The organism is Desulfamplus magnetovallimortis, from assembly GCF_900170035.1.
Lineage (GTDB): Bacteria > Desulfobacterota > Desulfobacteria > Desulfobacterales > Desulfobacteraceae > Desulfamplus > Desulfamplus magnetovallimortis.
In genome coordinates this window covers 5557-50918 of sequence record NZ_LT828546.1, presented here as the reverse complement: position 1 = coordinate 50918, position 45362 = coordinate 5557, and the positions used below count along the sequence as shown (strand labels likewise).

General features: G+C 41.8%; 52 protein-coding genes, 5 tRNA genes and 1 pseudogene. 47 read left to right on the top strand and 11 right to left on the bottom strand.

The window, feature by feature from the left end:
• Positions 1-496: 496 nt before the first annotated feature.
• The 46 genes and pseudogenes from MTBBW1_RS13205 to rplQ all read left to right on the top strand — a co-directional run bounded on the left by MTBBW1_RS13205 (position 497) and on the right by rplQ (position 32106).
• Positions 497-572 (top strand) — tRNA-Thr (locus MTBBW1_RS13205).
• A 12-nt stretch (positions 573-584) separates the two neighbouring features.
• Positions 585-669 (top strand) — tRNA-Tyr (locus MTBBW1_RS13200).
• Positions 670-789: 120 nt separating this feature from the next.
• Positions 790-865, top strand: a tRNA-Gly gene (locus MTBBW1_RS13195).
• 173 nt (positions 866-1038) lie between these two features.
• Positions 1039-1115 (top strand) — tRNA-Thr (locus MTBBW1_RS13190).
• A 282-nt stretch (positions 1116-1397) separates the two neighbouring features.
• Positions 1398-1550: a 50S ribosomal protein L33 gene (gene rpmG / locus MTBBW1_RS13185; RefSeq protein WP_080804248.1), complete on the top strand. Its 153-nt coding sequence runs from the start codon at positions 1398-1400 to the stop codon at positions 1548-1550.
• A 44-nt stretch (positions 1551-1594) separates the two neighbouring features.
• Positions 1595-1671 (top strand) — tRNA-Trp (locus MTBBW1_RS13180).
• Between the two features lie 316 nt (positions 1672-1987).
• Positions 1988-2299, top strand: a complete 312-nt coding sequence (gene secE, locus MTBBW1_RS13175) for a preprotein translocase subunit SecE (protein WP_245809374.1) — start codon at positions 1988-1990, stop codon at positions 2297-2299.
• Positions 2300-2316: 17 nt separating this feature from the next.
• Entirely contained in the window at positions 2317-2850 is a 534-nt protein-coding gene (gene nusG, locus MTBBW1_RS13170) for a transcription termination/antitermination protein NusG (RefSeq protein ID WP_080804247.1), read from the top strand.
• A 277-nt stretch (positions 2851-3127) separates the two neighbouring features.
• A complete protein-coding gene (gene rplK / locus MTBBW1_RS13165) occupies positions 3128-3550 on the top strand; it encodes a 50S ribosomal protein L11 (RefSeq protein WP_080804246.1) in 423 nt (140 codons plus the stop codon).
• Between the two features lie 23 nt (positions 3551-3573).
• Positions 3574-4266 carry a 50S ribosomal protein L1 gene (gene rplA, locus MTBBW1_RS13160; RefSeq protein WP_080804245.1) on the top strand — a complete coding sequence of 231 codons (693 nt, stop codon included), beginning with the start codon at positions 3574-3576 and terminating at the stop codon, positions 4264-4266.
• Between the two features lie 544 nt (positions 4267-4810).
• Positions 4811-5332, top strand: a complete 522-nt coding sequence (rplJ, locus tag MTBBW1_RS13155; RefSeq protein WP_080804244.1) for a 50S ribosomal protein L10 — start codon at positions 4811-4813, stop codon at positions 5330-5332.
• A 67-nt stretch (positions 5333-5399) separates the two neighbouring features.
• Complete coding sequence (gene rplL / locus MTBBW1_RS13150) at positions 5400-5789, top strand: 50S ribosomal protein L7/L12 (RefSeq protein ID WP_080804243.1); 390 nt, start codon at positions 5400-5402, stop codon at positions 5787-5789.
• Positions 5790-5909: 120 nt separating this feature from the next.
• Entirely contained in the window at positions 5910-10121 is a 4212-nt protein-coding gene (gene rpoB, locus MTBBW1_RS13145) for a DNA-directed RNA polymerase subunit beta (RefSeq protein WP_080804242.1), read from the top strand.
• A gap of 10 nt (positions 10122-10131) precedes the next feature.
• On the top strand, positions 10132-14544 hold the full coding sequence (gene rpoC, locus MTBBW1_RS13140; protein WP_080804406.1) for a DNA-directed RNA polymerase subunit beta': 4413 nt from the start codon (positions 10132-10134) through the stop codon (positions 14542-14544).
• 281 nt (positions 14545-14825) lie between these two features.
• Positions 14826-15197: a 30S ribosomal protein S12 gene (gene rpsL, locus MTBBW1_RS13135; protein ID WP_080804241.1), complete on the top strand. Its 372-nt coding sequence runs from the start codon at positions 14826-14828 to the stop codon at positions 15195-15197.
• Positions 15198-15280: 83 nt separating this feature from the next.
• The gene (gene rpsG, locus MTBBW1_RS13130; protein WP_080804240.1) at positions 15281-15748 is read left to right on the top strand and encodes a 30S ribosomal protein S7; all 468 of its coding nucleotides are present in this window, start codon (positions 15281-15283) and stop codon (positions 15746-15748) included.
• A gap of 55 nt (positions 15749-15803) precedes the next feature.
• On the top strand, positions 15804-16997 hold the full coding sequence (gene tuf / locus MTBBW1_RS13125) for an elongation factor Tu (protein ID WP_080804239.1): 1194 nt from the start codon (positions 15804-15806) through the stop codon (positions 16995-16997).
• A 20-nt stretch (positions 16998-17017) separates the two neighbouring features.
• Positions 17018-17326 (top strand): 30S ribosomal protein S10, encoded by a 309-nt coding sequence (gene rpsJ / locus MTBBW1_RS13120; protein WP_080804238.1) that lies wholly within the window; start codon positions 17018-17020, stop codon positions 17324-17326.
• A gap of 219 nt (positions 17327-17545) precedes the next feature.
• Positions 17546-18175: a 50S ribosomal protein L3 gene (gene rplC, locus MTBBW1_RS13115; protein WP_080804405.1), complete on the top strand. Its 630-nt coding sequence runs from the start codon at positions 17546-17548 to the stop codon at positions 18173-18175.
• Between the two features lie 195 nt (positions 18176-18370).
• Positions 18371-18991: a 50S ribosomal protein L4 gene (gene rplD, locus MTBBW1_RS13110; RefSeq protein ID WP_080804404.1), complete on the top strand. Its 621-nt coding sequence runs from the start codon at positions 18371-18373 to the stop codon at positions 18989-18991.
• Between the two features lie 3 nt (positions 18992-18994).
• Positions 18995-19282: a 50S ribosomal protein L23 gene (gene rplW / locus MTBBW1_RS13105; RefSeq protein ID WP_080804237.1), complete on the top strand. Its 288-nt coding sequence runs from the start codon at positions 18995-18997 to the stop codon at positions 19280-19282.
• Positions 19283-19294: 12 nt separating this feature from the next.
• Positions 19295-20125, top strand: a complete 831-nt coding sequence (rplB, locus tag MTBBW1_RS13100) for a 50S ribosomal protein L2 (protein WP_080804236.1) — start codon at positions 19295-19297, stop codon at positions 20123-20125.
• A gap of 14 nt (positions 20126-20139) precedes the next feature.
• Positions 20140-20421 (top strand): 30S ribosomal protein S19, encoded by a 282-nt coding sequence (gene rpsS / locus MTBBW1_RS13095; protein WP_080804235.1) that lies wholly within the window; start codon positions 20140-20142, stop codon positions 20419-20421.
• 207 nt (positions 20422-20628) lie between these two features.
• Positions 20629-20967, top strand: coding sequence for a 50S ribosomal protein L22 (gene rplV, locus MTBBW1_RS13090; protein WP_080804234.1), 339 nt, complete (start codon positions 20629-20631; stop codon positions 20965-20967).
• A 16-nt stretch (positions 20968-20983) separates the two neighbouring features.
• Positions 20984-21631 carry a 30S ribosomal protein S3 gene (rpsC, locus tag MTBBW1_RS13085; protein WP_080804233.1) on the top strand — a complete coding sequence of 216 codons (648 nt, stop codon included), beginning with the start codon at positions 20984-20986 and terminating at the stop codon, positions 21629-21631.
• Positions 21632-21657: 26 nt separating this feature from the next.
• The gene (gene rplP / locus MTBBW1_RS13080; protein WP_080804232.1) at positions 21658-22065 is read left to right on the top strand and encodes a 50S ribosomal protein L16; all 408 of its coding nucleotides are present in this window, start codon (positions 21658-21660) and stop codon (positions 22063-22065) included.
• 5 nt (positions 22066-22070) lie between these two features.
• The gene (gene rpmC / locus MTBBW1_RS13075; protein WP_080804231.1) at positions 22071-22268 is read left to right on the top strand and encodes a 50S ribosomal protein L29; all 198 of its coding nucleotides are present in this window, start codon (positions 22071-22073) and stop codon (positions 22266-22268) included.
• 20 nt (positions 22269-22288) lie between these two features.
• Positions 22289-22546 carry a 30S ribosomal protein S17 gene (gene rpsQ, locus MTBBW1_RS13070; protein ID WP_080804230.1) on the top strand — a complete coding sequence of 86 codons (258 nt, stop codon included), beginning with the start codon at positions 22289-22291 and terminating at the stop codon, positions 22544-22546.
• 18 nt (positions 22547-22564) lie between these two features.
• On the top strand, positions 22565-22933 hold the full coding sequence (gene rplN / locus MTBBW1_RS13065; protein ID WP_080804229.1) for a 50S ribosomal protein L14: 369 nt from the start codon (positions 22565-22567) through the stop codon (positions 22931-22933).
• 180 nt (positions 22934-23113) lie between these two features.
• Positions 23114-23452, top strand: a complete 339-nt coding sequence (rplX, locus tag MTBBW1_RS13060) for a 50S ribosomal protein L24 (protein ID WP_080804228.1) — start codon at positions 23114-23116, stop codon at positions 23450-23452.
• Positions 23453-23475: 23 nt separating this feature from the next.
• Positions 23476-24012, top strand: coding sequence for a 50S ribosomal protein L5 (gene rplE, locus MTBBW1_RS13055; protein WP_080804227.1), 537 nt, complete (start codon positions 23476-23478; stop codon positions 24010-24012).
• Positions 24013-24116: 104 nt separating this feature from the next.
• Positions 24117-24302 carry a type Z 30S ribosomal protein S14 gene (locus MTBBW1_RS13050; protein WP_080804226.1) on the top strand — a complete coding sequence of 62 codons (186 nt, stop codon included), beginning with the start codon at positions 24117-24119 and terminating at the stop codon, positions 24300-24302.
• Positions 24303-24562: 260 nt separating this feature from the next.
• On the top strand, positions 24563-24961 hold the full coding sequence (gene rpsH / locus MTBBW1_RS13045) for a 30S ribosomal protein S8 (RefSeq protein ID WP_080804225.1): 399 nt from the start codon (positions 24563-24565) through the stop codon (positions 24959-24961).
• A gap of 10 nt (positions 24962-24971) precedes the next feature.
• A complete protein-coding gene (gene rplF, locus MTBBW1_RS13040) occupies positions 24972-25514 on the top strand; it encodes a 50S ribosomal protein L6 (RefSeq protein ID WP_080804224.1) in 543 nt (180 codons plus the stop codon).
• 22 nt (positions 25515-25536) lie between these two features.
• Positions 25537-25905, top strand: a complete 369-nt coding sequence (gene rplR / locus MTBBW1_RS13035; protein ID WP_080804223.1) for a 50S ribosomal protein L18 — start codon at positions 25537-25539, stop codon at positions 25903-25905.
• A 20-nt stretch (positions 25906-25925) separates the two neighbouring features.
• Positions 25926-26417, top strand: coding sequence for a 30S ribosomal protein S5 (gene rpsE / locus MTBBW1_RS13030; RefSeq protein WP_425430011.1), 492 nt, complete (start codon positions 25926-25928; stop codon positions 26415-26417).
• Positions 26418-26431: 14 nt separating this feature from the next.
• Complete coding sequence (gene rpmD / locus MTBBW1_RS13025; protein WP_080804221.1) at positions 26432-26614, top strand: 50S ribosomal protein L30; 183 nt, start codon at positions 26432-26434, stop codon at positions 26612-26614.
• Position 26615: 1 nt separating this feature from the next.
• Positions 26616-27053, top strand: coding sequence for a 50S ribosomal protein L15 (gene rplO / locus MTBBW1_RS13020; protein ID WP_080804220.1), 438 nt, complete (start codon positions 26616-26618; stop codon positions 27051-27053).
• Between the two features lie 153 nt (positions 27054-27206).
• Positions 27207-28519: pseudogene (gene secY, locus MTBBW1_RS13015) on the top strand (preprotein translocase subunit SecY).
• A 22-nt stretch (positions 28520-28541) separates the two neighbouring features.
• Positions 28542-28760: a translation initiation factor IF-1 gene (gene infA, locus MTBBW1_RS13010; protein WP_080804219.1), complete on the top strand. Its 219-nt coding sequence runs from the start codon at positions 28542-28544 to the stop codon at positions 28758-28760.
• A 202-nt stretch (positions 28761-28962) separates the two neighbouring features.
• Positions 28963-29076 carry a 50S ribosomal protein L36 gene (gene rpmJ / locus MTBBW1_RS13005; RefSeq protein ID WP_080804403.1) on the top strand — a complete coding sequence of 38 codons (114 nt, stop codon included), beginning with the start codon at positions 28963-28965 and terminating at the stop codon, positions 29074-29076.
• A gap of 12 nt (positions 29077-29088) precedes the next feature.
• On the top strand, positions 29089-29457 hold the full coding sequence (gene rpsM / locus MTBBW1_RS13000; RefSeq protein ID WP_080804218.1) for a 30S ribosomal protein S13: 369 nt from the start codon (positions 29089-29091) through the stop codon (positions 29455-29457).
• Positions 29458-29520: 63 nt separating this feature from the next.
• Positions 29521-29916, top strand: a complete 396-nt coding sequence (rpsK, locus tag MTBBW1_RS12995; protein ID WP_080804217.1) for a 30S ribosomal protein S11 — start codon at positions 29521-29523, stop codon at positions 29914-29916.
• A gap of 55 nt (positions 29917-29971) precedes the next feature.
• The gene (gene rpsD / locus MTBBW1_RS12990; protein WP_080804216.1) at positions 29972-30598 is read left to right on the top strand and encodes a 30S ribosomal protein S4; all 627 of its coding nucleotides are present in this window, start codon (positions 29972-29974) and stop codon (positions 30596-30598) included.
• A 48-nt stretch (positions 30599-30646) separates the two neighbouring features.
• Positions 30647-31714 (top strand): DNA-directed RNA polymerase subunit alpha, encoded by a 1068-nt coding sequence (locus tag MTBBW1_RS12985; RefSeq protein ID WP_080804215.1) that lies wholly within the window; start codon positions 30647-30649, stop codon positions 31712-31714.
• A 29-nt stretch (positions 31715-31743) separates the two neighbouring features.
• The gene (rplQ, locus tag MTBBW1_RS12980) at positions 31744-32106 is read left to right on the top strand and encodes a 50S ribosomal protein L17 (RefSeq protein ID WP_080804214.1); all 363 of its coding nucleotides are present in this window, start codon (positions 31744-31746) and stop codon (positions 32104-32106) included.
• 314 nt (positions 32107-32420) lie between these two features.
• On the opposite strand, the gene moaA is transcribed toward rplQ, so the two are convergent.
• The 9 genes from moaA to MTBBW1_RS12940 all read right to left on the bottom strand — a co-directional run bounded on the left by moaA (position 32421) and on the right by MTBBW1_RS12940 (position 42020).
• Positions 32421-33599 (bottom strand): GTP 3',8-cyclase MoaA, encoded by a 1179-nt coding sequence (gene moaA, locus MTBBW1_RS12975; RefSeq protein WP_080804213.1) that lies wholly within the window; start codon positions 33597-33599, stop codon positions 32421-32423.
• Positions 33599-34969, bottom strand: coding sequence for a uroporphyrinogen-III C-methyltransferase (gene cobA / locus MTBBW1_RS12970; protein WP_342743901.1), 1371 nt, complete (start codon positions 34967-34969; stop codon positions 33599-33601). Before cobA ends, moaA begins: the two co-directional genes overlap by 1 nt.
• Positions 34947-35138: an SAM-dependent methyltransferase gene (locus MTBBW1_RS30195; RefSeq protein WP_342743900.1), complete on the bottom strand. Its 192-nt coding sequence runs from the start codon at positions 35136-35138 to the stop codon at positions 34947-34949. Before MTBBW1_RS30195 ends, cobA begins: the two co-directional genes overlap by 23 nt.
• On the bottom strand, positions 35135-36091 hold the full coding sequence (hemC, locus tag MTBBW1_RS12965) for a hydroxymethylbilane synthase (RefSeq protein WP_080804212.1): 957 nt from the start codon (positions 36089-36091) through the stop codon (positions 35135-35137). The genes MTBBW1_RS30195 and hemC overlap by 4 nt, the downstream gene beginning before the upstream one ends.
• A gap of 15 nt (positions 36092-36106) precedes the next feature.
• Positions 36107-36346 (bottom strand): FmdB family zinc ribbon protein, encoded by a 240-nt coding sequence (locus MTBBW1_RS12960; RefSeq protein ID WP_080804211.1) that lies wholly within the window; start codon positions 36344-36346, stop codon positions 36107-36109.
• Between the two features lie 111 nt (positions 36347-36457).
• Entirely contained in the window at positions 36458-37105 is a 648-nt protein-coding gene (locus tag MTBBW1_RS12955) for a D-sedoheptulose-7-phosphate isomerase (RefSeq protein WP_342743899.1), read from the bottom strand.
• A gap of 18 nt (positions 37106-37123) precedes the next feature.
• Entirely contained in the window at positions 37124-38938 is a 1815-nt protein-coding gene (locus MTBBW1_RS12950) for a tetratricopeptide repeat protein (protein ID WP_139786764.1), read from the bottom strand.
• A gap of 162 nt (positions 38939-39100) precedes the next feature.
• Positions 39101-40549, bottom strand: coding sequence for an L-seryl-tRNA(Sec) selenium transferase (gene selA / locus MTBBW1_RS12945; protein ID WP_080804209.1), 1449 nt, complete (start codon positions 40547-40549; stop codon positions 39101-39103).
• A gap of 133 nt (positions 40550-40682) precedes the next feature.
• Positions 40683-42020, bottom strand: a complete 1338-nt coding sequence (locus MTBBW1_RS12940) for an HDOD domain-containing protein (protein ID WP_245809373.1) — start codon at positions 42018-42020, stop codon at positions 40683-40685.
• Between the two features lie 313 nt (positions 42021-42333).
• Between MTBBW1_RS12940 and pyrF the strand changes: the two genes are divergently transcribed.
• Positions 42334-43053 (top strand): orotidine-5'-phosphate decarboxylase, encoded by a 720-nt coding sequence (gene pyrF / locus MTBBW1_RS12935; protein WP_080804207.1) that lies wholly within the window; start codon positions 42334-42336, stop codon positions 43051-43053.
• A 263-nt stretch (positions 43054-43316) separates the two neighbouring features.
• Here pyrF and MTBBW1_RS12930 read toward each other — a convergent pair whose 3' ends face one another.
• Both MTBBW1_RS12930 and tsaE read right to left on the bottom strand, forming a co-directional pair.
• The gene (locus tag MTBBW1_RS12930) at positions 43317-44540 is read right to left on the bottom strand and encodes an aspartate kinase (protein WP_080804206.1); all 1224 of its coding nucleotides are present in this window, start codon (positions 44538-44540) and stop codon (positions 43317-43319) included.
• 325 nt (positions 44541-44865) lie between these two features.
• A complete protein-coding gene (gene tsaE / locus MTBBW1_RS12925; protein ID WP_080804205.1) occupies positions 44866-45330 on the bottom strand; it encodes a tRNA (adenosine(37)-N6)-threonylcarbamoyltransferase complex ATPase subunit type 1 TsaE in 465 nt (154 codons plus the stop codon).
• Positions 45331-45362 lie beyond the last annotated feature (32 nt).

Here is a 45362-nt window from a genome sequence, read left to right as displayed (position 1 = left end):
CTCAAAAAGCAATAAGGTGTCGATTTTGAGTTGTTAAGTCATTCCATACGTTGTAAAAAAGATTTGACTTAAAGTTGTTAGAAATATATTGCTTAAAGTTATTAGAAATATTTGAAATTATGGGTGGTTGTCAAATAAACGCAATAATTATTAAAGTATCACCAGAGTCGTGTCAAGGGAAAATCTTGAAATTTTGCCATATCTTTTGGATATTTTACATCTGCTCAAAAGTAGTTTGCATCTTCCTTGACAGAGTCAAATTGACAAAAAGAGAAAAGAGTCAACTATTTTTTAAGGATGCTCCGATTTTTTATATTGAATTTTTGAGGTTAAAAAATATCAAAAAACGGTGTAAAAACGAGCAATCAGTAGATTATTAGAAAAAATGAGAAATATTCCCTTTTAAACGCTTAAAATTGAATTTGATATTGTAAACCCTCTCTGGTATTTTCTGCGGGTCTTTTGTGAGGGGAGTTTCTCTTCACAAATGGTGAAAGCCGATATAGCTCAGTAGGTAGAGCATCTCACTTGTAATGAGAATGTCCTCCGTTCGATTCGGGGTATCGGCTCCATAAAAAAAATCAGGTGGGGTTCCCGAGTGGTCAAAGGGATCAGACTGTAAATCTGACGGCTCAGCCTTCGGAGGTTCAAATCCTCCCCCCACCACCAAATAATGTTTCGTGTAGGAGACTCTGGAGAGCAGGGTCGTTTACTGCATAGAAAGCACAGCTTCAGATTCTGGGAAAGGTAACCTCGGACAGATGTTTCCATAAACCAGCCATCTTATGAGCGGGAGTAGCTCAGTTGGTAGAGCTTCAGCCTTCCAAGCTGAATGTCGCGAGTTCGAGCCTCGTCTCCCGCTCCACCTTTCTATGTGTAAATCCTTCTAAAATATGATTTTTTGATCTGCTATCAGAAAACTATTAACTTAAGATTCCCTGGTAAAAGATGATCTTTTGCTATTTTGCTAAAGGTCACTATTTTAGATGGGAACTTTAATCTTTTTTAAATCAGATCAATATTCTCTATATTTATTGTGCCCATGTAGCTCAGTAGGTAGAGCGCTTCCTTGGTAAGGAAGAGGTTCACCGGTTCGAATCCGGTCATGGGCTCCACATCTGTTCTGTATGATTCAATCTGGTTTTGGCGGCAGTGGCAGATGGATCTGTCATATCCGTTATGATGGATATATTTAGAAGAGAAGTTATCAGCTACTGGAAGAGAAATTTTCAAATACTGATTTATCAAGAGAGATTATTAGATATTGATTGATCAGAGTTTAGATACTGATTGATCAGAGCTTCATAATGGATTTATGATCAGAATTGTCAGAACGGATCAGAGTAGTCAGAACGGATTTATAAGGCTTCTATAAGGAGTTTCTATAAGGAGTGAGTATGCCCAGAGTAAATATTACCCTTGCCTGTACAGAGTGTAAGAGGAGAAATTATACGACAACAAAAAATAAACGTATAACTCCTGATAAGCTTGAGTTTGAGAAGTATTGCAGGTTTTGCAAAAAGCATGTGACGCACAAGGAAACAAAATAATCAGGTAAAAAAGTCTCTTTGATTTTTTGATAGATATGCAATGCAGGTCAGTAGCTCTAATTGGTAGAGCGCCGGACTCCAAATCCGGATGCTGGGGGTTCGAGTCCCTCCTGACCTGCCATTTTTTTATTTACTGTGAAAGTTGACATCCTTCACGTCTGGCTTTAAATACATGCATTAAGCACCTTCATGAATTAAGTACTTTTAATAGATGAATTAATCAGCTTGATGAATTAAGAAGCTTAAATACATGAATTAAGCAGTTGTATAACCAAACATGGCGGTTTGCCGCCACAATCGAAGTGTTGAAAGTCTTTTTTCAAATAGCCACTTGCGGAGACTTTCATACAAATTAATTTTGGGACTGATATGGCTAAACTGCAAAAAAAAAATCAAGCACCGAGAAGCTGAAGAAAAAAAGTGGTGAATCCTCTGAGGTGGCAGTTGATGGAGATGCTCAGGTATCAAATTCTTCTGTTGCTTCTGCTCAAAGTCTCCCGAAAAGTGTTTTTAAAAATGTAAAAACCATGACTGCTCAAACAGTTGTAGAGGGTGATCTGAACCTTTTTCAAAAAGCTGCGCAGTTTCTAAGAGAGGTGCAGGCAGAGCTCAGAAAAGTGACCTGGCCTAACCGAAAACAGACCGCAGGCTCTACTTTTGTTGTGATTATTATGGTGTTTATTGTTGCGGCATTTCTTGGTCTTGTCGATATCACCCTTTCAAAGCTTGTTCAACTTGTTCTTGCATAAAAAAAAGGGGGTGGAACTTGGGTCGTCGAAGATGGTATGTGGTACACGTCTATTCAGGATATGAACAGAGGGTGAAGCAGGCGCTTGAGGATGGTGTGTCTAAATCCAGATGTGCTGATAAGTTTGGCGAAATCCTTGTACCCACCGAGCATGTTGTTGAACTGGTTAATGGAAAAAAGCGTGAATCTTCAAGGAAGTTCTATCCTGGTTATATTCTTGTAAATATGGAATTGAATGACGAGACATGGCACATTGTCAACTCAACAGCTAAGGTAACAGGCTTTCTTGGTGGAAAAAACAGACCAGCACCAATAAGTGATGCTGAAGCAGCCGCAATAATCGAAAAAATGGAAATGGGTAAGACAAAACCCCAGCCAAAATTTTCATTTGAAGTTGGTGATGATGTCAGGGTTACAGACGGACCTTTTGCAAGTTTTACAGGAACGGTTGAAGAAGTTGTTCCTGAAAAAGGAAAAGTTAAGGTGCTTGTCAGTATTTTTGGGCGGGCAACACCGGTTGAACTTGATTTTGTACAAGTGACGAAAACCTGATTATCCCGTAAAAATCAGACTTCACTCTCTTTCAGATCTTGATAGGTAAACTCTGTTAAGGCTAAAAATAAATACTGAAATCAGGTTTTGATACAGGTTTACCATTTAAAGGTTTTGACTTTTTATAGCATATATGGCGGATATGCCGCCACAATCGAAAAATAGAAGTTTCTCTAAGTATTTTATAGGGTTGTTTCAGAAAAAAAACAGAAAATTTTCTGAAATCATCTTATCTTTTGAGGCTTTTAAATCAAAGCGTGTCAGGAGTAGAAAAAAGATGGCAAAAAAAGTGATGGCGCAGATTAAACTTCAGGTTGCAGCTGGTAAGGCCAACCCGTCTCCGCCCATAGGTCCGGCGTTAGGGCAGCATGGTGTTAATATTATGGACTTCTGTAAAGCGTTCAATGCGAGAACAGCAAATGATGTCGGATCTATTATTCCTGTTGTAATTACTGTTTTTCAGGACAGAACGTTCTCATTCATAACAAAAACCCCGCCTGCTTCAATGCTTCTTCGCAAGGCAGCAAATATTGATAAGGGTTCTGGAGTTCCTAATCGTCAGAAAGTGGGAAAGGTAACACATGCGCAGTTGGTGGATATAGCCAATATCAAGATGGAAGACTTGAATGCTGTTGATATTGATGCTGCTGTCAAAATTATTGAAGGAACTGCCAGAAGTATGGGTATCGAAGTTGTTTAATCCTTAAGGAGTGAGTGTAGAAAATGCCGAAGCATGGTAAAAAATATAAAGAAATAATTCAAAAGATCGACAGGCAGAAACGATATTCATTCACTGAAGCCCTGGAGATCTCACTCTCATCATCCTATGCAAAATTCGATGAAACTGTTGATATTGCTGTAAAACTTGGAGTTGATCCCCGACATGCAGACCAGATGGTTCGTGGAACGGTGGTGCTGCCTAATGGTTTAGGTAAGGATGTGAAGGTACTTGTTTTTGCAAAGGGCGAAAAAGAGAAAGAGGCCCTTGAAGCAGGTGCGGATTTCATAGCAGATGAAGAGACTGTTGAAAAAATCAAAAATGGATGGTTTGGCTTTGATAAAGCTGTTGCTACCCCTGATATGATGGGAACTGTTGGCAAGCTTGGCCGTATTCTCGGCCCAAGGGGGCTTATGCCCAATGCAAAGACCGGAACAGTAACTTTTGAGCTTGACAAAGCTGTGAAGGAGTTAAAAGCAGGTAAAATTGACTTCAGGGTTGAAAAAGCAGGTATTGTTCATGCTCCCCTTGGAAAGGCATCATTTGGTGTTGAGAAGCTGGAGGTCAATGCCAACGCTTTTATTGCAAGAATTCTTGCACTAAAGCCATCAACAAGCAAGGGAACATATGTTAAGTCTATTTCTGTATCCACCACAATGGGGCCTGGTATCAAGGTTGACCCTTCAATATTGAAATAGTCTTTTTGTTTGATTAAACCCTCATGGCCAAATAAGATTTCGGCCACCCCCGATCATGAAAACAGAATGTGTTTTCACGGGAAAGGCATGGTTCATTTCCCAGTTTACACTTTCCGGAGAGAAGATTCTGGGTAGCGGGAATCTCTCACAAAAAAGTGTAAAGTACGTTTGGAATCATATGAAGGATGCCTGATTTAAGATATTGAAACTTTGCTGTCAAAGACAGCAGGTGCACAAAGCGTGTGTAATTGGCGATGCCGGCCTGCCGAGACAGATATTTTGTTTTTTGCTTAGTTTGACCATAATGCTGTTAATTATATTATTCCAGATAAATCAGTTGCTGTAACCATTTGAAAAGCTTTTTGCTTTCATTTTGATTTAATGATACTTTTCTGGGCTTTACAATTACCTTGTATTCAGTCAGGTAATATTTTTAATAAATAAGCAATGGTTATAATTTCAAGTTGAAATCTCAAAATCTTATGTTTTGGCACTGTTGGCACCTCTGAAAATATAAATTTATTAGAAAGGAGGTGTATTTGAATTGAATCTGACGACAAAAAAAGAATTTGTTGAAAAGCTTAATTTAAGGCTCTCTGAGGTTGAAATTGCCTTGATTGTGGATTACAAAGGTCTCAATGTTGAAGAGATGACGCAATTGAGAAATGATCTCAGGAAAGAGGGCGCTCAACTTGAAGTTGTAAAAAATACTCTTTTGTCAATGGCATCTGAGGGTACGTCTGTCTCTGTTATAAAGGAATTTCTCAAGGGACCCAACGCCATTGTAACCTCTACGGAGGATCCTGTTGCGCCGGCAAAGGCTCTGGTAAAATTTGCTGAAGATAACAAAAAGATTGAAATTAAAGCTGGTGCAATGAATGGCAAAGTGCTTGCTGTTGAAGATATTAAAGCGCTTGCGAAAATGCCGCCCAAGGAAGTTCTTCTTGGTCAGTTGCTGTCAACCATGAATGCTGTACCGACATCCATGGTCAGGGTGCTGAGTGGGGTTCCAGGTGCATTCTTGAATGTACTGAATGCGGTCAAGGAACAGAAAGAGGCTGCATAAAAATTCGATATTTTATTATTTTTTTTAAAGGGACACACTCCCTTTATTGTTTTTATAAGGAGAAGAAATGGCTGATATAACAAAGGATGATGTAGTTGAGTTCATTGCTAACATGACAGTTCTGGAATTATCTGAGCTTGTCAAGGAGCTGGAAGAAAAATTTGGTGTTTCTGCTGCTGCACCTGTGGCAATGATGGCAGGTGTACCTGCTGCGGCTGGCGATGCTGCTGCAGCGGCTGAAGAACAGACTGAGTTTGATGTAATTCTTGAAACTGCCGGTGACAAAAAAATCTCAGTAATTAAAGAAGTTAGAGCTATTACCGGTCTTGGCCTTAAAGAGGCAAAAGCACTTGTTGACGAATGCCCCAAGCCAGTTAAAGAGGGTATTGCAAAAGAAGAAGCTGAAAAAATTAAAGAGCAGCTTGAAGGTGCGGGTGCACAGATCACTATTAAATAGTTATCTTCCTTGTAACTATTCATAAAAATTGGTAATTTTCACAAACATGATGCGGAGGCAAAGCCAAAGAGGCTTTGTCTCCGTTTTCACGGTTATAATAAACCAATATTTGGAGATACCATGACCGGGAGCCTCTTGGCACACAAGCGCATTAGAAAAGAGTTTGGAAGTAAAACAAAAGTTGTTGAAATCCCCGATCTTATCGGAATGCAGCGCACTTCCTTCGAACGTTTCCTTCAAAAAGAAGTCCTTCCCGAAGACAGAGAAGAGATAGGTATTCATTCTGTATTCAAATCTGTTTTTCCCATAAAAGATTTTACCGGCACATCCTCTCTTGAATATGTTTCCTATTCATTCGGAGAGATCAAGCACTCAATTGAAGAGTGTATAAGCAGGGGGATGACCTATGAAATTCCTTTAAACATACGAGTACGCCTGGTGGTCTATGAAGTGGATAAGGAGCTTGGGATCACTTCCATCAGGGATATCAAGGAGCAGGAGATTTACTTTGGTACCATTCCCCTTATGACCCGTCGAGGCACTTTTATTATCAACGGTACTGAACGCGCTGTTGTCAGTCAGCTTCACCGATCTTCAGGTGTGTTTTTTGACCATGACAGGGGAAAAAATCACTCCAGCGGAAAAATTATCTATACTGCTCGTATTATACCTGTCAGAGGATCCTGGATTGATATGGAGATCGATCCAAAGGATATCATATATATACGTATTGATCGAAGAAGAAAATTTCCAGTATCCATTCTTTTTAAGGCGTTTGGCTATACAACTGAAGATATTTTAACTCTTTTTTATAAAAAAGATCTTATTGTAAAAAAAGACGGCTCGTATTTTAAAAAATTCAATCCGGACAATCTTAAAAGACAGAGGGCAAGTTTTGATATTATTGACCCGGAAACCGGTGATGTGGCAGTAAAAAAAGGGCGCCTCTTTACAAAGAGGGCATTGAAACAGCTCCAGACTTCAGGTCTTGACTTTATTCCCATCAATAAAGATGAGCTCCATGACAAGGCTGTTGCTGAGTCAATTATTCATCCTCTCACAGAGGAGGTGATTCTGAAGGCAGGAGAGGAGATAACTCCTGAAAGCCTTGTAAGGATTGAAGATGCCGGTTTTGATACATTCAGAATTCTTTATGTTGATTCATACAGCTCTGACTCAATGAGAAAAACCCTTGCAATTGATAAGGTTGCCTCAAGAGTTGATGCCCTTCTTGAAATTTACAGGAGATTAAGGCCAGGAAACCCTGCAACCCCTGAAGTTGCACAGGAGTTTATTGATGGTCTCTTTTTCAAGCCTGCACAGTATGACCTTTCCAATGTCGGACGGCTGAAAATTAACCATCGTCTTGAGATCGATACCGATATTGAGGTTAAGATTCTAAGAAAGGAAGATATACTCTTAACTGCTGAAAAACTTATTCTGTTAAAGGATACCCAGGGCGCTGTTGATGACATAGATCATCTTGGCAACAGACGGGTAAGAGCAGTTGGAGAACTTCTGGAAAATCAGTATCGAATAGGCCTTGTGCGTATGGAAAGGGCTATTAAGGAGCGCATGAGCATGCAGGAAGTGGATGCCATGATGCCCCATGATCTTATTAATCCAAAGCCTGTCTCAGCAGTTGTCCGTGAGTTTTTTGGTACAAGCCAGTTGTCCCAGTTCATGGATCAGACAAACCCTCTTTCTGAAACAACCCATAAAAGACGTTTGAGTGCTCTTGGGCCTGGTGGATTGACAAGGGAGAGGGCAGGTTTTGAGGTAAGAGATGTTCATCCATCCCATTATGGCAGAATTTGCCCCATTGAAACGCCGGAAGGACCAAACATTGGCCTCATTGTATCACTTTGTACCTACGCCAGGGTCAATCGGTATGGATTTGTTGAAACACCGTACAGGGTTGCAAAAGATGGAGTTGTTTCAAAAGAGATCAAGCACCTTTCAGCGTTTGAGGAGAAAAAAGAGCATCCCATTGCCCAGGCCAATGCCCTTCTTGACAAGGATGGAGCTTTTGTCCGTGAAAATGTCTCCTGCCGTGTTGAAGGAGAGTTTGAGCTTGTGCCCAACAAAGAGATTCATTACATGGATGTCTCTCCAAACCAGCTTGTATCTGTTTCAGCATCCCTTATCCCTTTTCTGGAAAACGATGATGCCAACAGGGCATTGATGGGCTCCAACATGCAGCGTCAGGCCGTACCTTTAATTAAAGCCGAGGCTCCACTTGTAGGAACCGGCATAGAGGGTGTTGTTGCAAGGGATTCCGGTGTTGCCATAGTCGCTGACTATGACGGTGAAGTGGTTGATGTTGATGCAAAAAGAATAGTTGTTAAAAATATCACCGACGGAGTCACTGTTCCTGACAGGATTGTATCAATTTATACTGCATCTAAGTTTGTCCGCTCCAATCAGAATACATGTTTTAACCACCGCCCCATTGTACGTAAGGGAGAGATGGTTAAAAAGGGTGAGGTTATTGCTGATGGCCCCTCAACTGAAATGGGAGAACTTGCCCTTGGTAAAAATGTGACAGTTGCCTTTATGCCATGGGGTGGTTACAACTATGAGGATTCAATTCTTGTGAGTGAGCGCCTTGTTCAGGAAGGTGTCTATACTTCGGTTCACATTGAAGAGTTTGAGGTGGTTGCAAGGGATACCAAGCTTGGCAAGGAGGATATCACAAGAGATATCCCCAATGTTGGTGAGGATGCCCTTAAAGATCTTGATGACAGCGGAATTATCCGCCTTGGAGCAGAAGTAAAGCATGGGGATATACTTGTTGGAAAGGTAACCCCTAAAGGAGAGACCCAGCTTTCACCTGAAGAGAAGCTGCTTCGTGCAATTTTTGGTGAAAAAGCAGGAGATGTTAAAGACACTTCTCTGCGTGTTCCCCCCGGAGTTGAGGGGATCGTGATAAGTGCAAAGGTTTTTTCAAGGCGTGGTCTTCCCAAGGATGACAGAACCAGAATGATAGAGGATCTTGAGATAGAGACCCTTGAGAAGAACAGGGATGACGAGATAGCTATTATAACCGAGACCGCAAAAGAGCGTCTTGAAGAGCTTCTCTCAGGCGAGCTAACAGCAACTGTATTGAAAAAAAGCAAAACAGTTTTGCTTCCGGCAGGTACAGTAATCGGGCAAGGGGTGTTGATTCCTTTTTCCCTTTCAGAGTTGACAGGAATTACTGTCAATGATCCGGATAAAACAGATTTTGCCCATGAAATACTTGAAAAAGCTGAGGCTCAGATAAAAATTGCAAGGGATTATTTCAACAACCAGGTGTCCCGTTTTGAAAAAGGCGATGATCTACCTCCAGGTGTTCTGAAGATGATCAAGATCAATGTTGCCATGAAAAGAGTGCTTTCCGTTGGAGATAAGATGGCAGGCCGGCATGGTAATAAAGGTGTTGTTTCAAGAATATTGCCGGTTGAAGATCTTCCCTATTTTGAAGATGGCAGAACAGTTGACATGGTGCTTAACCCATTGGGTGTGCCTTCTCGTATGAATGTGGGACAGATACTTGAAATTCACCTTGGATGCGCAGCAAGGGGGCTTGGTCGTCAGATTGATGATCTTCTGGATGAGATGAAGTATGATGAGCTGCGTGATCGGCTTAAAAGAATTTTTACCACACCGCCGGTTAAACATAGAGATGAGGCCATAGAGGATAAGAAAAATTATGATTTCAAGGCACACTACAGCCTTGAATCACCCATGCCTGATTTGTTGCTTGAGTCCGAAAGGGAGTATGTGGATACTGTTGACAGTATGGATGACAGAAGCCTTGCTCAGTTTGCATCTTACTACAGAAATGGTGTGCATATGGCTACACCTGTTTTTGACGGTGCATCTGAAGAAGAGATCAAGGCATTGATTGAATTTGCAGGTCTTCACTCATCCGGCCAGTCAATTCTTTATGACGGAAGAACAGGCGAACCTTTTGACAAGCCAATAACGGTTGGCATAATGTATATGCTTAAACTTCATCATCTTGTTGATGATAAGCTTCATGCAAGATCCATAGGTCCATATTCACTTGTAACCCAGCAACCATTGGGTGGAAAGGCGCAGTTTGGTGGGCAGAGACTGGGTGAGATGGAGGTCTGGGCAATGGAGGCATATGGAGCTGCCCATGCACTTCAGGAGTTTATCACTGTTAAGTCCGATGATATGACAGGACGTACCAGGATGTATGAGAAGATAGTCAAGGGACAGAATGTCCTTGAGCCTGGAATGCCTGAGTCTTTCAGAGTCCTTACCAAGGAGCTTCAGAGTCTGGGGCTGGATATCAATCTTGTTGAAGAAGAGAAAAAATAAGGAGAAGATATTGGAAACCATATACGATTTCTTTGCCAAGCCAAAAGATCCCAAGATGTATAAAGGTGTCCAGATAGGCCTTGCTTCTTCTGATCAAGTCAGGGAGTGGTCCCATGGAGAAATAAGAAAACCTGAAACCATCAACTACAGAACATTTAAACCCGAGAGGGACGGCCTATTCTGTGCAAAAGTTTTTGGCCCAACCAAGGATTATGAGTGTAACTGTGGTAAGTATAAAAGGATGAAACACCGTGGAGTTATCTGTGAGAAGTGCGGTGTTGAGGTTATCCAATCCAAGGTAAGACGGGAGAGAATGGCACATATTGAGCTATCATGTCCTGTCTCCCACATCTGGTTCCTGAAAAGTCTTCCAAGCAAAATCGGCAATGTGCTGGATTTAACTTTAAAGGCTCTTGAAAAAGTACTCTACTTTGATTCCTATGTGGTAATAGATCCCGGTGAGACAACTTTGACTTCCCTTCAACTTCTTTCTGATGAAGGGTACCATGAGGCCATAGATGAGTTCGGGATTGATGCCTTCGAGGTTGGAATTGGGGCAGAGGCAATACTTAAACTTCTTGAAGATGTGGATCTTCAGGCTGTTTACGACATGTTGAGGGAGGAGATTTCAACCACAAAATCAGTTGCCAAAAGACAGAAGATGTCAAAGCGTCTTAAGGTGGTGGATGCCTTTCTTAATTCTGGATTAAGTCCTACCAATATGATCATGACTGCGATTCCTGTTTTGCCACCGGATTTAAGGCCGCTTGTTCCCCTTGAAGGTGGCAGGTTTGCAACCTCAGATCTTAATGATCTCTACAGAAGGGTAATTAACAGAAATAACAGATTGAAACGTCTTATTGATCTGAATGCTCCTGATATCATTGTAAGAAACGAAAAGAGAATGCTTCAGGAATCTGTGGATGTTCTGTTTGACAATGGCCGTCACGGCAGGGTTGTCACCGGAACAAATAAGCGCCCTCTTAAATCTTTAAGTGATACCCTTAAGGGAAAACAGGGCCGTTTCAGGCAGAACCTTCTTGGAAAACGTGTGGATTACTCGGGTCGTACGGTTATAACGGTGGGGCCTGATCTTCGTCTTCATCAGTGTGGTCTTCCCAAAAAAATGGCGCTGGAGCTTTTTAAGCCATTTATTTACAACTATCTTGAGCAGAAGGGGCTTGTATCCACAGTTAAAAGTGCCAAGAAAATGGTTGAAAGAGAAGAGGTTGAAGTGTGGGACGCCCTTGATCATGTGGTACGTGAGTATCCAATAATGCTCAACCGTGCACCAACCCTACATCGTCTTGGAATTCAGGCTTTTGAGCCGATTCTTATTGAGGGTAAGGCCATTCAGCTTCATCCCCTTGTGTGTCCTGCATTTAATGCTGATTTTGACGGGGACCAGATGGCCGTTCACGTTCCCCTCTCCCTTGAAGCAAGGCTTGAAGCCAGGGTGCTTATGCTTGCAAGCAACAATATTCTATCCCCTGCAAATGGACAGCCGGTGATTGTTCCAACACAGGATATTGTTCTTGGTATTTATTATATGACCCGTGGTGCTGACGGCAAGGCTGGTGAAGGGACTCTTTTTTCCAGTACGGCAGAGGTAAGATCTGCTTTTGATTCAGGAGAGCTGGATCTCCATGCAAAAATTAAGGTGAAAATTGATGGAAAGCTCTATGATACCACTACAGGTCGCATTCTATTGTGGGAAATCATTCCCGGAGATACTCTTCTTTCATTGACACGCCGTGCATTTGCCACAAAAGAAGATGCCCGCAAAGAGTTAGACAGATTGATATCAACAGACAGCGCTGCCGGCAGTGGTTCACAGGGTAAAAAAGAGTCCTCTGGAGATACATCTTCATCTGATTCACAGGCTAAAAAAGCATTTGATAAAAAAGCTGAAAAAGTTGGACTTCTTACCCGCAAGGAGTTCAGTAATCACTTCCAGGTCTCTGAAATCATAGCAAATCAGCTTTTTGAACTCAATGAGTCCCAGTACTCAGAAATAATTGAATCAAATGGTCAGTTTAATATATTCAGGGTGGATACCAGAAAGTCCTTTATTCCTTTCAATCTTGTCAATCGCCTGATGGACAAATCTTCTGTAAGGGGCCTTGTTGATTATGCTTACAGAAATATTGGTCTTAAAGAGACTGTCATTCTGGCAGACAGGCTTAAGGATATAGGATATAAGTATTCAACGCTTGGTGGTCTTTCCATTTGTATTGATGACATGATCATTCCTGAAGGCAAATGGGATATAATAAGGAAGGCTGAAGAGAATGTGCAGGATATTAAACAGCAGTACTCTGAAGGTTTGATAACCCAGGGTGAAAAGTACAACAAGGTTGTTGATATCTGGGCAAAAAGCACTGACGATATTGCAGATGCTATGATGGCTGTCATGAAAAATCCAGGTGGCCCTGATTCAAAGGAAGATATTCTTAACGCTGTTTATATGATGGCGGATTCCGGAGCCAGGGGCAGCAAGGATCAGATGCGTCAGCTTGCCGGTATGCGCGGACTTATGGCAAAGCCGTCAGGCGAGATCATCGAAAACCCCATTACCGCCTGTTTCAGAGAAGGTTTGACAGTTTTGCAGTACTTTATATCAACGCATGGCGCCAGAAAAGGACTTGCTGATACTGCACTTAAAACTGCAAACTCAGGCTATCTTACACGCCGCCTTGCAGATGTTGCCCAGGATTGTGCTGTTGTTGAGGACGACTGCGGCACGCTTATGGGTGTGGATGTGGAATCCCTTCTTGAAGGTGGAGAGGTTATCCAGAGTCTTGGTGAGAGAATTCTTGGCAGGGTTGTACAGGCAGATGTCATTGACCCTTATAAAAATGAGGTGATTGTAAAAAAGGGGGTTGAACTTGATGAGAAGATTGTCGAGAAGATTGAAAGTGCTGGTGTGACAACTGTAAGGATTCGATCTGTTCTGACCTGCAAGTCAATAAATGGTGTCTGTGCTAAATGTTATGGACGGGATCTTGCCCATGGCCAGACAGTTGAAATAGGCCAGGCAATCGGCATTATGGCTGCCCAGTCAATTGGTGAGCCAGGAACCCAGCTTACCATGAGAACCTTCCATATTGGAGGAACTGCCAGCAGAAAGGTTGAGGTCGCTGAAATCAAGGCCAGGGTTGCAGGTATTGCAAAATTTAATGAAAACCTCAATATAGTTATAAGGGCAGATGGCGAACAGATAGTAATGAACCGCAAAGGCGGCGGTTTTACCATTGTTGGCCCTGAAGGGCGTGAGAGGGCAAAAGAGGAAGTAATATATGGTGCAACCCTTCTTGTAAAGGATGGGCAGCATGTGGATGTTGGAGATGTTCTTGCCACATGGGATCCATTTACAACTCCAATTATTACAGAGGTTAGCGGCAGGATCAAATATACAGACATTGAGGTTGGAAGCACTGTTCAGGAGCAGATGGACCCTGTAACCGGAAAATCAAGCCTGACAATTATAGATGCAAAATCTTCTGATATTCGTCCCCAGATTACAATCAAGGATAAAGACGGTAAAGGTGTCAAACTTCCAGGTGCAACTCAGGTTGTGCGATACTTTCTGCCGGTTAACGCCATTTTGATGAAGTCTGAAGAGGAAGATGTCATGGCAGGTGATGTTATTGCCAAGCTTCCGAGGGCCACAACCAAGACAAAAGATATCACAGGTGGTCTTCCAAGGGTTGCCGAGCTTTTTGAGGTTCGTAAACCTAAAGAGCCCACTGTTCTTTCAGAAATTGACGGATATGTAGCTGTTGCCAAGGGCACCAAAGGAAAACAGAAAGTGACAGTTACCCCCACGGATATTGGAGATAAAAAAGAGTATCTGATTCCAAAGGGACGTCACCTGAGCGTTTATGACGGTGACTATGTCAAAGCTGGAGAGCCTCTGATAGGTGGTAGTGCAAATCCCCAGGATATTCTAAATATCAAGGGGGAAGTTGCACTTGCACGTTACCTTGTGGATGAGGTTCAGGAGGTTTACAGGCTTCAGGGTGTAAGAATCAATGACAAGCACATCGAGGTCATCATAAGTCAAATGATGAGGCGTGTAAAAGTTATTGATGTGGGAGATACCAAGTTTATCCCTGATGAGCAGGTGGATCGTGTAAAATTTGCCGAGGAAAACCGCCAGGTTGTCATGAAGGGTGGTGAACCTGCACGTGGAGAGCCGTTGATTCTTGGTATAACCAAGGCATCCCTTGCCACGGACAGCTTTATTTCTGCTGCTTCGTTTCAGGAGACAACCAAGGTTTTGACTGAGGCAAGTATTCAGGGGCGCTATGATGATTTAAGAGGTCTTAAGGAAAATGTTATCATGGGACGCCTTATACCAGCAGGAACAGGTTTCCCTGCATACAAAAATATAAGCATTGACGCTGTAGATGCACGTTAAACAGTTTATCTGCGGACAAATTTGATGCCCCAGTAAAAAGTCAGAGTCTCCAAAATCACTATTAATGATTTCAACATGTTACAGCCTGAAAAATGCTGAAATCGGACTTTTTACGAGTTCATCAAATTTAAATCAGACAAATCTAAATGGCCCCGTGCTTTGCTTTAGAAGGTAGGGTCAGGATAACAAAAGGCTTGACAAAATGGGTGGAACTATATAATACTCCACCATTTTGTCGCATATGAAAAATCGAAACAGGTCGTTAAGGAGTTTTTAAAGGTATGCCTACCATTAATCAATTGGTAAGAAAAGGACGGGTAAAGGTTGAAAAGAAACAGGGAACCCCAGCTTTAAAGGGCGGCCCCCAGAAAAGAGGGGTTTGTACCAGGGTCTATACCTCAACCCCGAAAAAACCTAACTCGGCACTTAGAAAAGTAGCAAGGGTGAGATTGACCACAGGCATGGAAGTGGCTGCCTATATTCCGGGAATGGGACACAACCTTCAGGAGCACTCTGTGGTACTTGTCAGGGGTGGAAGAGTAAAAGACCTTCCCGGTGTGCGATACCATATCGTAAGAGGAACGCTGGATACCTTAGGTGTTGAGGATAGAAAGCAGGGTAGATCAAAGTATGGCGCCAAGCGTCCTAAATAGTAAAATTGTTGACTGAACCCTGCGCAGCATGGACGGTTTTTGTCTTTGAATTGTGTTGAGAGTTTGAAGGATTTGGTGGATATATGGCAAGAAAGAAGATTGTATCAGGGCATCTGCAAAAAAATGCAGGGCAGAATAATCATCTTGTGACGAAATTTGTAAACTGCGTAATGAAAGATGGAAAGAAAAGTGTTGCGCAGAGGGTTTTCAATGATGCGCTGGTGCTGGTTGAAAATAAAATCGGGGAACCACCCATTGACGTGTTTGAAAAGGCAATTCACAATATCAAACCTTCAGTGGAGGTAAAATCGCGTCGTGTAGGTGGATCAACCTATCAGGTTCCCACTGAGATCAAGCCTTCTCGGCAGGCTGCGCTTGCAATTCGCTGGCTGCTTAAGTTCAGCAGGGGACGATCTGAAAAAGGGATGGCCAATAAACTGGCTGCTGAGTTGATGGATGCCTACAATGAGCGTGGCGGAGCTGTCAAGAAAAAGGAAGATACCCATAAGATGGCAGAGGCCAACAAGGCTTTTGCGCACTTCAGGTGGTAAATAAAATATTGTTTTTTTAAGTCCTGTAAACATATTTCAGGGAGGAATTTTTAAAATGGCAAAAGAGAAATTTCAAAGAACCAAACCACATGTTAATATCGGAACTATTGGACATATTGACCATGGAAAAACCACATTGACAGCCGCCATAACCAAACATGCTGCAATGTTGGGTCATGGTACTTATGTCCCCTTTGATGAAATTGACAAGGCTCCTGAAGAGCGCGAACGTGGTATAACCATTGCTACAGCTCATGTTGAATATGAAACTGCCGCACGTCACTATGCCCATGTGGATTGCCCGGGCCATGCTGATTATATCAAGAACATGATTACCGGTGCCGCACAGATGGACGGAGCAATTCTTGTTGTAAGTGCTGATGACGGCCCTATGCCACAGACCCGTGAGCATATTCTGCTTGCCCGTCAGGTTGGCGTTCCTTCAATTGTTGTGTTTTTGAATAAATGCGATATGGTTGATGACGAAGAGCTTATTGAGCTTGTTGAGATGGAGCTGCAAGAGCTGCTTGACAAGTATGAGTTCCCAGGAGAAAGTACACCAATTATCCGCGGTTCTGCTCTTAAAGCTCTTGAGTGTGATGAAGTGGGCGGAGAGGATGCAAAGTGTATTGAAGAGCTTCTGAATGTTCTTGATTCATATGTTGAGGAGCCTCAGAGGGATATGGATAAGGACTTCCTTATGCCTATTGAGGATGTTTTCAGTATCTCAGGACGTGGAACTGTTGTAACTGGCAGAATTGAGCGCGGTATTATTAAGACCGGTGATGAAGTTGAGCTTGTAGGTATCAGAGAGACATCAAAAACAACCTGTACAGGTGTTGAGATGTTCAGAAAGCTTCTTGATGAAGGTCAGGCTGGTGATAATGTTGGTCTTCTTCTCAGAGGAACTAAAAGAGATGCTGTTGAAAGGGGACAGGTTGTTGCAAAACCCGGTAGCATTACACCTCATACTAAGTTCAAAGCTGAAATCTACTGTCTCAGTAAAGAGGAAGGCGGACGTCATACACCTTTCTTCAGTGGATACAGACCTCAGTTTTTCTTCAGAACCACTGATGTTACAGGTATCCTGAGCCTTGCAGAGGGAGTGGAAATGATAATGCCTGGTGATAATGCAAGTATTACAGCAGAGCTTATTGCTCCGATTGCAATGGAAAAAGAGCTTCGTTTTGCAATTAGAGAAGGCGGACGTACCGTTGGTGCTGGTGTTATTGGCGAAATAATAGAATAAGCATTAGATATAAGGCTGTTATGATAAAAACAAAAATCAGGATCAGGCTCAAAGCATATGATCACAAACTTCTTGACCAGTCCTCAATGGATATTGTGGATACTGCAAGGAAGACCGGTGCAAAGGTGGTGGGGCCAATTCCATTGCCCACAAGGATCAATAAATTCTGCGTTCTCAGATCGCCCCATGTGAACAAAAAATCCCGTGAGCAGTTTGAAATCAGAACACATAAACGACTGATGGATATACTTGAGCCAACCCAGCAGACAGTCGATGCTCTTATGAAACTTGATCTATCACCAGGTGTTGATGTTCAGATAAAACTTTAACCCAAATTATGATATGACGCCTTGAGGATATGACTAAATTGTCATATTACAAAGGGATTAATGCTTATACCCTGAAAAAATCCCATATCATTTTCATGATCGGGGTGTGGCCGGAGTACGGCCATTAAATTAAGGTTTAGTAACCATCGGGGGGCTTGATTCTACTGTTAAAAGGATATGATATTTAATCTTCTTTCAGGCAGAGAGCAGGATTTAAACATGTGTAATGGAATTTTAGGGAAAAAAATAGGGATGACCAATGTCTTTTCACCTGACGGGCGTCTGGTTCCGGTAACTGTGGTGCAGGCTGGTCCCTGTTATGTAACCCAGATAAAATCTGAAAAAAATGAGGGCTATAATGCTCTGCAGCTTGGATTTGGCGAAAAACCACTTTCAAAAGTGAACAGACCCTCTGCGGGACATTTTTCAAAGAGCGGCTCAACGGCTTTTACAACTCTCAAGGAGTTTCATGTGGAAAATCTTGAGGGCTATGAGCTTGGTCAGCCTCTCAGGATTGATATGTTCAAAGTTGGGGAAAAAGTCTCTGTATCCGGAATCTCAAAAGGGCGTGGCTTTGCAGGTACTGTAAAAAGGCACGGCTTTTCAAGGGGACCGGAAACCCATGGTTGCCGTAATCACAGAAAGCCTGGTTCCGTAGGTTGCAGTGCCTGGCCTGCAAGGATTGTAAAAGGCAAAAAGATGCCTGGACATATGGGTGTTGACCGTAAAACGGTTAAGAATCTTGAAATCATAGATATCAGGCCGGAGCAGAATCTTTTGTTGATTAAAGGTCCTGTGCCTGGTCCAAAAACCGGAATCCTTGAAATTGTCAGGACAGGCCGGAAGTAAAAAATGATGGCATTGCTTCATGCTGATGTTGGTTTTTTTTAAACAGGTTCTGTTTAGGGCATAAAAAACTTATAACAGAATTTTTAAAACGCATGGAGAATGCCGTATTTTTTTAAATTTTTATGACTACGACTGTGGGTATTGCAAAAGATTTCGCAGTGATGCATGGTCGTTATTTTTTTTGATGAGGAATTTATGGCTGCTGTAGATGTTTTGAACAGGTCAGGTGAAAAAGTTTCAGAAGTGGAACTTCCTGATGAAATATTCAGCATTCCTGTTAAGAAAAGTGTGCTGCATGAGGTTGTTAGGATGCAGCTTGCTTCAAGGCGCTCTGGAACCGCTGTTGTCAGAGGGAGATCAGACGTCGCAGGAAGTACAAGAAAGTTGTACAGACAGAAGGGAACGGGAAATGCGCGTCCCGGTAGTATTAAATCTCCCCTTCGCAGAGGTGGTGGAGTTGTTTTTGGCCCATCCCAGAGATCCTATGCCTTTAAGGTAAACAAGAAGGTCAGAAAACTTGCCATGAAGATGGCATTGAGTTCAAAGCTTTCCAGTAACGAACTTTTTGTTATTGATACGTTTGGGCTAACTCAGATTAAAACACGTGAAGTTGTGAATGTGGTTCAAAATCTGGGTCTTAAAAATGTTCTTGTTGTGACGAGTGAGGATGATGTAAATCTCTTTCTCTCCTCCAGAAATATCTCCGATCTCAAGGTTTTGAAGGTTGATGGGCTTAATGTGTATGATATTTTGAAATATGACAATCTGCTTATTATTGAGTCCTCCATTCCTACAATCAAAGGGAGGCTTGTTTAAAAGATGATTGAATATGATATCATAAGACGGCCTGTGCAAAGCGAAAAGTCTGTTGTGCTGAAGGAAAAATTTAATCAGTTGACATTTGAAGTTGCACCTGATGCTAACCGGGTGGAAATAAAAAATGCAGTAGAAAAAATATTCAATGCCAAGGTCAGGTCAGTTAGAACAGTGCGTGTTAAGGGTAAAGTGAAGCGTCGTGGCCGTATTCTCGGAAAGAGGCGTGACTGGAAGAAGGCAATTGTAAGGTTGATGCCCGGGCAGAGAATTGATTTTTTTGAAGGTGTGTAAGGGGACAGGAAAATGGCAATAAAAAAGACAAAGCCCACATCACCCGGAAGAAGAGCGCAGGAATATTTTACCTTTGATGAAATCACAAAGACAAAGCCTGAAAAGAGCCTTCTGAAAAAAATAAAAAAGACGGGTGGAAGGAATTCGTACGGAAGAGTGACTGCACGCCATAGAGGTGGCGGAGCCAGAAAGCAATATAGAATAATAGATTTCAAGCGGGATAAGGATGGTATTCCGGCAAAGGTTACAGCCATTGAGTATGATCCTAATAGAAGCGCGCGTATAGCATTGCTTGTATATGCTGATGGTGAAAAGAGATATATCCTGGCTCCAAGAGATATTGCAGTTGGGGATACCATTGAGACAGGTCCCCAGTCTGATATTAAGCCTGGTAACTGCCTTCCACTGGAGAATATTCCCCTTGGAACCCGTATTCATAATGTTGAACTCAAACAGAACAAAGGCGGTCAGATTGTCAGAAGTGCAGGAACATTTGCACGTTTGATGGCAAAAGAGGGCACTTATGCTCAGGTACTGTTGCCTTCCGGTGAAGTTCGTATGGTTCATATTAAGTGCAAAGCAACTGTTGGTCGGGTTGGAAATGAAAAACATGGCGACCTGAAGTTAGGTAAAGCAGGCCGTTCCAGATGGCTTGGCAGGCGTCCATCAGTCAGAGGCGTTGCAATGAACCCTGTTGATCATCCCATGGGTGGTGGTGAAGGCAGATCTTCCGGAGGCAGGCAGCCCTGTTCTCCATGGGGTACTCCCTCCAAGGGATACAGAACCCGCAAAAACAAGAGATCTGATCAGTACATCGTAAAAAGAAGAGCTAAGAGAAAATAGATAGGTGATCTGATATGCCGAGGTCGTTAAAAAAGGGCCCATATATAGCCCCTGAACTTTTAAAGAAAGTCATTACAGCCCAGGAGAGTAAAAGTCATCAGGTAATTAAAACCTGGTCCCGCAGATCAACTATTTTTCCGGAAATGGTTGGAATGACTCTTGCTGTACATAATGGAAAAAAATTTATACCTGTCTTTGTTACTGAAAACATGGTGGGTCACAAGTTGGGAGAGTTCTCTCCTACCAGGACTTTTTATGGCCATGCTGGTGACAAAAAATCAAAAATGAAAAGATAGGCTGACAGGTCAAAGAATTCCCCTGCCGCACTGGGGTACAGCTCTCGTCACTCATAGTTTTTTTTATTTAATACAATATATTATCAGACAACAGTGTCATAGTGTCTATGTTGTATAAAAAAACGGGATTGTGCAAACTTTTGAACAGATAGAGCCTGTTAGCCCATTCAGTGCCGGGGAACTCTTTTATATGTAAAGGATTTGGAAATGGAAGAAGTTAAAGCGGTCACAAAGTATGTGCGTATATCACCGTTTAAACTGCGTTCGCCTGTTGAGGCTGTTAAAGGTAAAAGAGTTGAGGAAGCGCTCAATCTTCTGAAATTCATGCCCCTGAAAGCAGCCGGTATAATATCGAAGACATTAAAGTCGGCAGTTGCCAATGCAGAGCATAACAATGAGATGGATATAGATACTCTTATTGTTAAAAATATTGTTGTTGATCAGGGTCCCTCCTTGAAAAGATTCAGGGCCAGAGCCAGGGGCAGAGGTGCAAGGATTCTGAAAAGAACCAGCCACATAACAGTCACAGTCGCTGAAACGGTCTAAATAAGGAGGGAAAGGCTTGGGCCAAAAAGTAAATCCAATTGGATTAAGATTAGGAATAATAGGAACATGGGACTCCAGATGGTATGCTGATAAGGAGTATGCCGGTTTCGTGTATGAGGATTATAAAATACGTAAGTTTTTGAAAAAAAAGCTATATCATGCTGGTATTTCAAAAATTGAGATTGAACGTTTCTCTAAGCGTATCAGGGTAAGGGTTTTTGCTGCAAGGCCGGGGATTATAATCGGCAAAAAGGGCTCTGAGATTGCCCTTTTGAAGCAGGAGCTTGAAAAAATGGTTTCCCCTGAAGTTCTCATTGATATCAAGGAAGTCAGAAGGCCGGAAACCGATGCACAGCTTGTTGCTGAGAACATTGCACTCCAGCTTGAACGCAGAATCGCCTTTAGAAGAGCCATGAAAAGAAGTGTTACTTCTGCCATGAGGTTTGGAGCTCAAGGTATCAAAATTATATGTTCAGGCAGGTTAGGTGGTGCTGAAATGGCCAGAACTGAATGGTATAAAGAGGGGCGAATTCCACTTCATACTTTAAGAGCTGATGTAGAATATGGTTTTATTGAAGCTCAGACAACTTACGGTACTATTGGTATTAAAGTGTTTGTTTTTAAAGGCGAAGTGCTTAATGCTGATCAGAAAGTAACAGCTTAAACTATGGGCTGGTTAGGAGATATACAATGCTGAGTCCGAAGAAGATGAAGTATCGCAAACGGATGCGCGGCAGACTCAAGGGGACACCCAGCAGGGGGACTGACCTCAATTTTGGAGACTATGGACTTCAGGCTGTGGAGTGTGGATATATCAATGCCCGTCAGATTGAAGCTGCTCGTATTGCAATGACCCGTAAGATTAAAAGGGTTGGTAAAACTTGGATCCGTTTTTTTCCGGATAAACCGATTACCAAGAAACCCGCCGAAGTTAGAATGGGTAAGGGTAAAGGCCCTACAGATGCCTGGGTTGCAGCTATAAAACCTGGCAGAATCCTTTATGAGATGGAGGGTGTGCCCAGGGAGCTTGCCAAGGAAGCTCTCAGGCTTGCTGCAAATAAACTTTCGGTAAAGACGCGCTTTGTGGAAAGGAGTTAGCTAAAATGAAGACAAGTGAAATCAAGGCCATGAGCGCAGAAGAGATAACCATAAAGCTGGCTGAGCTGAAAAAAGAGTTTTTTAATCTACGTTTTCAGCATGGTGCCGGTCAACTTGAAAATACAGCCGTTCTTCCGAAAATCAGAAAAGATATTGCACGTCTGATGACAGTTTCCCGGGAGATGAATTTAACGATTAGCTAATTTTGTGAAAAGTCGATGCCATGAATGAAAGAGGACGAAAAAGGGTACTGCTGGGAACAGTAGTATCTGATAAAATGGACAAATCTGTTGTTGTGCAGGTTGAACGCCTGGTGCAGCACAGCATCTATAAAAAATATGTAAAAAGATATAAAAAATATGCTGCGCACGACGAAACCAACCAGTGCAGACTTGGTGATGTGGTCAAAATTACAGAATCAAGACCTTTGAGTAAAACAAAAAAATTTCGGGTCAATGAGATTGTCAAAAGAGCCGTTTGATTTAAGAGGAGTTGAAAAATGATTCAGACCGAGACGAGATTGACTGTTGCAGATAACTCCGGGGCCAAGGAGCTTTATTGCATCAAGGTGCTTGGTGGCTCGAAAAGACGCTATGCCGGTATTGGTGATATCATTGTGGTTTCTGTAAAAGAAGCTATTCCCAATGCAAAGGTTAAGAAGGGTGATATTGTAAAGGCGGTTATTGTCAGAACCAAAAAGGAAGTTTCAAGACCCGATGGTTCAATGATACGATTTGATGACAACTCCGCTGTCATTATCAACAACTCCAACGAACCTGTTGGAACACGTATTTTCGGCCCGGTTGCAAGGGAACTGCGTGCCAGGAGATTTATGAAGATCATATCTCTGGCTCCGGAGGTCCTTTAAAGTTTTTTTTACCGTGGAAATAGATACAAATTTACATATTCGGGGGTGGATAGATAACAGCCATGTCCGTTTACCGTGGAAATGGATACAATTTTCCATATTCGGGGGTGGCTGGATGGCAGCCATGACCGTTTAGGGCTGATGTTCGGCCAGGTGGTATAGTATTTTAAGAGGATACACATGCAAAGCAAAGGTGCAGTAAATACTAAATTAAAGAAAGATGATAAAGTTCAGGTTATTGCCGGTAAAGATAAGGGAAAGATCGGCAAAGTGATGAAGGTTTTGAAAAAAAAGAATCGGGCTGTTGTTGAAAACATCAATATTGCAAAGGTTCATGAAAGACCAACCCAGGCCAATCCCCAGGGTGGAATTACAGAAAAGCCAATGCCTATTGAATATTCCAATATTATGATCATGTGTAATCACTGCATGAAGCCAACCCGTGTCGGTATGAAAATACTGGAAAATAACAAAAAGGTAAGATTCTGTAAGAAATGTAATGAGCAGATTGATGCTTAAGTTGCAGCCGAGGAGCAAAAACGTTGAATCTTAAAGAAACATATGAAAAAGAGATAATTCCTGAACTCAAGAAGAGTTTTGGTTATCAGAACATCATGCAGGTTCCCAAGCTTGAAAAAATTGTACTGAATATTGGACTTGGAGAGGCGATCAAAAATATCAAACTTCTGGATTCAGCAGTAGCTGATCTATCATTGATTGCCGGACAAAAGCCAGTTGTAACAAAGGCAAGAAAGTCCATCGCTGCATTTAAGCTAAGGGAAGGCATGCCAATTGGATGCATGGTGACGTTGCGTCGCGAGAAAATGTATGATTTTCTGGAAAAGCTTATTAACATTACATTACCGCGTGTTCGTGACTTTAGAGGAATTTCTGGTAAGGCATTTGATGGCAAGGGAAATTACAGTCTTGGTATCAGAGAGCATATAATTTTTCCTGAAATTGATTATGACCAGACAGACAGTATTAAGGGTCTGAATATTTCAATAGTCACAACGGCAGAAACTAATGAGGAAGGAAAAGCGCTCCTGAAACTTTTCGGGATGCCTTTCAGAAATTGATATTGAAATACTGTATATTTTTTTCAGAAATTCTGTTATAAGGTTAAGCCTTTTTACGGATATGAAAAGAGTAGATGGTGTCAAGTCAATAACAGGAGGAAGATTTGGCAAAAAAGTCTCTGATTGCTAAGGCGTCAAGAACGCCAAAATTCAAGGTTCGAGCTTATAACCGTTGCCCGATATGTGGAAGACCAAGGGCATTTATAAGAAAAGCGGGAATATGCAGAATCTGTTTTAGAAACCTTGCCTCAGCCGGTAAATTGCCGGGTGTGACAAAGTCAAGCTGGTAGTAAATATTTTCATAAGGTCTTTATTTTGACCTAATAAATATTATTAAACCAGTCAGTTTTTTAATTTTTTTATAACATTTTGACTGAACACGTTTTTGTGAAATAGATATTCATAGGGTGTTTTTTATTTTTCATATTAAAATTCCTGACTTTTAATGAGTACAGGAGTTTTATGCTTTGTTGTGGCACTTTAGCCTGCCACAGATGCTATTAAGCTTAGCAGTAAATTTTTTGGAATGCCCCATGAACAGGAGATAATTATGGCAATGAGTGATCCCATCGCGGATATGCTTACAAGAATCAGAAATGGTGGAAAAGCTGAATTCGCAAAAGTGGATATCCCCGGGTCTAAACTGAAGATAGAGATGGCGCGGGTGCTGAAAGAGCAGGGATACATCAAGAACTACAAGTTTCTTGAGGATAACAAGCAGGGAATATTGAGAATATACCTAAAATATACTGCGGAGAGACGCCCTGTAATATATGGACTTCAACGTGTGAGTAAACCCAGCAGAAGGGTATATAAAAAGTCCAAGGATATAAAGCCGGTTTTAAACGGTCTGGGGATATCGATTTTATCCACTTCAAAGGGTTTGATGACGGATAAACAGGCAAGAAATGAGAATGTGGGCGGTGAAGTCCTCTGTCATATCTGGTAAGGAGACATAGATGTCACGTATAGGTAAGAAGCCGATCCAGATTCCTGAGAAGGTTGATATTTCCCTGACAAGTGAAAGCCTTACTGTCAATGGCCCCCAGGGAAAACTATCAAGAACTCTGCATCCGGCAGTGGAAATAAATATTGAAGATAACGTTCTTACGGTGTTACCTGTTGACGCAAATGACAGAAAAGTGGTTGCGTTACAGGGATTATATCGTGCCTTGATAGATAATATGGTAACAGGGGTTACCAAGGGTTATGAAAGAACCCTTTTGCTCAGTGGTATCGGTTACAGGGCAGAGGTCAGTGGCAACACAGTTGTATTAAATGTTGGCTACTCCAATCCAGTTAACTTTGTGCTGCCAGATGCGGTTACTGCAAAAGTTGAAAAAAATACCCAGATTATCCTCTCCTCAATTGACAAGGAGATCCTGGGTGAAACCGCAGCAAGAATCAGAAAGGTAAGGCCACCTGAGCCATATAAAGGCAAGGGAATCATGTACTCTGATGAAAGAATCATTAAAAAGGCAGGTAAGGCCGCGTCCAAATAATCAAAACCGGGAATAAAACGTTATGGCTAATAGAACGACGAGATATATCTCAAGACTTAAAAGAAAAAAAAGAATCAGAAAGAATATGGTGGGCACTCCGGAACGGCCAAGGTTAAGCGTTTTCAGAAGCTCTACCCATATATATGCCCAGATCATTGATGATATTGATGGAAATACTCTTGTTTCGGCCTCTACTCTTGATCCTGAGTTCACCGCAACAGGTAACAGATGTGGCAATCGTGATGCTGCTGTTGCCATTGGAAAGATGATCGCTGGAAGAGCTCTTGGCAAGGGAATCACCAAAGTTGTTTTCGATCGAAATGGATTTCTCTATCATGGACGCGTGAAAGCACTTTCAGACGGAGCCCGTGAAGCCGGGCTGCAATTCTAAATTAAGGAGGGATCCCTTTGGTGAACAAGCAAGCAGAAGAGAGTCAGTTGATTGACAAGGTCGTCAGGATTAACAGGGTTGCAAAGGTTGTTAAAGGCGGAAGAAATTTCAGTTTCAGTGCACTTTGCGTTGTCGGAGATGGAGAGGGCAGCGTAGGTTTTGGTCTTGGAAAGGCAGGTGAGGTTCCTGAGGCAATCCGCAAGGGTGTTGAAAAAGCCAGAAACAGCATGAGAAAAGTTGCGATTATAGATGGTACTGTACCGTTTGAAGTTGTTGGACAGTATGGAGCAGGAAGAGTGCTTCTTAAACCTGCATCCCCAGGAACCGGTGTTATTGCCGGTGGTGCGGTGCGTGCGGTTCTTGAGGCTGCTGGTGTCACTGATATTTTGACCAAATGCATTGGTACCAATAATACGCACAATGTAGTCAGGGCAACCATGGCCGGCCTGACCTCACTTGAAACAAAAGAGTCTGTGGCCAGACGACGTGGCCTTCGACCAGAAGAATTATAGTGGAGAGAAGAAACATGGCTGGTAAAGTTAAGATAACACAGATCAGAAGCATTATAGGACGTCCGGCAAAGCATCGTCGGATTGTTCGTGCATTGGGCCTGAAGCGCATGCACATGACTGTTGAGCATAATATGAACCCTGCGATAATGGGGATGGTCAAAAAAATCCCCCATCTTGTAAAGGCAGAGGAGGTTTGATATGAAATTGCATGAGCTGGCACCTGCTGAAGGTAGCAGGCACAAAAGAAAAAGGGTTGGGCGCGGCCCGGGCTCCGGCATGGGAAAAACCTCAACAAGGGGTCATAAAGGTCATAACGCAAGATCAGGTGGAGGTGTCCGTCCTGGCTTTGAAGGCGGTCAGATGCCACTTCACAGACGGTTGCCCAAGCGTGGTTTTAACAATATTCACAAGCGCATTGTAGCTGTTATTAATGTAGCAGATCTTGATCGTTTTGAATCCGGTGAATCCATTAATGAGATCTCCTTGAGGGAGGTAGGTCTTGTTAAAGGTAACTACGATCAGGTTAAAATACTTGGTAATGGTGAAGTGGCCAAAACCTTTAATGTAAAAGGTTGCCTTGTCAGCAAGAGTGCCATGGAAAAAATTGAAGCTGCCGGTGGCAAGGTTGAACTGTAATTCAGTTGATTTGTAAGATGAAATTTCATTTTTTTCTGATTCTGGGTTCGTAAATTGGCGTTATTCCAGTTGAATGGATATTTATGGGATTTACTATTTTTAACAGATCACTGTGGTAAAGTTGAGACGATAATTTAACCTGAGGTTTTATCAATGATTCAGAGCGGATACCAGAATATATTTAAACTGCCTGACCTGAAAAGAAAGCTGCTTATTACTCTTGCCTTTCTGTTTGTATATCGGGTAGGTGTACATGTTCCAACACCGGGTATTGATGCGGTGGCATTGGCCTCCTTTTTTGATAGTGCCCGTGGAACCCTGTTTGCGATGTTTAACATGTTTTCAGGTGGAGCCCTGGAGCAGCTTTCCGTTTTTCCCTTGGAATAATGCCCTACATCAGTGCATCTATTATACTACAGTTGATGACAGTTGTTATTCCTCATCTGGAGCAGCTTTCCAAAGAGGGAGAACATGGCAGAAAGAAAATCACTCAGTACACAAGGTATGGTACAGTACTGTTGAGTATTATTCAGGGTTTTGGTATAAGCGTTGGTCTGGAGTCAATGAGTTCTCCGGCAGGTGCTCCTATAGTAATGGAGCCTGGTTGGGGATTTAGAATTATCACTGTAATTACCTTGACAGCAGGTACCGCCTTTATCATGTGGTTGGGAGAGCAGATAACAGAGCGGGGTATCGGAAACGGTATCTCTCTGATTATTTTTGCTGGAATTGTTGCAAGAATGCCCATTGCTATTGGCAATACTCTCAGGCTTGTATCCACAGGTGAAATGGGTATTTTTACAATTATAATTCTTATGGTTTTGATGGTTGTTGTGGTTGGATGTATTATATTTATGGAGCAGTCACAGCGTCGTATTCCTGTTCAATATGCCAAGAGGGTGGTCGGCAAAAAGATGTATGGAGGTCAGACTTCCCATCTTCCTTTGAAGATAAATACCGCTGGTGTTATTCCGCCCATTTTTGCTTCATCAATTATCATGTTTCCAGCCACTCTTGCCAATTTTATTGATCTTCCTGTTATGCAGAGTATTGCTGCTGCCATGAGTCCTGGAACCATAGTGTATAATCTGATATATGTTGGTTTTATAATATTTTTCTGCTTTTTCTATACAGCGGTGACCTTTAATCCTGATGATGTGGCAGACCGGATGAAGAAAAATGGTGGATATATTCCAGGAATCAGACCAGGCAAACGTACAGCAGAATATATTGACAAGGTGCTGACCAGGATTACCTTGGGTGGCGCTTTGTATGTATCTGCTGTTTGTGTACTTCCCACCATGCTTATGACAAAATTCAATGTACCGTTCTATTTTGGAGGAACAGCACTTCTTATTGTTGTCGGAGTTTCCATAGACACGGTTTCCCAGATTGAAACTCATATGATCTCACGCAACTATGAGGGGTTCCTTGGTAAGGGTGGCGCAATAAAAGGAAGACGTTAATATAAAGGGAGTTAAGTAATTTATGGCAAAGGAAGAACCTATCAAAGTGGAAGGGACGGTGCTTGAAACCCTGCCAAATGCCATGTTCAAGGTTGAGCTTGAAAACAAGCATCAACTGCTTGCACATATTTCAGGTAAAATGCGTATGCATTTTATAAAGATTTTGCCTGGTGATAAGGTTACAGTTGAACTTTCACCGTATGATTTAACCCGTGGCAGGATTACTTATCGTTATAAATAAACACTTGTTTCCAGCTAAATTGATCGGGATCTTTTTATTTGTTTTTTTAGATTTGCCTGAAAATCCCGGTTGCTTTTTATGAAAAGGAATATATCTGGAAATAAATATGTTGTATAGCTGACGCATATCAAACTTCTGACAGAAGAGATATGATTCTGGAAAAAGATTTTTGATGCGTATAGATATCATTGGAGTGTATAAAATGAAAGTCAGAGCTTCAGTAAAAAAAATATGCAAAGACTGCAAGATTATCCGCAGATCCGGAGTTGTCAGGGTAATATGTATGAATAAACGCCATAACCAGAGGCAGGGATAGGGGGAATAGAGCGTGGCAAGAATTGCAGGCGTAGATTTACCGAGAAATAAGCATGTCGAGATTGCGTTGACCTATATATATGGTATAGGAAGGAGCCGATCTAGAGATATCCTGACTCAGGTTGGTCTTGAACCAACTATGAAAGCGGATAATCTGACAGAAGAGCAAATTAATGAAATCAGAAAGGTCATTGACGCTGAATATAAAGTTGAAGGTGAACTTAGAACCCAGACTTCAATGAATATAAAGCGACTCATGGATCTGGGATGTTACCGTGGACTTCGCCATAGAAAATCCCTTCCGTGTCATGGTCAACGTACCAGCACAAACGCAAGAACGAGAAAAGGTCCTAAGCGTGCTGCTGTCAAAAAGAAAAAGTAAGTATATTCCGGGCATCTTTTTTTGTGGATGAGCCCTTGGAATCAGGAGGCATAGCAAAATAGAATGGCGAAGAAAACCAAGAAAGCAGTAGTAAAGAAAAAAGTCAAAAAAAATATTTCAACAGGTGTTGTACACATTCAGTCAACATTTAATAATACAATTATAACTATTACTGATGAAACCGGCAATACCATATCATGGTCAAGCTCCGGTATTCAGGGCTTCAAGGGTTCAAGAAAGAGTACTCCTTTTGCATCCAAACTTGCGGCAGAGGATGCTGGCACAAAAGCCATGGAACATGGTCTTAAAACAGTCAGCGTTTATGTCAAAGGTCCTGGAGCAGGTAGAGAGTCTGCCTTGCGTGCACTTCATGCTCTCGGACTTAATATTTCAATGATCAAGGATGTAACCCCAGTTCCCCATAACGGATGCCGTCCGCCAAAGAGAAGAAGGGTTTAATTGATTTGTCCCTGCCCGTTTTACCCTGTTGATTTTTTTTATAAGGAGGAAAGCGTTGTCACGTTATAGAGGATCTGTCTGCCGTCAGTGCAGACGCGAAAATATGAAGCTTTTTTTGAAAGGCGACCGTTGTTATTCGGACAAATGCAGTTTTGACAGAAGAGCATATCCGCCGGGGCAGCATGGTCAACGACGAGGAAAAAGTTCCGATTACGGTATTCAGCTCCGTGAAAAACAGAAAGTCAGAAGAATTTACGGTATTTCAGAAAAACAGTTCAGAATTATTTTTAAGAATGCTGATCGCCAGAAAGGCATTACAGGTACCAATTTGCTGACTCTTCTTGAGACACGCCTGGATAATGTTGTTTTCAGGCTTGGATTTACATCTTCCCGTACCCAGGGTCGTCATTTTGTCAGACATAACCATTTTACTGTAAATGGCAGAAAGGTTAATATCCCTTCATATGTTGTAAAAAGCGGTGATGTTGTTGAGCTTAAAGAGAAGAGCAGAAATGTAAAAGCTATTGCAGAATCCATTGAAACTGTTGTAAGACGTGGTATTCCCCAATGGCTTGAACTTGACAAAGATGGGTTTAAAGGAGTTGTAAAGGCCCTTCCCAATCGTGAGGATGTGACTCTGCCCATACAGGAACAGCTGATTGTAGAGTTCTACTCGAAATAATTGAGTTGAACAACAGTTTTGTCCTATGATTATATCAGGAGATAAACAATGTCATCAGATGAACTTGTATATATTAACTGGCATGGAATGATCCGGCCTGAAAAAGTGGTTGTTACAAGCACCTCAACGTATGGGAAATTTGTATGTGAGCCCCTTGAAAGGGGATTTGGAATCACAATCGGAAATTCTCTGAGGCGTATTATCCTCTCGTCTTTGTATGGCGCTGCCATTGTTTCTGTAAAATTTGAGGAAGCTCTTCATGCCTACAGCGTTATCCCCGATGTCAGAGAAGATGTATCTGAACTTATCATGAACCTTAAATCAGTTAAACTTAAGGTTGATGACCTTGAAGACAGGGTTTTAACAGTTAATGTGCAGAAAGAGGGGGATGTTACTGCAGCAGATCTGGCTGGAAGCGACCCTCATATCCATATCCTTAATCCTGATCAGCATATTGCAACCCTTTCAAAAGGCGGTGTATTGCAAATGACGCTGCATGTTAAAAGCGGGAAAGGGTATGCTCTTGCCTCAGCCAATAAAGATCCTGAAGCACCTGTGGGAACTATTCCCATAGACAGTGTGTTTTCACCGATTAAAAGAGTAAAATATGTTGTGGGGACATCCAGAGTAGGTCAAAAAACCGACTATGACAAGCTGACCCTGGAAGTCTGGACAGATGGCAGTGTTTCTCCAGAGGACTCTGTTGCCTATGCTGCAAAAATTTTGAAAGAACAGATGAATCCCTTTATCAATTTTGATGAAGATATTGAGCCTGAACAGGACGATGACGGACCTGAACGCCCGGATAAAGATTTTAATGAAAATCTTTACAGAAGCGTAGATGAGCTGGAACTGTCGGTTAGAAGCTCCAATTGTCTTAAAAATGCACAGATACTCAAAATTTATCAGCTTGTTCAAAAGACTGAGAGTGAAATGCTCAAAACCAAAAATTTTGGAAGAAAATCCCTAAATGAGATTAAAGAGGTATTAACTTCCATGGAGCTCTCCCTTGGCATGGACCTTGACGGATTTGAGCCTCCTGAGGATGATGACCAGAATGGTCAGGAAAACCTGAATGAACACAACGACGGATTTGAGCCCACTGAGGATGAGTAGGAAGTTAATGAAGGAGAATAAATTTTCCCATGAGACATAGAAAATCAGGCGTAAAGCTGAATCGAACCTCAAGCCATCGAAAAGCCATGTTCAGAAACATGGTGACATCATTGTTCAAGCATGATCGCATTAAAACTACCGATGCAAAGGCAAAGGAACTTAGAAAACATGCTGACAAGATGATCACGCTTGCAAAAAGAGGTGATTTACATGCCAGACGTCAAGCTCTTGCTTTTATAAGAGAAAAAGATGTGGTACATAAGCTATTTAATGATGTGGCAGATAAATTCAGCAGCAGGGATGGCGGTTATACAAGGATTACCAAACTTGGTCCCCGTTCCGGAGATGCAGCCCCCATGTCAATGATAGAGCTTATTTTTGATGAGGCATAAAAAAATACTATAAACAACGTACATGGCGAATGCCCGCAACGAACTAAAAAGCCCATATTGCTGTATTTTGCAATATGGGCTTTTTGTGATTTTGATATTAGGAATCGCTTTTTAATAACTTGCCAATTTATCTCACCCCCGGCCCCACAATGCTGTTGCCTTAAAGTTTTTGATATTTAGGAATCTCTTTTACAGCAAGCTCCTTAGGAATGAGCACGAAATAACTTTCCCATTTTGAATTAAACTAAGCGGGCGGGACGCCCGCTCTCCCTGATTTTAAAGGGCACGTTATTTAAAAACCATTCCTTAACGTTTTATCCTCCAATCGTTGACATCTGTGTTGTGATTTTGTTGAAAAGTACTTTCTCCCCATTTATCTTATAACTGTTTCCAATGGAGTGTGCAGATGGTTTTCTTTTAACAGCACTCATAAATATCTGCTCTATCTCTTCTCTTGTTGCACCTTGCCTTAAAGGCGTCAGGATGTCAATTTCCGTGTTATTCAACAAACATGGCCTGAGTTTTCCTGTTGATGTAAGGCGAAGTCGATTGCATTCGTGACAGAAATGCGAACTTACCGGAGATATGAAACCTATTTCTCCTGGCGCGTTTCTTATTTTAAACCGTTTTGCAGGACCTGCATGTTTTTTTTGCAAAGCTACCAAGGCACCCCCTATATCAGGTCTGTTGCTTGATGACTCTTTTGCTGGTTCAACAGATTCAAGAGTGCCAAATTTTTTTTCTATTCGTTCCTTGATCTCTGGGATAAGAATCTGCTGTGAAGGTTCAATTGAGGAGTTCCCCATGGGCATATACTCAATAAAACGCATATGAACAGGGTATATTGTGGAAAGGCCTGAAAGCTGCTCTATTTCATCATCATTGATACCCCGTAAAATGACAGCGTTGAGTTTTACCGGCGACAGTCCTTTGTCAATTGCCAGCATAATTCCTTCCCACACCTTATGAAAATAGTCTTTCCCTGATATGAATCTGAATTTTTCAGGTTTAAGTGTATCAAGGCTGATATTTACACGGTGTATTCCCGAGTCAATGAGTTTGTCCAGATTATCCTTAAGCATAACCCCGTTGGTTGTCAAAGATATTTCCTGGATTCCATTGATTTGTGAGATGCCCTTTATGAAAGAAAAGATGCCTTTTCGTACAAGTGGCTCCCCGCCTGTTATCCTTATTTTGCTGATTCCAAGTTCTGCTGCACTGACCACAATGCGATGAATCTCTTCATATCTTGCAATATCTTCGTGATGCAGGTTAGGAAGTATCTCCTTGGGAACACAGTAGCGGCAGGCAAGATTGCATCTGTCAGTAACAGATATTCTCAAGTAATTTACAACTCTGTGCTCTGAATGAATCTGCCTGCTTTTAGGTTCATTGTTAACTTTGGTAATATTAGTATAATTATTTGATTCTAAAGAGTTATTTTGATTTATACTCTTGAAATGTTCATTATTTATATCACATTGAAGTGTCATCAGGAGGGTTCCCTGTTCCGGTAATAATCAATGATAGCATTAATTAGACCAGGAATTGTAAATTCCGATGCTGTTATGTCCGGTATAATTCCTTCTGATTTTGCAGTGTCAGAAGTAATAGGGCCAATTGAGGCTGTCTTTACGTTTTCAAGCATTGCCTTGAAGCTGTTTTGGGGAAGCAGAGCTTTGAAGTTTTTCACAGTTGAGGAGCTTGTAAATGTGACCATATCAATTTCATTTTTTTCAAGCAGACTCAAAAGTTTCTGTTTTTCATCCTCAACCTGCTCTGTTATATATACGGTAACCTCTTCAACTATAGCACCCATTTTTGACAGCTCTTCCGGAAGTATTGACCGTGCCTCCTTTGCGCGTGGCAGAAGAATATTTTTGTTTTTTATCTCCATACCGGAAAATGCTTCAATGACAGATTCTGCCCGATAACTTTCAGGAAGAACATCGCAGACAATGCCATGTTTCATCAACTCCTGTTTTGTTACAGGGCCTATGCATGCACATTTAAGGTGTCCCATTATTCTGACATCTTTGCCTGACTTAAACAGAGTGTCAAAGAAGAACTTTACACCATTTACACTTGTGAAAACTATCCAGTCATATTTTGCAATTTCCTTGAGAGCTTTCTCAAGGGGAGTGTTATCCTGGGGTGCAACTACCTTGATTGTTGGGATTTCAATACATGTTGCACCAAGTTCAGTTAAGGTCTCAATAAATCCACTTGCCTGGGCACGGGCGCGTGTCACAACTATCTGTTTGCCAAAAAGAGGGCGATCTTCAAACCATCTCATTTTATCCCTCAGAGAGACAACATCTCCAACCACAATGATTGCAGGTGCTTTAAGTCCCGCTTTTTTGACATTTTCCACAATGGTCTCAAGGGTTCCTGTGACACTCTCCTGTCTTGTTGTTGTCCCCCATCGAACAAGGGCAACAGGTGTGTCAGGTGATTTGCCGTTAAGTATCAGGTTTTCTGTAATCCTTGGAAGATTCTTAACTCCCATAAGGAAAACAAGGGTGCTGCCGCTTTGAGCAAATGATTTCCAGTTGATGCTGCTCTCTTCTTTTGACGGGTCTTCATGGCCAGTTATAAGAGATACCGATGATGTGTAGTCGCGGTGTGTAAGTGGGATGCCTGCATAGGCTGGTGCTGCAACAGCAGAAGTTACACCGGGTACAATTTCAAAGGGAACACCTCTCTCTATAAGAACTTCGGCCTCCTCTCCTCCTCGTCCGAAAATAAAGGGATCTCCTCCTTTAAGACGGGCGACTGTATGACCCATTTCTCCCTTTTGGGCAAGCAGTTCATTGATCTTGTCCTGGGTCATGGTGTGGTCACCACCTTTTTTTGCCAACATATATAATCTCTGCATCATGCCTTGCAAAATTCAGAAGGGCAGGGGCGGCAAGGTAGTCATATACAACAACGTCAGCTTTTTTTATGCACTCCATCCCCTTTATTGTGACAAGGCCAGGGTCTCCGGGGCCTGCCCCGATAAGATATACTTTTCCTTTTTGACGATTCATGAAATTTTTATATTCTCCAGTATCTGTTTTGCACCCCTTTCAAGGAGTATCTTGGCAAGGTCGATGCCGATTTTTCTGCAATTTCCTGCATCACCGGTTAAAGACTCTTTTATAAGCTCACTGCCATCCTCGGAAGCAACCAGGCCTGTCAGCTCAAGCTTTCCATTTTCAGGTTTTCCATTTTCAAGCTTTCCGTTTTTCAGTTTTCCGAAACAGGCCACAGGTATGTGGCAGCTTCCTTCCATTTGTTTTAGAAATGCACGTTCTGCTTCAACAGGAACTCTTGTGTTGGGGTCATCAATTGTTTTAAGGAGCTCATTGATCTTTGGGTCATTTTCCCTTGACTCAATGCACAGAGCACCTTGCCCCACTGCTGGAAGCATTGTTGTTTCATCAAGGTATTGTGTTATTCTGTGTACCATGCCAAGTCTTATTAATCCTGCGGCTGCAAGTATAATGGCATCATATTCGCCATTATCAAGTTTTTTAAGCCGCGTATCAAGATTACCACGTATGGATACGGGATTAATATCAGGGCGTTTATGTTTAATCTGGGATGCACGTCGTAGGCTGCTTGTACCGATTTTGGCACCATTTGGCAGATCTGTAAGAAGTTTATTCTCCCTTGAAATGAGAACATCAAATGGGTTTTCACGTACAGGTACAGCTCCTATGTGCAGATCTGAAGGAAGATCTCCTGGCATATCTTTCATGCTGTGTACCGCGATATCCACATCTTTGTCCATAAGCTGCTGTTCAATTTCTTTTACAAAAAGACCCTTTCCACCAACCATGGCAAGTGGCCTGTCAGTAATGCGATCTCCTGTTGTTTTAATAATGACAATTTCTGCACTAAGACCTTTGCAGGCAGCTTCGAGCTTTTGTTTGACCCAGTTGGCCTGCCACAGTGCAAGCTGGCTTCCTCTGGTGCCTATTTTAATTTTATAATTCATTTTATTTCCCGTTGATTACCTGCTTCCGCAAGTTGAACAGCTTGTTGCTGCACAGCCGCTGCATGCCGAGCCAGCCGAAGATGTTGTCTGTACAGTGTTGCCAGGGCCGTTTGTTTTAGAAAAAAAACCACATGCAGACATAAGTTTTACAAGGTCAGGGCTACTGCATGATGGGCAAAGAGGCTTCTGGCTTCCAATTACCAGAAGTTCAAAATCTTTTTTGCAACCATTGCATTTATATTCAAATATAGGCATTTTTTTGTTTCTCCTATTATTATTTCCATTGGAAAGTCTTTGAAATAATATTTTTTTAAAAGACTTTCACTACTTCAACTGTAAATGTTCGGTAACACTCTTTTATAATCATTATTCAAACAAAATCCTTTCTGTTAGGTCACACAGAATGTGGGCAAGAGTTATATGGCTCTCCTGTATTCTTGCGGTGACAGTGGAATCCACACAAAAGGGAATTTTTGCAATCTTCTTTAGATTTCCTGTATTGCCTGACATGCCAATTACATGGATCCCCATGCTAATGGCTTCGTGGGCAGCTTTCAGGATATTGGCAGAATTGCCGCTTGTAGTGATACATATTGCTATATCGCCTTCTCTTCCAAGGGCTTGGGTCTGTTTATAAAAGATATCCTCAAAACTGTAGTCATTGCCTATGCTTGTGAGAATGGAAGTGTCTGTTGTAAGGGCAATGGCTGCAAGGGGTGGCCTTTCCATCTGGAAGCGATTGACAAATTCTGCAGCAATATGCTGTGCATCAGCAGCACTGCCTCCGTTTCCCATTAAAAGAATTTTTGAACCATTTTTAAGGCATTGCGCCATAAGGTTTGATGCTTCCAGGATTTTTTCCACGCTGTTTCTTATAAATTGCTCTTTTACACTTAGGCTCTCTTCAAGTGTATCAATAATGATTTTTCTGCTGTCCATTGTCTGCTTTTGTCCTGAGTCAGAAGTATTTTTTTGGTTGGCTCCAATGTCGGCCACTGTAAGATGAATGGGCAAGTTATTAATAATCAATTCCTAAGCAGATTTTTTTGCTGTTGTCATATTTTTTTTAATATTTGTTCCGGTTTTATGATTCTCAGAAGAGTGGTTGCCAGAGTGTATTTCATCCTTAATCAATTTTTTCTGTAAAGGTGACTGATCAGTTTCTCTGTTTTCAGATTTGCATTCGTCAGCTATATCATCGCTTTGCTCAAGTATATCATGATTATCATCATTTATGCCCTTTTCAAGTTTTTTTTCATTAAGTGCAGCTTTTGAAGCTTGCTCTTCATGCTCTTTCAGAGTTTGTTCAGCCTTTGAAAACTCTATCTCTGCGGATTTAAAGTTGCCTGTTTTCATGTATATTCTGGCAAGTCTGATTCTGAAATATGGATTGTCCGGAGAAATTTCTATGCTGTAGCATGCCAGATCAATAGCTATATCCAGATTTTTATTTCTTATTTCCCATGATCTTGCAAGACCTGAAAAGGCAACCGCATCATGGGGATTAAGTTTTACTGCTCGGGTAAATTCAATGGAGGCTTTTTCAGGCTGGTTTGTCTTAAGATATATTTCTCCCATAATTCTTGGAACGATTGCAGAATCAGGTTTTATGTTTGCTGCATTAACAATATGTGATATGGCACTTGAGTATTTTTCAGCTTTCAGCAAAAGGATACCTGCTGTGAGGTGAGCTTCATAAAGGGAGCTGTTTAGGTTAATTGCCCTTTTAAGGTATTCTATTCCTGTATCAAGGTCGTTCATTAAGTTGCAAGTAAGACCTGCATTGTATAGAACCATAAAATCGGTGTCATCTGTGGCAATGGCAATTTTAAATTGTTCAAGTGCATGAGGAAGCTGATTCATGACACTGTAGCATACCCCCAGGCTGTTACGAAGGTTTGTATTATCAGGATTGATTTTAAGCCCATTTTTATATGCTTCAGCAGCTTCATGGTTAAATCCAAGCTGATAGAGCCTGTCTCCAAATATGTTCTGTGAAATATCATTAAAGAACACTATTGAGCCGTTTCCCATAAAAGCTGCATGGTCATGTGCTTTTATGGCATTTTGAATTGCTGCCTCAACAGATTCAGTGGTAGGTGCGCCATATCCTGGTTTTTTTTCTGTGATTTTAATGTTGTCCGTTCCATTGAAATCCAAGGTGGATTTTGGTTTTGACTCTTCACCGGATGTTTCTGAATCACAGGAGATTTCTGAATCACAGGGGGGGTCTGAATCACAGGGGGGGTCTGAATCACAGGGGGGGTCTGAATCACAGGGGATTTCTGAATCACATGAGGTTTCTGAATCACATGAGGTTTCTGAATCACAGGGGATTGAAGTCACAGGATTGGAAGCACAATGGCATGTGGTTGTTCCGGGCAGATAGATGGCTGCACCTGCATGGGTTTTTGCATTTGGTATTTTCAGGATGGAATCAATTATATGGCGGAGCTTTTTTTCATTTTCTTCAATATTTCCCGAAGTTGCAATGATTAGAGTATCTTTGTACAGCCATTCTCTAAGGGTGTTCTCGTGTTTTATAACCCCGTTTAGCGTCTGCTCTATGGATTCTGTATCCACGTTACTGATATGTATAACGGCAAATGCTATAGATATGGGTGATTCTGGTTGTAATCCAGTAGATGCCAAGGATTCAGACTTTGAAGAAAAATGATCAGTAATGAGTTTGCCCTCAATCAGAATGTCACATAGATAGGTTTCAGGGGGGGTCATCCTTGGGGGTATCCTGTCGGCATCTGATTTCATAAAGGAAAACTGGTCAGGATCAACTTCCCTTGAAGATAATATGCTATCGAAATTTAAAATATCTATCTTGTGTCTCATGTTTTCTCTCACTGTTATTCAGTCCTGATGGTCTTATTGACTTTTACAAGGTGGTTGATTTTTACCGTGTAAACCGACAAATGAAAGATGCCTCTTTTTCACGGTAAAGAACATTGTCGTTTTTATTCCCGTGGGGCATCGGAGTTTTCCATGAATGGTGATCTATTCGATGTTGCTGTTGATAACAGTTGCAAGTGCATCAACAACAATATCCTCTTCACCCTGTTGAAGGGTTCTTGGGTCTATTATAAACCTGTCATTATCAATTCTTCCAATTATGGCGGGATTGAACATGCGTAATTCTTTTTCAAGTCTGGTTACAGTCAAAGTTTTAGGGATAATAGTTACACACCTGCTTGCAATGGGAAGCTCAGGATAGGAACCGCCGCCCGTTCTGGAAGAGAGATCAGCCCACCCAATATCTGCCTGTTTCTCAGGGATTTTAAGTTTTTGCTTTAGTGTATCAACAATTTTATCGGTTTTTGAAGCAGTTTCCTGAAACGAAAGGGTTAACATCTTTAAAGTGGGGATTTTCACTATTGCTTCAGCTTCATCTCTGTATATGCTCAAGGTTGCTTCAAGGGCGGCAAGGGTAAGCTTGTCAATCCTTAATGCTCGGGTAAGGGGGTTTGACTTTATTTTGCGGATTATATCAGCATTACCTGCAATAATGCCGGCTTGTGGCCCTCCAAGAAGCTTATCACCACTGAAGGTTATTATGTCAGCACCTGAAGCCACTGCCTCCTGTACTGTTGGCTCTTTACCCAGTCCATATTGTGAGAGGTCAATGAGTGAACCACTTCCTAAATCCTCCATTACAGGAAGTCCCTTTTTCCTGGCAAGTTCTACAATTTTATATAGTGGCACACTGGAGGTAAAGCCTTCAATTGTGTAGTTGCTGGTGTGTACTTTAAGAAAAAGTCCTGTTTTTTCAGTAACAGCATTTTCATAATCTTTAAGATGTGTACGGTTTGTGGTGCCTACCTCTTTAAGTATGCAGCCGCTTTTTGTCATTACATCGGGAATTCTGAAAGAGCCGCCAATCTCCACAAGTTCACCCCTTGATACAACCACCTCATCTCCTTCAGCAAGGGTATTAAGGGATAATAGAACAGCAGCAGCATTGTTATTTACTGCCAAAGCAGCTTCTGCCCCAGTAAGCTGGCATATTAGGGTTTCAACAGCACTGTATCTTTCTCCCCTTTTTCCCCTTGAAATATCAAATTCAAGGTTTGAAAAGCCTTTTGCAATGCCATTAATTCTATTCAGTGCAGCTTCAGCAAGTGGTGCACGGCCAAGATTTGTATGAAGAACAACACCTGTAGCGTTGATGGCTGGGACAAGGCGGGGAGCCACGGTCTTTTCAGCGTGCTTTAAAATGGAAGAAATAATATTATCCATCAAAAGATCAGGGGTACCACCTTCCCGTATGGTTGCTCTCAGAGTTTTTAAAATACTTTGGATGGAAGATTTTATTACCGAATGGGGTATCTTTTCAAAACGGCTGTCTTCCCTGATTCTGTCAATGAGCAAATCTACTCCGGGAATCTGTCTGAAAAGTGAGTTATCTCGGTTTTCTGGTTTGTTTGAAATATTGTTGCGCTGGTTCATAGTGGTCTCTTTATCGTGGAAATGGATACAAATTTTTATCTTTGGGAGTGGCTGCATTGCAACCATTTCCGTTTTTCGTGAAAATGACTATCATTTTTATATTTGGGGGTGATTTATAGGCAATCATGTCCATTCATACGATCATTTTGAATACATGCATTGGTATGGCATCAACAACATCAGGCAGATCCTTTAATTTCAGGCCAAGGTATGCCAATATGCTTTCAAGATTGCCGGATGCCATTTTGTCTGTCTCATATGCTGTATTGAATCTGGACATTATAAGATCTGCAACATATACGATGCTACCAAGATGTTTATGATCATGACACTTGTGGGGATTGTGGTGGTGGAGTATTACCTCTTTTAGGGAGTTTGAAAAGTTCCACTCATCAGCAAGGATTCCCCCTGTTTCGCAGTGGGTAATGCCGAGGATTTTCTTTTCAAGTGTCAGATAATCGGTTTTATGCTGGTGCAGGGTTCTGAAAAAAAGAGGGCATAAATGGGCAATGTACTGATCAAGCACCACTTTTCCGATATCATGGAGAAGACCTGCTGTATAAGCTGTCTGTGGCTCTGCTTTTTTTGTTATTCTGGCAATAACCTCTGAAGTGACAGCACATCCAAGTGAGTGAAAAAACATCCCACCTCTGCAAAGAGAGTAGCCCATTGTCTCGGACTGGGAAAAATAGTTTTTGATGGCTGCGGTTATAACAGAGTTGATAAGGGTTGTCTCTCCAAGGATAAGAAGTGCATCCTTGAGTGTCTCAATTTTGATTTTTCCTGAAAACATGGCGGCATTGCACATCTGAAGGGTACGGGCAGCCAGTACCTGATCTTTGTGAAGCTCACTTGATATGTTCTCTATGGAGTAGTTGTCTTCCTGCACAATTCTTAAGATTTTCAGGGCAGTCTGGGGTATTGGGGTAAGGGATTCAATTGTTTTGAGAATCTCTTTTCTGGATGGAACTGCACATTCCGTATTTTCTTTTATCTGTTTGTTCCAGGCCGGCTTGATGGATGTTTCACCATTTGTAAGATTCAGTTCCAGGGTACAGGTAAAAAAACCACCGGTTTCTGATTTTTCAATGAAAATGTTTTCATTTTCAAGGACTTTCATGGCAATTTCCATGGATCTGCCGCCAATGTCAAGATTAATATCCTGATGACTTAAAGGGCCTACAAGGGCACCTCCTGCAATGGTTGCAGTAAGTGTCTTTGGAGTCGCTCCCAAATCATAGAGGGCCTGAAGAAGAATTGGCAGTCCTGTTGATGCATATTTTTCAGGATTCTCAGGGCGGTTTTTTGTAGGTGGGGATGGCAAAAGTATGTGGATCATACCGCCAACATTGTGGGCTTTATCATAAAGTGCAACTCCAACGCATGTGCCAAGGTAGGCCTGCAGGATACGATCGCTTTTTGGAAATGCTTTGAAGCTTCCGGATGGAATGTGTTCAGTGATTATATTCAAGATGTTACAGAGTCCAGTTTTTTTGATATGAATGCCCTTGTATTTTCCGGATGTTCATATTCTATTGTATCAGGTGACCCGACAAGTCGGTTACTATGCTCTTTCAGATAAATAAAAAATTATTACAGTTGATAGATGTATCAGGTAACATTACAAGTCAGTTTATGCTCTTTCAGATAAAGAAAAAGTTATTACAATTGACTGAGTAAATTTTATTTAATATCATTAAACCCGAAGTTGTTTCAACAAAATTATGATTTATGCCAGAGCCGCTATCAATTTTAAAATTTAAAAGAGTCATGGAGTATGCCGGATGAAGCATGGTAAGGATTACATTGTATTTGCCCTTGATGTTCCCTCTATTGAAGAGGCTCAAAGGTACGTTCAACTGCTGAAGGGAAAGGTGGCAATGTTCAAGGTCGGCCTTGAGCTTTTTGTGCAGTCAGGGCCTGATATTATAAAAATAATAAAAGATTTGGGTGATGCAGGTGTTTTCCTGGATTTAAAATTTCATGATATTTCACGAACAGTGGAACGTACAATGGAGCGTGTGGCACAGCTTGGAGTTGATCTTGTTACTGTTCATTGTGCATCATCTATTAATATGCTTGAAATGGCTGTAAAGGGCGGAGGTAAGAAAACCGGTGTTCTTGGTGTAACAGTGTTGACAGATAATGATTCCCAGGTAGTTGCAAATAGCGGATTTCGGGAAGAATATGTAAGGGATCTACACTCATTGGTCATTAAAAGGGCACAGATGGCAAAAGATGCCGGATGCAGGGGTATTGTCTGTTCCGGCCATGAGGCTAAAGCTGTTAAAGAGATGTTTGGAAAGGATTTTCTTGCAGTAACACCAGGTATTAGGCCTAAGTGGTCACTGCCTGAAAATGATGACCAGCAGCGCATAACCACACCGGCCATGGCAGTTAAGGCAGGGGCTGATCTTATTGTTGTGGGACGCCCCATAAAAATGGCAGATGAGCCTGCGGCAGCGGCTGACAGGATTGCAGAAGAGATTGAAGATCGCCTTTGACACTATCTCAACATCGACATTTTATTGCTTTTTCAGCAGATATTGCATTTGTCTGAATCAGGATAACCAGGATGGATGGGATGTTCAGGATATAAAATCCTGACTTATCTTGTTAATCTTGATGCCCCTGTAAAAAGTCCAAATCGGCAAATTCACTATTAATAATTTCAGTACGTTATAACTGAAATTATGCTAAAATCGGACTTTTTAAGAGATCATCAATCTTGGGTATCCTGATTCAGACAGTATTTCTGGGGGGATTCCTACATCTCTTCCATGTCAAGTCCAAAGGCTGTATGCAGAACCCTTACTGCAAGTTCAGCGTATTTTGCTTCAACCACACAGGATATACGTATTTCCGATGTGCTGATCAGCCGTATATTGATATTTTCCGATGCAAGGGCCTTGAACATTGTGGCAGCAACTCCGGAGTTGCTTTTCATGCCAAGTCCTATTACAGAAACCTTGGCTATGTTTTCTGCTGTCAGAACATCTGTGGCTCCAATCTCCTTTGCTACAATTTCTGAAATTTCACACGCTTTTTTAAAGTCACTTTTTGTAACGGTGAATGTCACATCGGTTTCTCCTCCGGAACGTGTGTTTTGTATGATCATATCCACCATGATATTTGCATCTGCAAGTGCTCCAAATATTGTGGCAGATATTCCTGGCTGATCAGGTACCTTTTTCAATGTTATTCTGGCTTCGTTTTTATCACAGGTGACGCCTGACACCACAACGCTTTCCATGTCAGCGCTTTCATTGACAACCATTGTTCCTTCCTCCTCATTAAATGATGATCTGACATGCACTGGTACATTATATTTTTTGGCAAATTCAACAGACCGAATCTGGAGAACCTTTGCACCCAGGATGGCCATTTCAAGCATCTCTTCATATGAAATTTTGTTGATTTTGCGGGCTTTGCTGCATATTCTGGGATCTGTGGTATAGACTCCGTCAACATCTGTAAAAATCTCGCATACATCAGCCTTGATTGCCGAAGCAATTGCCACAGCAGATGTATCAGACCCACCCCGTCCAAGGGTTGTTATGTTGCCGTCTTCATCTCTGCCCTGAAATCCTGCAACAACAACAATGTGCTTTTTTTCAAGAAGGGCAGTGATGCGATTTGCCTCAATGTCGAGAATACGTGCCTTTCCGGCACTGTGATCAGTTATGATCCCAGCCTGGAATCCCAGCAGGGATGTGGCCGTATAGCCTCTGTCTTTGAGTATCATGGCCAGAAGGGCGGCCGTTGTCTGTTCACCTGTGGCAAGAAGCACATCAAGCTCCCTTGAGTCCGGTGAGCTGGATGCCGATTCTGCCAGTGAAATAAGCTTGTCTGTTACGCCTGCCATGGCCGAGAGAACCACAACAACGCGGTCTCCCTGGTCATAACTTTTGGTCACTCTGTCGGCAACACTTTTAATTCTATCAATATCGGCGACAGATGTGCCACCGAACTTCTGTACTTTCAATGCCATAGCTGCTCCTGAAACAGTTTAAACGTTTATGGCCGGATGACGGCCACAGGGTACACTCATACCATTTGAATGTAAGATACAAGGGGTTTCTTGTTCTTTATGTACTCAAAATCGACATCTTCTTGCTTTTTGCAGTTGCGGAATTTGTCTGAATCAGGATAACCAGGATGAAAAGGATGTTCAAGAAATATCATCCTGCCTTATCTTGTTAATCTTGGGAATCCTGATTCAGACAGTGTTGACAAGACTTACAAGATCATAAGTGTCGATTACATTGTTTTGTTTCTGTTTGATTTTAAATCTGAAATTAAGGGTTTTTAAAATTTTAAACAGAGAAGTTCCTTAACAGATTTACACCCTCAAGTCCAGATGCAATAAAAGATATCTCCCTGTTATAAAGATTGTCTGTTACAAGTTTTATGGAGAGATCAAATTGAATGATGCCGTGCTCCATCAGTTCCGGCCATTCAACTATAATAACTCCCTCAGATGCCACAATATCATCAAGACCGATGTACTCAAGCTCATCGGAAGAGCCAAGGCGGTATAGATCCATGTGATATAGCGGCAATCTGCCTGGATATTCATTGATTATGTTGTATGTGGGGCTTGTAATATAGTAGCCTTCAGGCACATCAAGGCCATTTGCAAATCCCTGGACAAAGGTGGTTTTGCCGGCTCCAAGGTCTCCATAAAGGGCAATTGCTAACTTGCCATTGATTGTGGACGCAAGTTTTTCGGCGATTTTTTGTGTCTGAACAGCGGATTTGCTGTAAAATTTTATTTCCATATGTTGCCCTGTTGGGGATTAAGATTTTTTTT

What these genes read in the sequence shown, in the direction of transcription:
- rpmG (WP_080804248.1), top strand. Translation starts at nt 1,398, where the DNA reads ATGCCCAGAGTAAATATTACCCTTGCCTGTACAGAGTGTAAGAGGAGA.
- rplK (WP_080804246.1), top strand. Translation starts at nt 3,128, where the DNA reads ATGGCAAAAAAAGTGATGGCGCAGATTAAACTTCAGGTTGCAGCTGGT.
- rplA (WP_080804245.1), top strand. Translation starts at nt 3,574, where the DNA reads ATGCCGAAGCATGGTAAAAAATATAAAGAAATAATTCAAAAGATCGAC.
- rplL (WP_080804243.1), top strand. Translation starts at nt 5,400, where the DNA reads ATGGCTGATATAACAAAGGATGATGTAGTTGAGTTCATTGCTAACATG.
- rpoB (WP_080804242.1), top strand. Translation starts at nt 5,910, where the DNA reads ATGACCGGGAGCCTCTTGGCACACAAGCGCATTAGAAAAGAGTTTGGA.
- rpsL (WP_080804241.1), top strand. Translation starts at nt 14,826, where the DNA reads ATGCCTACCATTAATCAATTGGTAAGAAAAGGACGGGTAAAGGTTGAA.
- rpsG (WP_080804240.1), top strand. Translation starts at nt 15,281, where the DNA reads ATGGCAAGAAAGAAGATTGTATCAGGGCATCTGCAAAAAAATGCAGGG.
- tuf (WP_080804239.1), top strand. Translation starts at nt 15,804, where the DNA reads ATGGCAAAAGAGAAATTTCAAAGAACCAAACCACATGTTAATATCGGA.
- rpsJ (WP_080804238.1), top strand. Translation starts at nt 17,018, where the DNA reads ATGATAAAAACAAAAATCAGGATCAGGCTCAAAGCATATGATCACAAA.
- rplC (WP_080804405.1), top strand. Translation starts at nt 17,546, where the DNA reads ATGTGTAATGGAATTTTAGGGAAAAAAATAGGGATGACCAATGTCTTT.
- rplD (WP_080804404.1), top strand. Translation starts at nt 18,371, where the DNA reads ATGGCTGCTGTAGATGTTTTGAACAGGTCAGGTGAAAAAGTTTCAGAA.
- rplW (WP_080804237.1), top strand. Translation starts at nt 18,995, where the DNA reads ATGATTGAATATGATATCATAAGACGGCCTGTGCAAAGCGAAAAGTCT.
- rplB (WP_080804236.1), top strand. Translation starts at nt 19,295, where the DNA reads ATGGCAATAAAAAAGACAAAGCCCACATCACCCGGAAGAAGAGCGCAG.
- rpsS (WP_080804235.1), top strand. Translation starts at nt 20,140, where the DNA reads ATGCCGAGGTCGTTAAAAAAGGGCCCATATATAGCCCCTGAACTTTTA.
- rplV (WP_080804234.1), top strand. Translation starts at nt 20,629, where the DNA reads ATGGAAGAAGTTAAAGCGGTCACAAAGTATGTGCGTATATCACCGTTT.
- rplP (WP_080804232.1), top strand. Translation starts at nt 21,658, where the DNA reads ATGCTGAGTCCGAAGAAGATGAAGTATCGCAAACGGATGCGCGGCAGA.
- rpmC (WP_080804231.1), top strand. Translation starts at nt 22,071, where the DNA reads ATGAAGACAAGTGAAATCAAGGCCATGAGCGCAGAAGAGATAACCATA.
- rpsQ (WP_080804230.1), top strand. Translation starts at nt 22,289, where the DNA reads ATGAATGAAAGAGGACGAAAAAGGGTACTGCTGGGAACAGTAGTATCT.
- rplN (WP_080804229.1), top strand. Translation starts at nt 22,565, where the DNA reads ATGATTCAGACCGAGACGAGATTGACTGTTGCAGATAACTCCGGGGCC.
- rplX (WP_080804228.1), top strand. Translation starts at nt 23,114, where the DNA reads ATGCAAAGCAAAGGTGCAGTAAATACTAAATTAAAGAAAGATGATAAA.
- rpsH (WP_080804225.1), top strand. Translation starts at nt 24,563, where the DNA reads ATGGCAATGAGTGATCCCATCGCGGATATGCTTACAAGAATCAGAAAT.
- rplF (WP_080804224.1), top strand. Translation starts at nt 24,972, where the DNA reads ATGTCACGTATAGGTAAGAAGCCGATCCAGATTCCTGAGAAGGTTGAT.
- rplR (WP_080804223.1), top strand. Translation starts at nt 25,537, where the DNA reads ATGGCTAATAGAACGACGAGATATATCTCAAGACTTAAAAGAAAAAAA.
- rpmD (WP_080804221.1), top strand. Translation starts at nt 26,432, where the DNA reads ATGGCTGGTAAAGTTAAGATAACACAGATCAGAAGCATTATAGGACGT.
- rplO (WP_080804220.1), top strand. Translation starts at nt 26,616, where the DNA reads ATGAAATTGCATGAGCTGGCACCTGCTGAAGGTAGCAGGCACAAAAGA.
- infA (WP_080804219.1), top strand. Translation starts at nt 28,542, where the DNA reads ATGGCAAAGGAAGAACCTATCAAAGTGGAAGGGACGGTGCTTGAAACC.
- rpmJ (WP_080804403.1), top strand. Translation starts at nt 28,963, where the DNA reads ATGAAAGTCAGAGCTTCAGTAAAAAAAATATGCAAAGACTGCAAGATT.
- rpsK (WP_080804217.1), top strand. Translation starts at nt 29,521, where the DNA reads ATGGCGAAGAAAACCAAGAAAGCAGTAGTAAAGAAAAAAGTCAAAAAA.
- MTBBW1_RS12985 (WP_080804215.1), top strand. Translation starts at nt 30,647, where the DNA reads ATGTCATCAGATGAACTTGTATATATTAACTGGCATGGAATGATCCGG.
- rplQ (WP_080804214.1), top strand. Translation starts at nt 31,744, where the DNA reads ATGAGACATAGAAAATCAGGCGTAAAGCTGAATCGAACCTCAAGCCAT.
- moaA (WP_080804213.1), bottom strand. Translation starts at nt 33,599, where the DNA reads ATGACACTTCAATGTGATATAAATAATGAACATTTCAAGAGTATAAAT.
- cobA (WP_342743901.1), bottom strand. Translation starts at nt 34,969, where the DNA reads ATGTTGGCAAAAAAAGGTGGTGACCACACCATGACCCAGGACAAGATC.
- MTBBW1_RS30195 (WP_342743900.1), bottom strand. Translation starts at nt 35,138, where the DNA reads ATGAATCGTCAAAAAGGAAAAGTATATCTTATCGGGGCAGGCCCCGGA.
- hemC (WP_080804212.1), bottom strand. Translation starts at nt 36,091, where the DNA reads ATGAATTATAAAATTAAAATAGGCACCAGAGGAAGCCAGCTTGCACTG.
- MTBBW1_RS12960 (WP_080804211.1), bottom strand. Translation starts at nt 36,346, where the DNA reads ATGCCTATATTTGAATATAAATGCAATGGTTGCAAAAAAGATTTTGAA.
- MTBBW1_RS12950 (WP_139786764.1), bottom strand. Translation starts at nt 38,938, where the DNA reads ATGAGACACAAGATAGATATTTTAAATTTCGATAGCATATTATCTTCA.
- selA (WP_080804209.1), bottom strand. Translation starts at nt 40,549, where the DNA reads ATGAACCAGCGCAACAATATTTCAAACAAACCAGAAAACCGAGATAAC.
- pyrF (WP_080804207.1), top strand. Translation starts at nt 42,334, where the DNA reads ATGAAGCATGGTAAGGATTACATTGTATTTGCCCTTGATGTTCCCTCT.
- MTBBW1_RS12930 (WP_080804206.1), bottom strand. Translation starts at nt 44,540, where the DNA reads ATGGCATTGAAAGTACAGAAGTTCGGTGGCACATCTGTCGCCGATATT.
- tsaE (WP_080804205.1), bottom strand. Translation starts at nt 45,330, where the DNA reads ATGGAAATAAAATTTTACAGCAAATCCGCTGTTCAGACACAAAAAATC.